This is a genomic window from Paenibacillus sp. 1-8 (genome assembly GCF_056316205.1).
The window spans coordinates 427,501-485,171 of the sequence record NZ_CM149995.1 but is presented as its reverse complement, the minus strand read 5'-3'; the positions used below and the strand labels follow the sequence as shown (position 1 = coordinate 485,171).

52 protein-coding genes, 2 rRNA genes and 1 riboswitch (2 of these 55 only partly in view) are annotated in these 57,671 nt (G+C 49.0%); of the genes, 14 read left to right on the top strand and 40 right to left on the bottom strand.

The window, feature by feature from the left end; genetic code table 11:
- Positions 1–297, top strand: the 3' end of a protein-coding gene (trpS, locus tag AC0WRU_RS02145; RefSeq protein WP_476127038.1) for a tryptophan--tRNA ligase. The gene continues 699 nt to the left of window position 1, outside the view; the window shows 297 of its 996 coding nt (coding positions 700–996); its start codon lies beyond the left edge, outside the window; the stop codon is at positions 295–297.
- A gap of 177 nt (positions 298–474) precedes the next feature.
- On the opposite strand, the gene AC0WRU_RS02140 is transcribed toward trpS, so the two are convergent.
- From AC0WRU_RS02140 to AC0WRU_RS02115, 6 genes are all read right to left on the bottom strand, one after another.
- Positions 475–879, bottom strand: coding sequence for a sensory rhodopsin transducer (locus AC0WRU_RS02140; RefSeq protein ID WP_476127037.1), 405 nt, complete (start codon positions 877–879; stop codon positions 475–477).
- 124 nt (positions 880–1,003) lie between these two features.
- Positions 1,004–2,038 carry a glycoside hydrolase family 88/105 protein gene (locus AC0WRU_RS02135; protein ID WP_476128541.1) on the bottom strand — a complete coding sequence of 345 codons (1,035 nt, stop codon included), beginning with the start codon at positions 2,036–2,038 and terminating at the stop codon, positions 1,004–1,006.
- A 73-nt stretch (positions 2,039–2,111) separates the two neighbouring features.
- Positions 2,112–3,239, bottom strand: a complete 1,128-nt coding sequence (locus AC0WRU_RS02130) for a rhamnogalacturonan acetylesterase (RefSeq protein WP_476127036.1) — start codon at positions 3,237–3,239, stop codon at positions 2,112–2,114.
- Between the two features lie 36 nt (positions 3,240–3,275).
- Positions 3,276–4,115 (bottom strand): carbohydrate ABC transporter permease, encoded by an 840-nt coding sequence (locus AC0WRU_RS02125; protein WP_134911208.1) that lies wholly within the window; start codon positions 4,113–4,115, stop codon positions 3,276–3,278.
- Positions 4,116–4,120: 5 nt separating this feature from the next.
- Positions 4,121–5,029: a carbohydrate ABC transporter permease gene (locus AC0WRU_RS02120; RefSeq protein WP_476127035.1), complete on the bottom strand. Its 909-nt coding sequence runs from the start codon at positions 5,027–5,029 to the stop codon at positions 4,121–4,123.
- 231 nt (positions 5,030–5,260) lie between these two features.
- Positions 5,261–6,553, bottom strand: coding sequence for an ABC transporter substrate-binding protein (locus AC0WRU_RS02115; protein ID WP_476127034.1), 1,293 nt, complete (start codon positions 6,551–6,553; stop codon positions 5,261–5,263).
- A 374-nt stretch (positions 6,554–6,927) separates the two neighbouring features.
- Between AC0WRU_RS02115 and AC0WRU_RS02110 the strand changes: the two genes are divergently transcribed.
- Positions 6,928–7,275, top strand: a complete 348-nt coding sequence (locus AC0WRU_RS02110) for a type II toxin-antitoxin system RelE/ParE family toxin (protein WP_476127033.1) — start codon at positions 6,928–6,930, stop codon at positions 7,273–7,275.
- A gap of 29 nt (positions 7,276–7,304) precedes the next feature.
- Positions 7,305–7,625: a helix-turn-helix domain-containing protein gene (locus AC0WRU_RS02105; protein WP_025685350.1), complete on the top strand. Its 321-nt coding sequence runs from the start codon at positions 7,305–7,307 to the stop codon at positions 7,623–7,625.
- 97 nt (positions 7,626–7,722) lie between these two features.
- On the opposite strand, the gene AC0WRU_RS02100 is transcribed toward AC0WRU_RS02105, so the two are convergent.
- From AC0WRU_RS02100 to AC0WRU_RS02065, 8 genes are all read right to left on the bottom strand, one after another.
- Positions 7,723–9,282 carry a response regulator transcription factor gene (locus tag AC0WRU_RS02100; protein WP_476127032.1) on the bottom strand — a complete coding sequence of 520 codons (1,560 nt, stop codon included), beginning with the start codon at positions 9,280–9,282 and terminating at the stop codon, positions 7,723–7,725.
- A gap of 4 nt (positions 9,283–9,286) precedes the next feature.
- On the bottom strand, positions 9,287–10,990 hold the full coding sequence (locus tag AC0WRU_RS02095; RefSeq protein ID WP_476128540.1) for a sensor histidine kinase: 1,704 nt from the start codon (positions 10,988–10,990) through the stop codon (positions 9,287–9,289).
- A 172-nt stretch (positions 10,991–11,162) separates the two neighbouring features.
- Positions 11,163–11,405 carry a hypothetical protein gene (locus tag AC0WRU_RS02090; protein ID WP_134911212.1) on the bottom strand — a complete coding sequence of 81 codons (243 nt, stop codon included), beginning with the start codon at positions 11,403–11,405 and terminating at the stop codon, positions 11,163–11,165.
- A gap of 34 nt (positions 11,406–11,439) precedes the next feature.
- Positions 11,440–12,357 (bottom strand): inositol monophosphatase family protein, encoded by a 918-nt coding sequence (locus AC0WRU_RS02085; protein ID WP_187644923.1) that lies wholly within the window; start codon positions 12,355–12,357, stop codon positions 11,440–11,442.
- Positions 12,358–12,478: 121 nt separating this feature from the next.
- Positions 12,479–13,480, bottom strand: a complete 1,002-nt coding sequence (gene uvsE / locus AC0WRU_RS02080; protein ID WP_476127031.1) for a UV DNA damage repair endonuclease UvsE — start codon at positions 13,478–13,480, stop codon at positions 12,479–12,481.
- Positions 13,481–13,610: 130 nt separating this feature from the next.
- Positions 13,611–13,925: a hypothetical protein gene (locus tag AC0WRU_RS02075; RefSeq protein ID WP_476127030.1), complete on the bottom strand. Its 315-nt coding sequence runs from the start codon at positions 13,923–13,925 to the stop codon at positions 13,611–13,613.
- 98 nt (positions 13,926–14,023) lie between these two features.
- Positions 14,024–15,112, bottom strand: a complete 1,089-nt coding sequence (locus AC0WRU_RS02070) for a D-alanine--D-alanine ligase (protein ID WP_476127029.1) — start codon at positions 15,110–15,112, stop codon at positions 14,024–14,026.
- Positions 15,113–15,184: 72 nt separating this feature from the next.
- On the bottom strand, positions 15,185–16,180 hold the full coding sequence (locus AC0WRU_RS02065; protein ID WP_476127028.1) for an amidase domain-containing protein: 996 nt from the start codon (positions 16,178–16,180) through the stop codon (positions 15,185–15,187).
- A gap of 456 nt (positions 16,181–16,636) precedes the next feature.
- On the opposite strand from AC0WRU_RS02065, the gene acnA reads away from it, so the two are divergent.
- Positions 16,637–19,348 carry an aconitate hydratase AcnA gene (gene acnA / locus AC0WRU_RS02060; protein WP_476127027.1) on the top strand — a complete coding sequence of 904 codons (2,712 nt, stop codon included), beginning with the start codon at positions 16,637–16,639 and terminating at the stop codon, positions 19,346–19,348.
- Positions 19,349–19,559: 211 nt separating this feature from the next.
- On the opposite strand, the gene AC0WRU_RS02055 is transcribed toward acnA, so the two are convergent.
- The 3 genes from AC0WRU_RS02055 to AC0WRU_RS02045 all read right to left on the bottom strand — a co-directional run bounded on the left by AC0WRU_RS02055 (position 19,560) and on the right by AC0WRU_RS02045 (position 22,213).
- Positions 19,560–20,093, bottom strand: coding sequence for a DUF6661 family protein (locus AC0WRU_RS02055; protein ID WP_476127026.1), 534 nt, complete (start codon positions 20,091–20,093; stop codon positions 19,560–19,562).
- Positions 20,080–21,150 carry an AAA family ATPase gene (locus AC0WRU_RS02050; protein ID WP_476127025.1) on the bottom strand — a complete coding sequence of 357 codons (1,071 nt, stop codon included), beginning with the start codon at positions 21,148–21,150 and terminating at the stop codon, positions 20,080–20,082. The genes AC0WRU_RS02055 and AC0WRU_RS02050 overlap by 14 nt, the downstream gene beginning before the upstream one ends.
- Positions 21,151–21,376: 226 nt before the next feature.
- Positions 21,377–22,213, bottom strand: a complete 837-nt coding sequence (locus AC0WRU_RS02045) for a YitT family protein (protein WP_476127024.1) — start codon at positions 22,211–22,213, stop codon at positions 21,377–21,379.
- 485 nt (positions 22,214–22,698) lie between these two features.
- Between AC0WRU_RS02045 and AC0WRU_RS02040 the strand changes: the two genes are divergently transcribed.
- Positions 22,699–22,851 (top strand): hypothetical protein, encoded by a 153-nt coding sequence (locus tag AC0WRU_RS02040; protein ID WP_010348453.1) that lies wholly within the window; start codon positions 22,699–22,701, stop codon positions 22,849–22,851.
- 118 nt (positions 22,852–22,969) lie between these two features.
- On the opposite strand, the gene thiC is transcribed toward AC0WRU_RS02040, so the two are convergent.
- Both thiC and AC0WRU_RS02030 read right to left on the bottom strand, forming a co-directional pair.
- Positions 22,970–24,757 carry a phosphomethylpyrimidine synthase ThiC gene (gene thiC, locus AC0WRU_RS02035; protein WP_476127023.1) on the bottom strand — a complete coding sequence of 596 codons (1,788 nt, stop codon included), beginning with the start codon at positions 24,755–24,757 and terminating at the stop codon, positions 22,970–22,972.
- Positions 24,758–24,941: 184 nt separating this feature from the next.
- Positions 24,942–25,054: riboswitch (TPP riboswitch) on the bottom strand.
- 152 nt (positions 25,055–25,206) lie between these two features.
- Positions 25,207–25,950 (bottom strand): IclR family transcriptional regulator, encoded by a 744-nt coding sequence (locus AC0WRU_RS02030; protein WP_025681925.1) that lies wholly within the window; start codon positions 25,948–25,950, stop codon positions 25,207–25,209.
- A gap of 299 nt (positions 25,951–26,249) precedes the next feature.
- On the opposite strand from AC0WRU_RS02030, the gene AC0WRU_RS02025 reads away from it, so the two are divergent.
- Positions 26,250–27,287, top strand: a complete 1,038-nt coding sequence (locus tag AC0WRU_RS02025) for an alpha/beta hydrolase (RefSeq protein ID WP_476127022.1) — start codon at positions 26,250–26,252, stop codon at positions 27,285–27,287.
- 255 nt (positions 27,288–27,542) lie between these two features.
- Entirely contained in the window at positions 27,543–28,943 is a 1,401-nt protein-coding gene (locus AC0WRU_RS02020) for a Fe-Mn family superoxide dismutase (RefSeq protein ID WP_476127021.1), read from the top strand.
- Positions 28,944–28,979: 36 nt separating this feature from the next.
- Here the strand turns inward: AC0WRU_RS02020 and AC0WRU_RS02015 are convergent, their stop codons facing one another.
- The 7 genes from AC0WRU_RS02015 to AC0WRU_RS01985 form a co-directional block, all read right to left on the bottom strand.
- Positions 28,980–29,825 (bottom strand): lipoate--protein ligase family protein, encoded by an 846-nt coding sequence (locus AC0WRU_RS02015; RefSeq protein WP_476127019.1) that lies wholly within the window; start codon positions 29,823–29,825, stop codon positions 28,980–28,982.
- A 124-nt stretch (positions 29,826–29,949) separates the two neighbouring features.
- Entirely contained in the window at positions 29,950–30,543 is a 594-nt protein-coding gene (gene folE / locus AC0WRU_RS02010; protein ID WP_137061546.1) for a GTP cyclohydrolase I FolE, read from the bottom strand.
- 51 nt (positions 30,544–30,594) lie between these two features.
- Complete coding sequence (locus AC0WRU_RS02005) at positions 30,595–30,849, bottom strand: YneF family protein (RefSeq protein WP_025681920.1); 255 nt, start codon at positions 30,847–30,849, stop codon at positions 30,595–30,597.
- A 107-nt stretch (positions 30,850–30,956) separates the two neighbouring features.
- Entirely contained in the window at positions 30,957–32,690 is a 1,734-nt protein-coding gene (queG, locus tag AC0WRU_RS02000; protein WP_476127017.1) for a tRNA epoxyqueuosine(34) reductase QueG, read from the bottom strand.
- Positions 32,691–32,779: 89 nt separating this feature from the next.
- Positions 32,780–33,217: a ribonuclease HI gene (rnhA, locus tag AC0WRU_RS01995; RefSeq protein WP_025681918.1), complete on the bottom strand. Its 438-nt coding sequence runs from the start codon at positions 33,215–33,217 to the stop codon at positions 32,780–32,782.
- A 99-nt stretch (positions 33,218–33,316) separates the two neighbouring features.
- A complete protein-coding gene (gene lepB, locus AC0WRU_RS01990; protein ID WP_476127016.1) occupies positions 33,317–33,901 on the bottom strand; it encodes a signal peptidase I in 585 nt (194 codons plus the stop codon).
- Positions 33,902–34,031: 130 nt separating this feature from the next.
- A complete protein-coding gene (locus AC0WRU_RS01985; RefSeq protein WP_025681916.1) occupies positions 34,032–34,457 on the bottom strand; it encodes a GNAT family N-acetyltransferase in 426 nt (141 codons plus the stop codon).
- Positions 34,458–34,977: 520 nt separating this feature from the next.
- On the opposite strand from AC0WRU_RS01985, the gene AC0WRU_RS01980 reads away from it, so the two are divergent.
- Positions 34,978–35,592: a superoxide dismutase gene (locus AC0WRU_RS01980; protein ID WP_025681915.1), complete on the top strand. Its 615-nt coding sequence runs from the start codon at positions 34,978–34,980 to the stop codon at positions 35,590–35,592.
- 212 nt (positions 35,593–35,804) lie between these two features.
- Positions 35,805–36,296 carry a DinB family protein gene (locus AC0WRU_RS01975; protein ID WP_476127015.1) on the top strand — a complete coding sequence of 164 codons (492 nt, stop codon included), beginning with the start codon at positions 35,805–35,807 and terminating at the stop codon, positions 36,294–36,296.
- Positions 36,297–36,396: 100 nt separating this feature from the next.
- Here AC0WRU_RS01975 and AC0WRU_RS01970 read toward each other — a convergent pair whose 3' ends face one another.
- Positions 36,397–37,275: an AraC family transcriptional regulator gene (locus AC0WRU_RS01970; protein ID WP_476127014.1), complete on the bottom strand. Its 879-nt coding sequence runs from the start codon at positions 37,273–37,275 to the stop codon at positions 36,397–36,399.
- 163 nt (positions 37,276–37,438) lie between these two features.
- Here AC0WRU_RS01970 and yiaY point away from each other — a divergent pair, with 163 nt between their 5' ends.
- Entirely contained in the window at positions 37,439–38,593 is a 1,155-nt protein-coding gene (gene yiaY, locus AC0WRU_RS01965; protein ID WP_476127013.1) for an L-threonine dehydrogenase, read from the top strand.
- Between the two features lie 138 nt (positions 38,594–38,731).
- Here the strand turns inward: yiaY and mutY are convergent, their stop codons facing one another.
- Entirely contained in the window at positions 38,732–39,970 is a 1,239-nt protein-coding gene (mutY, locus tag AC0WRU_RS01960) for an A/G-specific adenine glycosylase (protein ID WP_476127012.1), read from the bottom strand.
- Positions 39,971–39,974: 4 nt separating this feature from the next.
- The gene (gene acpS, locus AC0WRU_RS01955) at positions 39,975–40,379 is read right to left on the bottom strand and encodes a holo-ACP synthase (protein ID WP_476127011.1); all 405 of its coding nucleotides are present in this window, start codon (positions 40,377–40,379) and stop codon (positions 39,975–39,977) included.
- Between the two features lie 177 nt (positions 40,380–40,556).
- Between acpS and AC0WRU_RS01950 the strand changes: the two genes are divergently transcribed.
- Positions 40,557–41,384 (top strand): alpha/beta hydrolase family protein, encoded by an 828-nt coding sequence (locus AC0WRU_RS01950; protein ID WP_476127010.1) that lies wholly within the window; start codon positions 40,557–40,559, stop codon positions 41,382–41,384.
- A gap of 85 nt (positions 41,385–41,469) precedes the next feature.
- On the opposite strand, the gene nadE is transcribed toward AC0WRU_RS01950, so the two are convergent.
- From nadE to AC0WRU_RS01935, 3 genes are all read right to left on the bottom strand, one after another.
- On the bottom strand, positions 41,470–42,279 hold the full coding sequence (nadE, locus tag AC0WRU_RS01945; protein ID WP_476127009.1) for an ammonia-dependent NAD(+) synthetase: 810 nt from the start codon (positions 42,277–42,279) through the stop codon (positions 41,470–41,472).
- 102 nt (positions 42,280–42,381) lie between these two features.
- Positions 42,382–42,816: a BrxA/BrxB family bacilliredoxin gene (locus AC0WRU_RS01940; protein ID WP_025686028.1), complete on the bottom strand. Its 435-nt coding sequence runs from the start codon at positions 42,814–42,816 to the stop codon at positions 42,382–42,384.
- Between the two features lie 142 nt (positions 42,817–42,958).
- Complete coding sequence (locus tag AC0WRU_RS01935; protein WP_476127007.1) at positions 42,959–44,698, bottom strand: two-component system sensor histidine kinase NtrB; 1,740 nt, start codon at positions 44,696–44,698, stop codon at positions 42,959–42,961.
- A gap of 300 nt (positions 44,699–44,998) precedes the next feature.
- Between AC0WRU_RS01935 and AC0WRU_RS01930 the strand changes: the two genes are divergently transcribed.
- Positions 44,999–46,258, top strand: a complete 1,260-nt coding sequence (locus AC0WRU_RS01930) for a BaiN/RdsA family NAD(P)/FAD-dependent oxidoreductase (RefSeq protein WP_476127006.1) — start codon at positions 44,999–45,001, stop codon at positions 46,256–46,258.
- A 266-nt stretch (positions 46,259–46,524) separates the two neighbouring features.
- On the opposite strand, the gene AC0WRU_RS01925 is transcribed toward AC0WRU_RS01930, so the two are convergent.
- A complete protein-coding gene (locus AC0WRU_RS01925) occupies positions 46,525–48,195 on the bottom strand; it encodes a ribonuclease J (RefSeq protein WP_476128539.1) in 1,671 nt (556 codons plus the stop codon).
- Between the two features lie 431 nt (positions 48,196–48,626).
- Here AC0WRU_RS01925 and AC0WRU_RS01920 point away from each other — a divergent pair, with 431 nt between their 5' ends.
- Complete coding sequence (locus AC0WRU_RS01920; protein ID WP_476128538.1) at positions 48,627–49,259, top strand: LysE family transporter; 633 nt, start codon at positions 48,627–48,629, stop codon at positions 49,257–49,259.
- A gap of 19 nt (positions 49,260–49,278) precedes the next feature.
- Here AC0WRU_RS01920 and AC0WRU_RS01915 read toward each other — a convergent pair whose 3' ends face one another.
- From AC0WRU_RS01915 to AC0WRU_RS01900, 4 genes are all read right to left on the bottom strand, one after another.
- The gene (locus AC0WRU_RS01915; RefSeq protein ID WP_476127004.1) at positions 49,279–50,619 is read right to left on the bottom strand and encodes an amino acid permease; all 1,341 of its coding nucleotides are present in this window, start codon (positions 50,617–50,619) and stop codon (positions 49,279–49,281) included.
- 212 nt (positions 50,620–50,831) lie between these two features.
- Positions 50,832–51,131 carry a spore coat protein gene (locus tag AC0WRU_RS01910; RefSeq protein WP_476127003.1) on the bottom strand — a complete coding sequence of 100 codons (300 nt, stop codon included), beginning with the start codon at positions 51,129–51,131 and terminating at the stop codon, positions 50,832–50,834.
- A 17-nt stretch (positions 51,132–51,148) separates the two neighbouring features.
- Positions 51,149–51,334, bottom strand: a complete 186-nt coding sequence (locus AC0WRU_RS01905) for a hypothetical protein (protein WP_025686022.1) — start codon at positions 51,332–51,334, stop codon at positions 51,149–51,151.
- Positions 51,335–51,530: 196 nt separating this feature from the next.
- On the bottom strand, positions 51,531–51,965 hold the full coding sequence (locus AC0WRU_RS01900) for a hypothetical protein (protein WP_476127001.1): 435 nt from the start codon (positions 51,963–51,965) through the stop codon (positions 51,531–51,533).
- A gap of 277 nt (positions 51,966–52,242) precedes the next feature.
- Here AC0WRU_RS01900 and AC0WRU_RS01895 point away from each other — a divergent pair, with 277 nt between their 5' ends.
- Entirely contained in the window at positions 52,243–52,707 is a 465-nt protein-coding gene (locus tag AC0WRU_RS01895; RefSeq protein WP_025686020.1) for a MarR family winged helix-turn-helix transcriptional regulator, read from the top strand.
- 157 nt (positions 52,708–52,864) lie between these two features.
- Here AC0WRU_RS01895 and ltrA read toward each other — a convergent pair whose 3' ends face one another.
- The 3 genes from ltrA to AC0WRU_RS01880 form a co-directional block, all read right to left on the bottom strand.
- Positions 52,865–54,097, bottom strand: coding sequence for a group II intron reverse transcriptase/maturase (gene ltrA, locus AC0WRU_RS01890; RefSeq protein ID WP_476128537.1), 1,233 nt, complete (start codon positions 54,095–54,097; stop codon positions 52,865–52,867).
- 617 nt (positions 54,098–54,714) lie between these two features.
- Positions 54,715–54,831, bottom strand: a 5S ribosomal RNA gene (gene rrf / locus AC0WRU_RS01885).
- A gap of 154 nt (positions 54,832–54,985) precedes the next feature.
- Positions 54,986–57,671: ribosomal RNA gene (locus AC0WRU_RS01880) — 23S ribosomal RNA — on the bottom strand (it continues 242 nt past the right edge of the window).

The window sequence follows — 57,671 nt, the reverse complement described above, 5'->3', positions numbered from 1 at the left end:
CATCCGGATATTTGTCCGGTGTACGAGTATCACCGTTATTTCCGTCAGGAAGGGATGATTGATATCCACGATCAGTGCTCCAAGGGAGCCATCGGCTGTACCGATTGCAAAAGGCTGGCGGCTCAGGCCGTAAATACGCTGCTGGAGCCGATGCGCGAACGGCGTAATACTTATGCGGCACGGCTGGGAGATATCGATGAAATTTTGATCGAGGGCACGCGGAAGGCTCAGGCTACGGCGCGGGAAACCATGCGTGAGGTACGGGATGCAATGGGGATCGGCTATTTTGATCGTTGACGCTTCTCAAGAATAATGAATACACAAAAAAATATCCAAAACTTTCATTTTTTTTATTCAGCTTATATACTACTGCTCTCTTTCAGACATGCCAAAAAGCCCCCGAAACCGCCGCACGAGCGAATCAGGGGCTTATAACTTCATATATATGATACATGCCTTCTTCAAGCCAATATCTCAGCCTTCAACCGGGTACGCCATGACGCTCATTAATGCCAGTTCCGGCTGTGTCGTGTCCAGTCTACTATATTGCACAATCACCGGCACATCGCTGGTGACCGTAATCGCATAAGGAATGCCTGCCAGAATCCGTTCACCATTCCTCTCCAAAGAGGCCGTGCGGATATGGCGGGTTCGCCTTCCTTCCACCACCTCGATCAATCCCTCCAGCGGCTCGCGGTCCTCAAAATAGATGTCTATACTCAGCTTGGCCGCACGGGTTCCGCAGTTCAGCACACATATACTCTCATGACTAAGCAGCTCTCCCCGGCTTTCGGGTGGAATATATCCATCGGGGATGACCCAAAATAAGCTGCCCCGCGGCTGGTTTACTTTTTCCTGAGGAAGCTCAGTATTTCCCATGCTATCCGACTCCTTTCACCTAAAATACTTGCGCATCCCTATGCTGTTCTCAAAAATAAATTGCTGGCAGTGAATCTGTCACAGTGTTTAATCCTGACGAGTCAGCCGCAAGCAACCTACCTTTCTACCCGAATGGATTCTCCTTGGTACGCAGCAATTGAGCCAGAAACGCAAGCGCCAGTCCTTGTCCCCAGCCCTGAATGCGTTTGTAGGGCACGTTACGGTAGCCGTCAATATCGTTCATCACGGCGGTTCCAGCGGATACACCCGTCACGGTGCCGTCCTCCTTGATTCGGGAAAGAATACCGTCGATCGCCTTTTGCGTGTATTTGTTAAACAATCGTCCCTGCATAAGCAAAGCTGTCGCAATGCCTGCGGAGCCCGAGGTTTCCAGATAGGAGGTTTCATCATTCAGCACCGTATGCCACAGCCCTTCCGGGGATTGCAGCCGCACCAGCGCACTGAGCTGGTCGCGCAGCGAACCGTCGATGATCATATAGGATGGATGCTGCACCTCCACAAATTTCAGCGCCTTTGCCATCGTGAGTGCCGCCCACGAATTTCCCCGCGCCCAGTATATCCCCGACATCCGGCTTTGGTTCGCATGATCCCAGCCGTGATAATACAGATTCGTATCCGGGTCCTGCAAAAATTCCTCATGCCCGTGATATTGACGGATACCGTCCTCCCAATATTCCCGGTTGCCCAGCAGATGGCCGATGCGCAGCAAATAGTAGCCCGCCATAAACATCGTATCCACCCACGCCTGCTGCGGAAATACGTCATGAAGTGAATTCACGGTATGCTGGAAAATGCCGTCGGCAAACCGCTCCGCTTTTTTGGCCAAAAATTCTGCCATCTCGATGGCGATATCAAGGTATTTTTGCTCACCTGTAGCCTGATACAGCGTCAGCAAGCAGTGTCCCACAGACACACCGTTCACCGAGAGCGGTGGAAGTCCATCCGCAATATTTTCATCGACCCATTCCTTTAATTTGGTCAAATACTTCTCGTTCCCGGTTGCTTCATAGGCTTCACACACCCCGTAAAAGGCTACGCCGCCAGGCCAATCCCAGCTATAGTGCATTTGAAACGTACGCTCCACCACCCGGTCGATCACCTGTTTAATTTGTTCCTCATTAAAAATCAGTGCAGGCATTTCTTCGTCTCCCCCTTTGGTAATTTTCACGTTAACTGCCTCCTTGACACCCGTTAGAGAAAAACCCGTCCGTCTATCGTAAATATATGCGTAAGGGTTGCAAATCCAGCTCCTTCACAGCATCCACCACCATGTCTGCAATACAGACCGCACCGTTCTCATGAAAATGTGTATTATCCTCCAAGCCACTGGAAAAGTTCAAATATTCACCAGGCAGCAGCCACATAAAAAGCTCTTTGCTTGCCTCGGGACCCAGCCGCTCATATAACTCCTGCGTGCGGGCAGCCAAGTCAATCAGAGGCACGTTCGCCTCTTCCGCCAGCTCACGAACCGCTGTTACATAGTCACCATGTGTGTCGGACAGCGTACCATCCCCGTTAAAAAAACGGCGGTGTACAGGTGTGACCAGCACTGGAGTAGCCTCATGACTTCTGGCTCCGTCAACGTAGAGGCGCAGATGCTCCTTATAGGTTGTAAAAGGCTCTGTAGCCCGTTCCGGGTCCGACTTCTGATCATTATGGCCGAACTGGATGAACAGGAAGTCTCCTGCTTTCATTTCAGCCAAAATGATGTCCAGCCGTCCTTCGTCCACGAAGCTTTTGGAGCTTCTTCCCGATACGGCGTGATTATCCACGCAGACATCATGCTTGAACAGGGCTGGCAAAGCCTGACCCCAGCCTGTATACGGATAGCCGGACGCATCCTGATCCGTAACCGTGGAATCTCCGGCTAGGAACAGCCGGAGGGTCTGTGGCGCTGGCGCAATCTCCAGCGCATTGAGCCGCGGGGCGGTACCCGATACGGCGAGGCGGAGCTTGCCGCCTCTGACGGGCACCGTAAACCGGGCCTCGGTGAACTGGCCCGGCAGCATGTGTAACGGGGGCAGCACATGCTTGCCCTCGCCCGCTTTGAGGCGTGTGAGCGTCTCTGCGAGCGGATCGCCGAGCAGCACGGTGACAAGATACGTCCCGTCCTCCGGTACATCGGCGACAAACGCTGCCCCCAGCGGGATGCAAAAGCTGCTTCGCAGCCGTGCGAGCATATCCTTAGGTGCGGATACGTCGGACATCTGCCTTTCCCGGCCATACACATGGTCTACGTCTTCAAACCCGTAGCCGTGCTCGGCAGTATACAGGTAATCCGGGGGTACTCCCGTGTAGCCATCCGCAGGCTCACCCGGACCAAAATCGAACTTCCACATTCCACTCACCTCTCCGCAATAGTCCTTAGCCCTACCCTATCCCTTCAATCCACTCGTACTCATTCCTTCAACAATCTGCTTCTGGAATGCGAAGAATACAGCGATAACCGGTAGCAAGCTTAAGATGGACATGGCGAACATCCCACCCCAGTTGGAGGCAGACTCGCTGTCGAGGAACATTTTGAGTGCAATAGAAACGGTATATTTCTCCGGTGAGTTCAGATACAGCACCGGACCGAGCAGATCCTCCCACTTCCAGTAGAAAGAGAAGATTGCCGCCGTAGCCAGTGACGATTTAAGCAGGGGCAAAATAATTCGAAAATACAGCCGGAATTTGCCGCATCCGTCAATCGTCGCCGCTTCATCCAGCTCTGCCGGTATCGTCCGTATAAACTGAACCATCAGGAAGATAAAGAACGGCATTCCGAAAAACGACGGTACCACCAGCGGCAAAATCGTGTTAATCCAGCCGAGCTTGGTGAAAATAATATATTGTGGCACCAGCACCACATCCCCCGGCAGCATGAGCGTTACCATCATCAGGGCAAACCACAAGTTACGCCCTCTGAATTTCAAACGTGCAAAGCCAAATGCGATCAATGAGGAGGAAAGCACAGCTCCAATCGTTGAAATCACTACGATAGTGAGCGAATTCATAATATATGTGCCAAAGTTATACCCAGTTGTGCCTTTCCAGCCTGTTACATAGTTTTGCCAGATCCATTCTGTAGGGAAAAGCGAGGATGCCGTGACGAATATCGTCCGACTTTCTTTAAACGAGCTGAACAGCATCCAGAACACGGGATACAGCATCAGGAGCGCCAGTGCAGCGACCAGAATGTGATAGATCGGCCATTTGAACGTTTTCCATGCCATCGGTATCAGCGCCCCTTTTCCGTTTCATAGAATACCCAGTATTTAGAGGATATAAATAATATCGCTGTCAGGATCGCAATCATAATGAGCATGACCCAAGCCATCGCCGCCGCATATCCCATATTGCTGAACATAAACGCCTGCCGGAACAAATACAACGAATGCAGCATCGTTCCATCCATTGGACCTCCCTCGCCCTTGGAAATAACATACGCCGGAACGAAGGTCATAAAGGCACTGATCGTCTGCATAATCAGATTAAATAGAATAATTGGGCTAAGCAACGGCAGCGTAATACTGAAAAATTTTCGTACTGGCTTAGCGCCATCTACACTGGACGCCTCGTACAATTCAACAGGAATGTTCTTTAATCCTGCCAGAAAAATCAGCATGGAGGAGCCAAATTGCCATACGGACAGGGTGATCAGCATCGTAAGCGAAGCATCCGGATCACCAAACCATTTCACCGGAGTCGCCCCCAGGGTCGAAAGCAAGCTGTTCACTATGCCGTTATTACTGAAAATGTTCCGCCACATAATGGATACCGCAACGCTGCCCCCGATAATGGACGGCAGATAGTACATCGTCCGATACGTGCCGACCATGCGCGATTTGGTATTCAAAATCATAGCCACAAACAGCGCGAAAATCAGTCGCAGCGGTACACCGACCAGCACATACGTAAACGTGACCCTGATCGAATTCCAGTATTTCGGGTCGCCTGTGAACATTTTTTCGAAGTTCCCCAGACCAATCCATTTGGGCGGGGTGAACAGGTTGTAGGTGGTAAAGGACAGATACAGCGAAATAAACATTGGAATTAACGTAAACGCCAGAAAGCCCACAATAAACGGGCTGATAAACGCATATCCGGTCATATTGGCTCTCAAGCTCTGATGATTTCGCAAGCTCATCAAGCCTCCCTTCTGTTACAATTTCCTAAATAGATTGGATTAAAAATATTACATATTCGTTGTTACGTGTATTTTATTATGATAATACAAAGGTAGCTTATGCAGTTTGCTCGTCGGGTTAACCGTACGCAATCAAGCTATGCACTACGCACGGTTAACTTAACGAAACTTGCATTCGCCCAAATGCTAAAGTTGGTTCAGGCACTCAAAGATAAGCTTCCATTGCACCGCCTACTGCTTATTATTCGCAAGAATGGCATTCGCATCTGCGCGGAATTTGACCGCTGCATCCTCAGGTTTCATCTGTCCGAAATTGACCTGCTCAATATAATCGGTCAGCGTTGCAATCACTTCCGGTGATCCAACTGGCGGCGGTGGGCTCATTGGAGATGCTTTCGGCTCCATGGAGGCCACAAAATCAAACACTTGCTTCGTAGCCTCGCTCAACTCAGGAGCTACAGCTTCCTTTATTTTGGCGGAAATCGGTACGCCCCGTTCGCCTTTAATCAATTTATTGGCTTCCACATCGTTCATCCAGAAATCAATAAACTTGGCCGCCTCATCCTTCACCTGCGAACGGGCAGCGACCGTCCAATACATCGTAGGCTGCATGTAGATACCTTTTTCCATATTCGGCCCAAACATCGGAGCCAGCGCCATTGGGCGGTTAACGACCTGCTGTAAGCCCACATACTGATTGGACCACTGCCAAATGCCAATGCCTGTTCCTTTTACGATATCGGATTCCTCAAGAATCCCCTTGGTTTGGTTCATAATTTCCGGAGACGGGGTCGCCCCCTTCTTGATCAGATCAGCCAATCCGCCGAAGAAATCGACAAACAGCTTGTCATCGTCATACCCCAATCCTGTTCCTTCCGCATTGTAGAGGGACTTTCCTTGAGTACGCAAATAGTAATGGAAGAAAATATCGGCAGCCATGGAGCTGTCAAAGTATACTTTATTGGAGCCTGCCTTCAAGGCCAGTTCTTTGTATTGATCCCATGTCCAGTTGTCAGGAATTTTATCTATGCCCGCTTTTTTGAGCAACGCCGGGTCATACTGGAAACCCAGAACATTAACACCTGTTGGAATACCATATTGCTTTCCGGCAATTACGCCGGTTTTGAGTACATTTTCGGTCACATCAGCAACCTGAATTTTTTGATTCAAGTAAGGCGCTAGATCCTCCAGCTGGCCATTCTTCGCATATTGGCTAATGTATGAAATGTCCATTTGTACAATATCCGGCAGTTGGTTTGCCGCAGCCTGCGGGGCGAGCTTTTTCCAATAGTCATCAAAAGAGGCATATTCCACATCAATCGTTACATTTGGATTTTTCTGCTTATACAGGTCGACGACCTTCTGCGTATATTCATGACGCGTATCCGATCCCCACCAAGCGATCCGCAACTTTACCTTCCCGTCTGCACTTGTGCCCGAATTGCTGCCGCCATTTGCTCCGCTGCATGCCGTCGTCAAAACGAGCAGCATGGCTATGATCAGAAACCATCCTTTTTTGCCCACCTATCTCTCCCCTTTTCGCTAATCTAGAAAGGAGCCATAATACAAGTGACAACGTATTCACGCTAATTTGATAGCGTTTACATCTGCTCCTGTTGTTATTTTCCCAAAAGCAGCGAAACATTGGAATACACAAATCAGGTTTCCTGGGTTTAAAAAACAGAGGGGATTACTTGTACCTAAATAAGCCGAACTTAAAAGTTTCTTATCGTGCCACTACGCAGTTGGATGATGCTTCCCATCGCCACCGCCCCCGGATTTCTGAAATTAAGCCTATGATCACAACATGAAGATCCTCTTGCCATTTGATATCGTCCTTGATATATTTATATCAAGGACGATATCAAAGTCTGATTACAGAGAAACGAGGTTGTTTCATGGCAGAAATTATTTTTTATTATACGGTTAAAGGGAACTCTGAAGTGGATGACTTCCTGCAATTACTGGATGATAAGGCTGTATGCGGTGATATGAAAGCTGAGAAACATCTAGAAGATATTGATTACACTTTTCAGAGAGTAGAGGATGGAATGCCACACACACGCCCTTTACGAGGCGGGTTGTACGAATTACGGCCTGGACGCCTTCGAATCCTATACTTTCGCTGGCAAGGTAAGCTCGTGCTGTTAACCGTCTTTCAGAAAAGCACTCAACAAACCCCAAATCATGAAATTGAACGAGCCGAAAATAGGATGAAGGATTGGATGAAGCGTTTCGGAAAGTAAATCCCCTTGATACCGGAGGTGATAACACAATGAATGAGAAACCAGAACTTAAAACTTGGTCCGATAGACGCAAACAGTTAAACTATAAAACTGATTATGAAAAACAAGTGATCGCTGAAATGGCTCGGGTAGTAAATGATATCGTCCGCAGACGTAAAGAACTTGGGCTTACACAACGGGATGTAGCTGAGAGAACTGGTATTACTCAAGCCCAAGTGGCGAGATTGGAGACTTCAACGTCTGTGCCCTCTATGGAGACTGTAATGAAAGTTGCTCTTGCTTTGGGCTTCAAACTTGGGTTTGAAGAATCAACTAATGAACAAGCTGCATCTAAATTGACGTACGTATAAACTTTAACGTGTAATATGATGTATGCCATGAAACTTTAAAGGAGCCGTAAGGCTCCTTTTTCTTTTGAGGAAGGGAATTAGAGCCTTACTTACCCACTCATCCCCGTTCCTGTGATTTAATATACTCCGATGGGGTCATCCCCGCCCATTTTTTGAACACCTGGCTGAAATATTGGGCGTTTCCGCCGAAACCGAACCATTCGGCCAGCTCGAACACCTTCACGTCTCCCGTCTCCCGAATATGCTCTGCTGCACGCTCGATGCGGTAGCGATTGACGTAGTGCGAAAAGTTTTCACCCGTCACCTTTTTGAAAATTTTTCCTAAGTAGTCGGAATTCATGTACAGCATTTGACCTGCCACTCCGTTCAGTGACAAATCGGATTTTCTGTAGTTTTGCTCGATGATAGTGATCATTTTATCAACGGTAGAGGACTGCCGGGACACGTTGCTTTTATAGTAGATCGCGGTCATTCGTCCGGCGGCTTCCTGTACGAAAGATTTGAGGCAAGCGAGTGTTTTTTGCTCAGCCAGCACGACCATTCGGCTGGTGAATGCCGCGCGTTCCTCCTCGGGACATATGCGAATCATGGCTGCATACAGTTGCAGCACATAGGAGCGGGTCACGGAAATTTCCAGCTTCATACGGGACAGGATGCCGAATAGCCGATCTACCTCCTGCGCTACCTCCTCCGTATTCCCCGCCTTAATCAGCAGGCCGAACTTCTCTTCGTCCAGCTCCAAGTCTGCCATCTCCCGGGGTTCTTCGGCTGCCAGATCCTCCTTGGTGATCAGACTGCCCTCCCCGGTGTAAAAACGGTGATTCATACAATGCAGCGTCTCCCGATACATCCCGCGTGAATGCTGCATACTATCCGACTCACTAACCGCGACCGTTACCTCCAGCTTGTAAAAGCGACGAAACGTCGCACGCACCGCTTCAATCTGCTTCATCAGCCGTGACGTGTCATCCTCGCTCTCCAGCACGATGAGCAGTTGTCCTTGCATGGTCGTCCCAAGCAATACATCGTCCATTAAATCCGCTGCAATATTTTGCAGCGCAAACAGATGCTCCGGCTCATGGGATTCCTCGACCCGCAGCAGGAGCATCCGAACCTGCTTATCTTGCAGCTCCAGACTGAATAACCGCTCATAAAAAGCGATATCCCGACTGCCGTAAGTTTTATAGGAAATAAACTCCTTCAAAAAATGCTCCTTCACATGAGGCAGCATACGCTGAAAATCAAGCTTCATCCGGTTCACGAACTGCTTGCGTTCGTCCTGTTCCTCCCGCTCCTGCCCCAGCTCGGTCAGCGCCTCATGGATTTGCCTCTCGTTGCAGGGCTTCAACAAATAGTGCTTTACCCCGTATTGCATGGCCCGGCAGGCATAATCAAAATCCTTATAACCAGACAACAGAATGAACCGAACGTCCGGAAAATGCTCCGTCGTTCTCGCCACCAGTCCGATTCCGTCCAGTCCGGGCATAGAGATATCGCTAATGACAAAATCAGGCGGGCTGGCCTGAATCTGATCATACGCCTCAATCCCATTACGTGCCGTACCGACCAGCCTCGTACCCGCTTTGCCCCAATCGACCACCTGTGATATACCTTCCAAAATCATACGCTCATCATCAACCAGCAGCACCTTGTACATGATCCTAATCCCCTTTCACATATGGAATACAGACATGAATCGACGTTCCTGTTCCTGACTCGCTATGCAGCTCTATGCCCCACGGTGTACCAAACGTCAGGTCAATCCGCTCCTGAATGTTCGCAAGCCCAATACCCTGACCACGGGTAGTGATCTGCCCACTCCGCAGCTTTTCCAAGAAATTCAGCGTCATTCCCGGCCCGTCATCCTCGACCCGCAGCAACAACGCACCTTCTTGCTCCCGGGCAATGATAGCAATCCGACATGGCTCAATTCGCGGCTCCAGCGCGTAATGAATCGCATTCTCTACCAAAGGCTGGAGCGTTAACTTCGGAATTTGCACGTCCATCAGTTCTTCCGGTACATCCAGATGGAAAATGAGTCGCTCGTCGAAGCGTGTTTTTTGGATCGTTACATAACTTCGCACAATATCCAGCTCTTTTCGAAGTGGAATGAGCTGTTCTTCAAAACTGACGGCACTGCGTAGCAGAAAGGCCAGCGCCTCCACCATTTCCGAAATCCGATCCTGCTTATTCGCCTTGGCGAGCCAGTTCACGGACTCCAGCGTGTTATACAAAAAATGCGGATTAATCTGCGCCTGAAGCGCTTTAAGCTCCGTTTCCCGCAACAATAGCTGCTTTGCCACATTCTCATTAATCAGCTCACGGATACGGCGGATCATCTTCTTATAGGTACGGTGCAGCAAGCCCACCTCATCCTGTGTGGAAAGCGGAACCGCGCCGAGAGCTTCCTCCTCCAGACGATCCAGATCGCCTTTTTCAATTTTACGCATGTTCTGGATTAATTGAACGATCGGCTTCGTAATACTGCCAGATAGTCGGGCCCCCAGTGCCAGCGCAATCAGAAGCATAATGACAAAAATAGCGCTTACAATTTCTTTGATGATCGTAATACTGCGAAACATGTCGTCGAAGGGGGTCATATGCAAATACGTCCAGCCCGTATAGGAGGATTTGGTTTGAGCTGCGAAAAAGGTTCCGCCTGTGTAGGTTGCAATACCATAAGGCTGCTTTCGCCCAAGCTCGGCCTGAATATCGCTGTCACTCAACAGCGGTGTTTCGGGATAGATCATACGTCTTCCATCGGTGATCATTAGCTGTCCGTCACCACCAGAAGTCTGCACACGGTCGGCTACAATCCGGTCAATCCGTACACGAATCGCCAGTGTTCCGAGTCCGTTCAGAGTAAAGTTGGAATCCGTAAAGGATTTGAACTGCCTCGCAGCCAGCAGGGAGGAGTGACCCGCCACATACCATGCATTGGAGCCGTCATGTTCGTCTGCCAGCATCGACAGGGTGGAGCGAAGCTCCTGAGGAATGCCCTCGCGGTTGCCCGCACTCATGACTTGCCCCTCTTTGTCGATCACCATCATAGAGTAGATATAGGTTTCAGAGCCGGCGAAGGCGATAAGCCTGTTCGTTATTTTTTTACGCAGCACCATTTTGGCATAAGGTGAGGTTTCCTTTTCCAATTGTAGCAAATACCGCTGAAGCTGCTCATCTGTTGTCACCTTGAAAGTAACTTTTTCAACATCCTTCAGCTCATTTTCAATACCGATTGAGGAAATATTGAGCACTTCGGAGGTCTTTTTATACATTTGATTATCATAAATATGAAATACGTATTTAAGTATGACTGCAACAACCGCAAAATTAACCAGCATGAGCACTGTAATCAACAGCACCATTTTATGATGGATTCCGGCATTTTTGAAAGCGCTCTTAAAATAGGTTATCAGTGGATGTCGCCTCCTTCGCTCGTCCTGTCCGGTCCAGTCTGGAATGGATTGCCTGATAAAGCTGTACATCATACAAAATACCCCAAGCCTTGGTCATTCGGCAAGAGGTATTTGTGTTCGCTTAGCGTTTGTCGGTTGGTTCCGATGGGTCCGCCTTGCTCATATATTCATCGTAGCGGTCGTCCAGTTCCCGTGCCATGCTGCGGTATTTACGCGTCTCCTCCACAATAGGGTCGATATGGGTTTGAATCCGCACCTCATATTTAGGAGTGAGCCGTTCGCGTTTTTTGGCCTCATTCTCACGAATTTCGCCTTCCATCAGCATTTCACTGAGCTCGCGTTCCAATTCTTCGGATTGGCTCATCACGCTATCCTCCTTCAGAATGATCTGCGTTTTATTATAACCCGGTTGCGTCTGCTTCTTTTAGCACTTGAATGAGTTGAGAATGAATAGCCGTATTGGTCGCTGCAATATGTCGCACACTCAGGTCATAAGGTCTACCGAGCGTATCTGTGATCGTTCCCCCCGATTCCTGCACCAGCAAAGCGCCTGCTGCCACATCCCAAGCATTCAGACCGATTTCACAGTAAGCTGTAAGCCGTCCTGAAGCCACATAGGCCAAATGCAATGCTGCCGAGCCAAGCGCCCGGATGCCTCTCACCTGAGGTGTAAGTGCCTGTGTAATCTTCATATTTAGCGGCTGTGCAAAAGTGCGGTCCGGCGGGAAGCCGATACACACCAGACTATCTCCCAGTGTTTCTTCTCTGGATGCTCTCATCGGATTGCCATGCACATACGCGCCCTTACCTTTTTCAGCCACAAACATTTCGTCGCGGGACGGATCATAAATGACACCGACAATCACCTCTCCACGGTGGGCCAAGGCGATAGATACACTGTAGTACGGCAGGCTGTGTACAAAATTAGTTGTGCCATCTACCGGATCAATAATCCACAAATATTCCTCTTCACGAGCAGCCTCCAACGCACGGGCCGAAGCCTCAGCCCCCGGCTCTACACCCTCTTCGCCCAGAATGGCATGGTCGGGAAAATGGGTAAGAATCAGTCTGCGGATCATTTGCTCCGCACCTTTATCCACTTCGGTCACAAGGTCCGTCGAAGACTGCTTGGTGCTTAACTGCTCAACGGTACCCAGTCTGCTTTTGATCCATTCCCCGGCTTTGGATGCCGCGTTAATGGCCACGGCGGTATAGCTTTTTCCTGATACGATATAGGGAACCTTTTCGTTTTCATGTTCATTCAACGTGTTCACTCTACTTTCTATATCATTGTTACGTGGTTTACGAAGCTGCATTACAGCACAGCTTCTTAACCATCTCTATTAAAGGTACACATCTAGTTTACACATTCTAGTATACACAATAAGCTTCATAAAGTTTCTCTATATGGGAGCATTATCCGCAGAATACTATTCTTTAAGGCGTAATTTCTACCGAAGCTCCATTCAGCACCTTCACTCCGTCACCTTCCCGTGCACGCAGTTCGTCCATCAGTCTGAACAACGCTTCATCCTTGCGTTTGGCTTCAAGCATGACATCAATCTGATCCGTATATCCGGCAATGTTGCGCAAAAAAGTAAGCAACGGCTCCACCTGAACACCGTCGGCATGACTGCGGGGGTCTTTTTCACTTTTGGGACTGGACGCATGGATTTTGGGTGGCAGTGGATGATCGGGAGAGGATCCCGTTTGAGCCAGTTCCCCTTTCCAGGTATCCAAAATGCCGGGCCACAGCTCCCACGGCTTCTCGCCCTCATTATTCACCCATTGATGATGAATGTCGAGAACCATCGGCAGCCCCGTCCGTTTGCACGCTTCCAGCGTTTCCACCGCATTAAACGTTTTATCATCGTTTTCCAGCGTCATTCGTTCCCTTAACGAAAGCTCCAGCGCATCCACCTGCTCTACAAAACGCTGACTCGACGTCACCTTGTCTCCATACGCGCCGCCGATATGAATGTTGTTCTTGGCATCCGCACCAAGCCCCATCGCCTCCAACATCGCTTTATGATGCTGAAGATCGTTAATGGAGCTTTGCAGCACTTCCGGGCGGGGAGTGCTCAGCACTGTAAAATGATCCGGGTGAAACGATACCCTCATCCCGTTCTTTTTAACATAATTCCCGACCTCTGCAAAATCAGCGGCAAGCGCCTGAAAGGGGTCCCAGTCACGCAAATTCTGATGAGTCGCCAGCGGAATTAGCTTGGATGAAAAACGGTACACCTTGATATCGCTCGCCCGATTATGACGCAGTAGTCGCAGTGTATTATGCAGGTTTTCGGCTGCAATCCGCTCCAGCTTGCGAATAGCGGCCTCTCGATCTCCAATTTTGTTAAAGCTGGCGAGCGTCATCGTTTTGGAGGGCGATGCATTTTGTACGGTGACTGACATGGCTACATAGCCGAACCTTACTATCATAGGTGTCCTTCCTTTCAGCAGATCGCAGTAGATGGCAAGGCCGCTTTCGTTCTGTGACCTCAATCCCTTTTCTACTGATCATACCCGGAAAAGCTCCCTCTGATTCGGCGTGAACCAGTTCTTGTCCTGCCTATTGCGCTCCAAAAAACATTTCATCCGCCAAGGAGGTCTGAATTCTTGCTTCCTCTTCATTCAGTTTGCGAATGAGGATCATTTCAACCTCGGTCACTTCGTCGCCCTGAAAATTGATTTCGGCAATACAGCCGACAATCTGCACGATGGCAACTGCCACATTGTCCGCACTGTAAGCGATGACCTTCTGGCCTGTCGGGAACACACGCAGTCCGGATTTAACCATTTTACCGCGTCCGTATTCCAGCAGTTCGTACAATTCCTGTTCGCTCTTGAATTTGCACACCGAGTTAAATTCCGTTTGAAAGCCCATGTTTAGCCGCCACCTTTCGTGAAGGATTTTTACAAATCCTGATTGTAAACCGTGTATATGAACAAAAAGGGGAGTGATCAGCCCCCCCTGGTTCGAATTTATGAGTTCTCGTAATGCAGCGCAGACCTGCGTTCATAACGCTCCAGTGCGAGCGCAATCATGCGGTCCAGCAAGCTTTGATAGGATACGCCCGTTTCTCTCCACAGCAATGGATACATACTGAACGGCGTAAAGCCCGGCATCGTGTTTACTTCATTGATAAGAATATGTCCGTCCGAACGTCTGACGAAGAAATCGGCACGGGAAATACCACAGCCCTCCAGAGCGCGGAATGCCTGCAATGCAGCTTCACGGATACGATCTGCTACTTCCTCGTCCAGCGGTGCCGGAATGAGCATTTCCGATTGGCCGTCCGTGTATTTGGCAGCATAATCGTAATAGTCGCTGGACGATACAATTTCGCCCGGTACGGAAGCAATCGGCTCGTCGTTGCCAAGTACGCTGACCTCGACCTCGCGGGCATCGACATACTCCTCCACAATGACCTTCAGATCAAATTGCAGAGCAAGCTCAACTGCTTTTTCCAGCTCTTCCCGGTTACTGGCTTTGGAAATACCGACACTTGATCCCAGATTCGCCGGTTTGACGAAGCACGGATACCCTAATTCGGTTTCCATTTGGCGCACCAGATCATGACTGGTTTTTGACCACTGTGTACTGTTAAAATAACAGTATTTCACTTGCGGCAATCCTGCATGCTCAAACAGCTTCTTCATAACGCCTTTGTCCATCCCTGCGGCAGAAGCCAGCACGCCTGCACCAACATAAGGCATATCTGCCATTTCGAACAAGCCCTGGATCGTTCCGTCCTCACCAAAGGTGCCGTGCAGCAGCGGGAACAGCACATCCAGCGTCTGCTCTCCGTACAGCTTGCCAAACAACGTATCTAATGCCGCCTTCGTACCGCCCTCTGCGCGCTCCAGCTTCAATTGCTCTACGGAAGCCAAGGGTGCGTCAAGCAGCGACCCTCTGCGCCAATCGCCAGCCTTCGTAATATAAAAAGGAATAATCTCGTATTTCTCATAATCAAAAGCGTTCAGTACCGCATACGCCGTTTGCAGCGAAACCTCATGTTCGCCCGATTTGCCGCCATACACCAGCCCTACGGTCAATTTTTGTTTTGCCATGCCTATCCTCCGCTTTCCTGCTTTCGTCATTGTGCCTGATTTGCGTCACTGTACCTGTTATAAACATTTCATTTAAAAATAGTCGGCGATATGATAAAAGCGATACACCGTGTTGTCCGTCCACGCATACGAATTTTTGTAGTCCCAATAACGATGTCTGGAGCTTACTGTATGCGCATTGACAAGCGGCATCCCGCCCGCATCAAAGGCCGTTACCACCGTGCTGTGCTGAAAGGTGCCGTCACCATCCCAATCATAAAAAATGACGTCCCCCAGCATTAGCTGCTCCGGACGACTCACCTGCTCGGCGGTCAACCCCCACGAGCTGGAGCCCAAATACCGCTCCAGACTGTTGGAAACCGCCCAACTGTAGCTCCACAGCTCACGTCCAGCGACCCGTCCTTTGTACCACCAGCCCGATTCTCTTTTACCAGTATAGTGGATCGGTGCGCCCCCTGCAAAGAGGCATTGCGAGATATAATTGGTGCAATCCACATCAAAACCTTCAAACTCCGGATTGAAGCTATCCCACCACTGATCCGCATAGGCTGCCGCCTCTTCCCGGCGATATCGGCTGGGACGCGCTGATGAGCCAAAACCCAGTACACCGCGATTTAGCAGCGGCAGATTCCCTCCCTGATTAAACGACGCCTGTTTAAAAGGAACCTCTCCCCCCGCCGGCTTTCGTTCTGCCGGATCACGCTCGATTCTTGCCACCTGCCAAGCTTCACCCTCGCGCGTGAACGTCAAACGTTCCCGTTCAATACGATCCTCCCGGTGAGTCATCCCGCCTTTTTCATAAAAGAGCCGGACATGCAGTTGTACATCCACCACAGCCTCTTCCGGCGTATCCTGCACAATTCGCAGCGGCTTGGCGCGTGTTTCGCTACGTAATGGAACGGCGTTCCGCTCGTTATACCACTGTTCCAATCTGGCCGTACGAGCCGCACGCTCCATCCGCTGACCTACCTCCAGATATTCATCCGGCTGTGGAGCGCTGTTCACCTCACTCCGGTTATATTGGTTCACATAAGCAAAAAGGGCCTGCTTCCATTCCCGCTCCCCCATCCCTGTCCCTCCATTTCCGTCCCGCCATCCCTGTTTGGGAATAGCCGGGATACTGAATAACTTTCTTACTTCCCGCTATAGCCTGATATGGCTCTCTATCTATAGGTATGAATCTCTAAAGCTTGGTATGAACACCGAAACACGAGAAAGAGGAACGTTTTATTTTCCAGGCTTCGGTGTACAAATTAGGCCAAAAAAACTTTACGTAATCGATTGAAAACGGTATACTTAATGCAGAAACATTATTTTGAAATTATGTTTCATCTAATGAAACTAAATTAAAATCATCTTCTCCTCTATTATGAAAATAACGGTTATCCATAGGTTAATCGATTATTCTTCAAATCAGCCATGCTGCTTTCATGAGAGCGTAACCAAATTAAACCTACTGTGCAAGACGTCGAAAAAACGACATCCCTATTTTCCCCAAGCATCCACTTCAAGGAGGTAATACTTATGTCAGGAAAAGATCAATTCTCCATTGCCCGCAGTCTCGAAGTTAACGGCAAGCCTTACCGTTATTACAGTCTCAAGGCACTGGAGGAACAAGGAAAAAGCGGTATCGCCAAGCTGCCTTTCTCCATTAAAGTGTTGCTGGAAGCCGCTGTGCGCCAATTCGATGGACGCGCAATTACTGAGGAGCATGTGCAACAGCTTACAGGCTGGGCTGAGGATCGTGACACCAACAAGGAAATTCCATTCATCCCTGCACGCATCGTGCTTCAGGATTTTACCGGTGTTCCGGTGGTTGTCGATTTGGCAGCCATGCGCGATACTGTGAAAAAAGCGGGCGGCGACCCGAAACAAATCAACCCGCTCGTACCCGTCGATCTTGTTATCGACCACTCGGTTATGGTCGATGCTTTCGGTACCAGTGAAGCGCTGGACTATAATATTAATGTAGAATTTGAACGTAACGAGGAACGGTACCGTTTTCTGCGCTGGGCGCAAACGGCGTTCAACAACTTCCGTGCGGTGCCACCGTCCACCGGTATCGTCCATCAGGTCAATCTGGAGTATCTCGCATCCGTGGCCACCACCAAAACAATTGACGGCGAAACCGTCGTCTTCCCGGATTCCCTCGTCGGAACGGATTCCCATACGACGATGATTAACGGCCTGGGTGTTGTAGGCTGGGGTGTCGGCGGGATTGAGGCAGAGGCGGGTATGCTGGGGCAACCGCTGTATTTTGTTACACCGGATGTTATCGGCTTCAAGCTGACAGGCAGTCTGACGGAAGGCTCTACCGCCACCGATCTGGCACTCACTGTAACCCAAATGCTGCGTAAAAAAGGCGTAGTCGGCAAATTCGTGGAATTTTACGGACCCGGCCTGGCTAACATCAGCTTGGCTGACCGTGCAACGGTTGCCAATATGGCACCGGAATACGGCGCAACGGTTGGCTTCTTCCCGGTCGATGCGGAAACGCTGGCCTACCTGCGCAGCACCGGACGTTCTGATGAGCAAGTGAGTCTTGTAGAGGAATATTACAAAGCGCAAGGCATGTTCCGCACATCCGACACGCCGGACCCTGTGTTCAGCGATACGATTGAGCTGGATCTGGCTTCGGTTGTACCAAGTCTCGCGGGTCCCAAACGTCCGCAAGACCGTGTTGAGCTTAGCCGCATGAAGGAAACCTTTGAAGGCATTATCCGTACCCCTGTGGACAAAGGCGGCTACGGACTGAGTGATGAAAAGATCGCGCAGAAGATTCCGCTGACCCACCCGGACGGCTCCACCAGCGAGCTGGGTACTGGCGCAGTCGTGATTGCGGCTATCACAAGCTGCACAAACACTTCCAACCCTAGCGTTATGCTGGGCGCAGGCTTGCTCGCCAAAAAGGCAGTACAACGCGGGCTCAAAAAGCCGGGCTATGTGAAAACCAGCTTGACGCCGGGCTCCCTTGTCGTGACGGAATACCTGCAAAAAGCCGGGCTGATCGGTCCGTTGGAAGCCCTCGGCTTCCATGTGGCAGGCTACGGCTGCGCGACCTGTATCGGTAACTCCGGGCCACTTCCTGACGAAGTGAGTCAAGCCATCACAGACCACGATTTGACGGTTGGCGCAGTCATTTCCGGCAACCGGAACTTTGAGGGCCGCGTACATGCGCAAGTCAAAGCCAACTATCTCGGCTCACCGCCACTGGTTGTTGCTTATGCGCTGGCAGGTACGGTGAACATTGATTTGGTGAATGATCCGCTCGGTTACGATCAGGACAATCAGCCGGTCTACCTGAAAGACATCTGGCCAACTTCCGAGGAAATTAAGGAAGCGATCAGCCTGTCTCTCAGCCCGGATATGTTCCGTCGTAAATATGAGAATGTATTTACTGCCAACGAAAAATGGAACTCCATTCCGGTTCCTGAAGGCGAACTGTATGAATGGGATGAAAAATCAACTTATATTCAAAATCCACCATTCTTTGAAAAGCTTCAGGATGGCGTGCAGGATATCAAGGAAATTCGTAATTCCCGTGTACTTGCCCTGTTGAATGATTCGGTCACTACGGACCATATCTCACCAGCAGGCAACATCGCCCCTTCCAGCCCGGCAGGACTGTACTTGAAGGAGCATGGAGTAGAGCGCAAGGACTTCAACTCCTACGGCTCCCGTCGTGGTAACCACGAGGTCATGATGCGCGGTACATTCGCCAACATTCGTATCCGCAACAACGTAGCTCCCGGCACTGAGGGCGGCGTGACCAAATACTTGCCGACGGATGAGGAAATGTCCATCTACGATGCATCTATGAAATATCAGGCAGCCGATCAAAACCTGATCGTTATTGCCGGCAAGGAATACGGCACAGGCAGCTCCCGTGACTGGGCGGCTAAAGGCACGCTTCTGCTGGGCGTCAAAGCCGTTATTGCAGAAAGCTTCGAGCGGATTCACCGCAGTAACCTGGTCGGCATGGGCGTGCTTCCACTGCAATTCCAGGAAGGCCACGGCTGGTCCAGCCTGGGTCTGAACGGTCGTGAAACGTTTGACATTCTCGGCATCGACAATGACGTGAAGCCGGGTCAAGAGCTTACCGTTGTGGCCAAACGCGAGGATGGCACGAAGTTCGAGTTCCCGGTAACTGCCCGTCTGGACAGCACCGTCGATATCGACTACTACCACAACGGTGGTATTCTTCAAACCGTATTGCGTCAAATGATTCAAGAGTAAAGAGCGAATGAATAATAAAAATCCCCTTCAAAATGCAGTGAAAACTGCAAATTGAGAGGGGATTTTTAACTATGAAAAATATACTTGATAGGAGAAAATATATACCTATGCTTGAAAATACGAGAGTTATAAAAACTGTGATGAGATCAGATACATTTTTCAAAGTATGCATAAAAACAGAGCAGACGGAATAATAAATACAAATCGTTTTCTATGAAGGTTTAGATAGTCTACTAATTGTATAAATATGGCCTTTGGATAATTGCACATTCTCTACAAATACCTTAGTGGTCAACCACTTTAAACGATTTTTCATTTCGTCAGCCATAGCTCGGAAAACTAGGGGTTGATTCACAAATTTCCCTTCCAGAAATAGAATAACTTTTACCTCCACACTTCTTTTTGTGAAATGTGTAAAATAAGGAGTAAGAATTTCATTGCCACTTTTATATGCACCTGCAAGACATGAAATCGTATCCCTCACCTTACGAGAAACTTCCAGAGCAAGACTCTTTTCTGTATTTGCAATTAGCCTGTCTTTATTTTCGATTTCATGGCCTTTGAAATTTTTAACTTCAATTAAATATATCGTTTTATCATTTAATACAATGAAATCTACTCCTTTTGAACCCGTGAGAGTATTAAAGCGGTTAGTATAAAAATTAGTCTCATCAAACTTAATAGGTAATAATCCTTCTTTAAATTGAAAGCACAGATTACTTTCTTCAAAGCTAATCGTGGTCATAAAACAACTCCTGCTCCCTATTATACAAGTCCATAAACTCTTGCTGAATTGGATTATGTTGTAATTCTGAGATTAGCTTTTGAGATTCAAATTGAATATCACCTTCATCTTGATATAAGGTTATAAATCGTATATCCAGCTTGTCTTTATTGCTGTATTGCTCAAAAAGGGAAAGTTCTTGTTGAAGAAAATAACTATGCGTTGTAATGAATATTTGCACTCCCATTTCAGCTAAAGCGATAAGCATTTCTTTTAAAGCAGGAATCATTTTAGGGTTGATATTTGACTCTGGTTCGTCCCAAAAAAGGATTGTATTCTCAGTTAACGTTTCATTTGATATTAATTGTAGTAGAGTAGACAACTTACGATATCCTTCAGCAAGAAGTCCCATTTCTATGCTACCTAAACCTTTAGTTTTCAAATAAAACTTTTGATTTTCCAAAGCTACTTTTCCCTGAATTATACTTTCCAGTGTTCTTATCAGCTTCTTTTGATTTGAATTGAGAGGTCCCTTTCTTGTTGGAAGCAACAGAAACTTACACAGATCATAGTAAGTCTCTTCAAATGCTATATGATATTTTTCATATAAAGAAGTGAAGTTCTCTGTAGCCGATATAATTTCTTTTGCAGGTATGTAAACATAGTTAGGAAAATTCTCATTAGATGGATAACCTGCGAATTTTATATTTTTACTAGCCAGATTTGAAAACGAAAATTCAACATCTTCTTTATCATTAAAGATAATTTTACATACTGCCGTTCCCCTGCCTCTATTTCTTTTAACTAGTCTTCCAATTTTACGATCATCCGGTCTAAATACTCCTAATAATTTTGAAGCAATCATTTCGCTAATTCTTTCAAGTGAAACTGAGTCTGGTAATCCCTTTACTTCATTAATTGTTTTTCCATAGCTATACAAAGCTTTCAAAACGTTCGTTTTCCCTGCACCAGTTTCTCCACTGATGATATTAATATGTCTAGCAAATGGAATGCGAACGCTAGAGAATAAAGTGAAATCGGTAAATTCAACTTGCGTTATATGTTGATTATTTGACATAAAAAGCCCCCCACTACATTAAAATATATAATATTAGTTTATCCAAATATCAAAATTATTAAGCAATAAATCTTAGTTCACAACCCAAAAACCACAAAAAATACGTGCTTAAAAAGCATAATTTCATTATCACATAGTGGTTCATTTTTGAATAGCAGCAAAAAAGCCGCCCCCTCAGGACCGACTTTCAAACATTCTTCTATGACCCTGCTTTCTCACTCGCCAGCTACTTCGAAATATCCAAAAAGCCTTCCCCGAACACGTCCCGCACGTCATGAATGGTGATAAACGCCGCTGTGTCGATAGCCTTCACAATCTTTTTAAGCGCTGACACCTCTTGCTTGCTGATGACGATATATAGAACTTCTTTTGGATTTTTGGTGTAATATCCGTGGCCTGACAGGACGGTAACTCCCCGATCCATTTGCGTAATGACCATCTCCGCAATTTTATCTTGATGCTCCGAAATGATCATGACCGCTTTCTTCGGGTTCAATCCTTCAATCATGAAATCCATAACCTTCGTACCGACATACAAAATAACGATAGTCAGCATGAGCTTTTCCGGGCCAATAATAAAATAGGACGAAAACGCAACAATCAGATCAAAAAACAGCAAGCCATAGCTGATGTTCCAATCCAGATATTTCTTGGCGATCCGGGCCAAAATGACCGTTCCTGCTGTTGTACCGCCCACCCGCACGATCAGGCCAATTCCGATACCCACCAAAACCCCGGCAAATACGGCATTAATCGTCGGCTCATGCGAATCAATCCGCCAGTTGGCCGTTAAATGTAAAAACAGCGAGTTAAAAGCAACCGCAATCACAGTGTACAGGGTTGTTCTCTTGTCCAAAAATTTATATCCGACAATCAGCAGCAAGCCATTGATCACCAGATTGACGATCGAAGGGGACCACTGAAACAGGTAGTACAAAATAATCGTGACCCCTGTAACGCCCCCCTCGCCAAACTCATTCGGGATAACAAACAGATTAACAGCCAGCGCGAAAAAAAACGCACCCAGAATAATAAATGCGATGTCTGCAATACTTTTTTTCATATATGTCCTGGTCCTTTCTCAAACATTTCAACGGATGAATCGCCAGATGGATTGGCTGATTCTAGTAGCTAAAACACGCTTACAACCAGTTCATGGTATCCACTCCCAAACATAAAGTCAATACAACTTTGACACTTTAATTCGCCACCAGACTGACTTCATATTGACTTATATAAGGGTATTCGACAAAAAAACACAATCCCGACTACTAAACTAAGAAAACGGGCCTCTGGCCCTTGTTTTGGAACTAGGCACATTTTCCCTCAAAATGACCATCCGCCTAATCCGAATTTTGGACTCGCATGACCATTTTCCTGTTTTATGTCAAAAACGTTTTAATTTGAAAAAATGCGTTTATAATGATTGAAACATTACCAAGCAGTCTACCCGGTATTACGACATCAAGTACATACGAATAGTCCTATACAGACGTCCTAAGCAACTCGATCTGAATGTGACAAAATGGAATTGGAGGAACAACCCACATGAATACAATGAATTTAACTGTACACACCTTGATGCCTTTCCATCACCAATACCAACGTGCCAACGCGGTGAGTATGCAGAAGAAAGAAGACAGCTCGGAGAAGAAGCTCAGCTTTCAGGACATTTTGAATGAGAAAATGGGTAAAAAATAAAGCCGCCGTTTATCCGGTTGCATGATCTCGTTTTACATAAGCTAAAAAGCCGTGGCTTCCTACATCATCTGTAGAGAACCACGGCTTTTGTTATTCATACGTTCATAAGTTTAAGGATTTACTGCCCGGCATCCCGATACTGCTCTGCCTTCTCACGCATCCCGGCGGCTACCGCTTCTTCGGTATTCAGCCCCTTATCCGCCGCATAGGCGCGTATGTCCTGCGTGATACGCATACTGCAAAACTTGGGACCGCACATCGAGCAAAAGTGTGCCTCCTTGGCTCCCTCTGCTGGCAGCGTCTCATCATGGTAGGACAAGGCCCGTTCAGGGTCGAGCGACAGATTGAACTGGTCGCGCCAGCGGAATTCAAAGCGTGCCTTGGACAAAGCATCGTCCCGCTGCTGCGCCCGTGGATGACCCTTCGCCAGATCGGCAGCATGTGCCGCAATTTTGTACGTAATAACACCTTCACGAACGTCATCCTTATTCGGCAGACCCAAATGCTCCTTCGGCGTAACATAGCACAGCATGGACGTCCCGAACCAACCGATCATCGCTGCCCCGATCGCCGAGGTAATATGATCATAGCCAGGTGCAATATCCGTCGTGAGCGGTCCCAGTGTATAAAAGGGAGCTTCCTTGCAAATCTCCATTTGCAGGTCCACATTCTCCTTGATTTTGTGCATCGGGACATGTCCCGGCCCTTCAATCATAACCTGAACATCATGCTTCCAGGCAATTTGCGTTAGCTCGCCCAACGTGTCCAGCTCAGCAAACTGTGCTTCATCATTCGCATCATAGATACTGCCTGGACGCAGACCGTCTCCGAGGGAAAAGGCCACATCGTAGGCTTTCATAATTTCGCATATTTCTTCAAAATGCGTGTACAAAAAGTTCTCCTGATGGTGCGCAAGACACCAAGCCGCCATGATCGACCCTCCACGGGACACAATTCCCGTCATTCTGCTTGCCGTCATCGGAATATACCGCAGCAGCACGCCCGCATGAATTGTAAAATAGTCCACGCCCTGCTCCGCCTGCTCAATCAGCGTGTCACGATACAGCTCCCACGTTAGCGCCTCAGCTTCGCCGTTCACTTTTTCAAGCGCCTGATACAACGGTACAGTCCCAATCGGCACAGGGGAGTTACGAATGATCCATTCACGTGTCGTATGGATGTTACGGCCTGTGGACAGGTCCATGACCGTATCCGAGCCCCAGCGTACAGCCCAGGTCATTTTCTCCACTTCCTCCTCGATGGAGGACGTAACCGCAGAATTACCAATGTTCGCATTAATCTTCACGTGAAAATGACGCCCAATCACCATCGGCTCACTTTCCGGGTGATTGATATTCGAAGGCAAAATGGCTCGTCCTGCCGCCAACTCCTGTCGCACAAACTCAGGCTCCACCCCTTCGCGGATGGCCGCAAATTCCATTTCGGGCGTAATGATCCCTTGCCGCGCATAATGCATTTGCGTTACACTACGCCCTTGCCGCGCACGGAGCGGACGGTTGGTTACGCCGGGAAATTCAGCCGTCTCCCGTTTGGAGCCGGGCTTCAATCCGTTATCCTCCGGCTTGACGGCGCGCCCCTCGTAAGCCTCCACATCGCCTCGTTCCAGTGCCCAAGCTCGCCGCAATGGAGGCAAGCCCTTACGGATATCGACCTGATAGGCTTCGTCGGTCATGGGACCGCTCGTATCGTACACACGTAACGGCTCATGATGCTCCGTGCCCTGCGGCGTATGTGTGGGATGCAGGGCGATTTCACGCTCCGGCACGGCAATGTCCGGCCGCGAGCCTTGAATATATACCTTGCGGCTCCCCGGAAATGGCTTCACCCCTCCTGTCTGTTCATCCACTGCGTTCCCTACTGTTCCTTCTGTTTCTGTCGGTTTCATTGTCCATTCCTCCCGTTTCGATGAAATGACACACCGATCCGGAACCATCCCCAGGCTGGCTATCTATGCAAAAAAGCCGGTTCCCCAGGGGAACCGGCTAATCTAACGAAACAGCTATGCAGACGGCTACGCACGCGGAAACATACTCCGAATGCATTGCCGTAGACAGCGGCTACGTATACATTTCAATGGCCGATTACTTCCCTACGCTGGTATGATCCAGATCAGGTGCAAAGGGTCCGGAATCTAGTGCGATTCCATCTCAGCCCGGCATTACAGGCTCCCCCAGTAACTCTGTTAATTCTGTTCGCATGAGGCGGCTATAACGGACAGCCCGCCATCCCCATCAGATTACTTCAAATTTACGGCTTTGGCAACCCTTTTCCGGTCCCTTTTTCCAAGATCGCCTTTAAAATTCGCTCTGATCGCCTCATTACTCTCAATTCTTGTTACGGAAGCATAAGCCCCATTTCCTTCGCCGCCTCCATCAAAATCGGGGCAAAATCATGCAGCGTCTCGGGAGCTAGTCGGCTGACCGGGCCGGATACAGACAAGGCCGCAGCGACCTGTCCCTTCCGATTCACGATAGGCGCAGCCACAGCAGCAGCGCCCGGCTCCCGCTCCTCATAGCTGGTCGCATAGCCCTTCTCACGAATATCCTGCAATTGAGCCTTATAGACCTCCGGGTCTACCGAGGGCGGCCATTCATCCCCGCTTAGCAGGGCTTCCAGCTCCTGCGGCGGCATAAAGGCCGCCAGCACCTTGCTGGAGGCTCCTACAGCCAGCGGCATGCTTGCACCCACTGGCGCAACGCGGCGGATCGCCTGATTGCTCTGCACGGCCTGAATACGAATACGCATGCTGCCATCGCGCAGGTACAAGCTGACCGTTTCGCCCAGACGATCACGCAATCCTTCCATCGCTGGCTGTAGCAGTATCGCCGGCTCGTCGCTTTGCGACAAATGGGTGGACAGCTCCCATATCCGGATGCCAAGCCGATATTTTTCCGTTGCGGCATTCCGAACGACAAAGCCGCGATCCTCCAGCGTGGTCAACAGCCGATGGACGGTACTTTTATGTAAACCAATTTTGGAAGCAATCTCTGTCAGGCCCAGATCGGAATCTCCGGTAAAACACATCAGTATATCAAGCGCACGCTCCACGGCGCGAACGGTTAATTTACGGTCTTCCATTGTGAACCGCTCCTCTTTGTTCCATATTCGTTTCACACCATGAAACATGGTTACATAAATTATATAGAATAGTCGCGGCTACTGTAAACTAATGTTTTTGTGACAGCCATATTACAGAACGAGAAGAAACATCGACAATTCTTTGCATCATTTTTACTTTTCCGGTTCAGCCGTTGACTTTGGATAACACGCATCATACGATAATAGGTATCTATACGGACCTAAACTATCATTTTCAAGTGGAATTGTACCTAGAATTCTATGAAACGAAGTTCATTTTTATAGAAGGAGGCTCTTACATGATTTCGACATCCCAGCGCAGCTCTCAGTTACAGCATGTTGTCCAGGAGCCGTCCACCCCACTAATCAACCCCCGTCTGCTGCGGTTCAAGCACGTTGTCATTGCCCTGCTGCTGTCGGTCGTATTCTTTCTGTTGTTTTGCTTTATTGCCCTGCATGCCTATATCGCATGGGTACTGACGAATCCAACCGTCGCGCCACTATACTCGAACCCGATGCAGGCCAAAGGTATGCCCTACGAGGAAGTCAGCTTCCCCGCCAAGGACGGTAGCCGGATGGTGCAGGGCTGGTATATCCCGGCAGATCAATCGAAGAAAACGATTATTTTCAGCCACGGTTATGGGGCCAATCGCGAAGAAAGCTGGATTCCGATGTATGATCTGGCGCATTATGCCCACCGTTTGAATTTTAACGTTGTCATGTTCGATTACGGATTCGCATCACAAAACAGCAAAGCCGTCGCAACCGGAGGCAAAGCGGAATCCCAGCAGCTTCTTGGGGCGATCCAGCTTGCGAAGCAACGCGGCTCCTCGGAGATTATCGTATGGGGCTTCTCGATGGGAGCAGGAACCGCCCTTCAGGCAGGCCTGCAAACCAAGGATGTGGACGCCATGATTTTGGACAGCACCTTCCTGCTGGAGCCAGATACGCTGTACCATAACATTCATAATCAAATTAATCTGCCGCGCCATCCGTCTCTGGAAATTCTGGAGCTGCTGTTTCCAGTCTTGAACGGTACCAGCCTGCATCAGATTCCATATCAGAAGGTCAAAACGGAAAACTATCCGTTCCCGATCATGTTCGTACATGGGACGCAGGATGAAAAAGCTCCTTACCCGATTGCGGAAAAGCTCGCTGCCAATCAAACCAACCCGCTTTCCAGTGTATGGATTGTCAAAAACGGGCTGCATGAGCTTATTTTCAGGGAGCATCCACGTGAGTATTTGCGGCGGGTATCGACGTTTTTAAGCGGTGTACAAGAGTTGGAGGATAAGAAAACTATCGCTAATGCCAGTAAACAAACGACTACGCAGTAATGGTTCTATTTTAGTAGCCATACTCCATTCAACCTGGAGAAGCCCGTCTGTGGACACTTAACCCGTGCCGCAGCGTGGCTTCTTTTTTGCATCCAACTATGTATCCATTTGCCCCACATTACATATCGCGCCGGAGCCGGGGAGTTTGTAGACATATTCCCGATGAGACGACGAATATACTGGGTACGTATGCATCCGGGTCAGGTTCTTGGGACCAGCCCGGATAGCCATAGTGGGATACGGGAGGTACAAACGATGCTGAGTACTTACGGGTCTTTCCTGCCCTTACGTGTGCTGGAGGAAATCCGGCATTGGAAGCAGCAGGAAAGCTGGCATGTGGAAGTGATTAAGTCCGCTACAGAGAGTCTGGAGCCTGCTTACGTGCGGCTGCTGGATGACTGGAGGACAATATTCGAACAGACGGAACGCACCGCTATAGAGCTGCTAGAAGAGCAGCGAAGCGCCCTCGATCCGGCAGATCAGGCGTGGCATCGTCAATGGGAGCAAACGTCGGCTGCTGCACAAGCACAAGCCAGGCAATCGGGGCAGTCGAGAGATTTGGGGTCAGGGTCAGCGCCAGAAGCGTTACAATCAGCTAAGGCAACGGCAGGAGTGACATCAGATTCACAGCCTGTCTCACAAGAGCTGAATCGTCGTCTGGACGAATTGCTGCAAACCGCAAACCGCCAGTCACAGGAGTATGTACGGCAGCTCAGTCTGCTGACCGAGCACAGCCATGCGTTACGGCAGCAGCCGAAATCCACCGGAGTTGTGCTGCACGCAGCACATGAGAGTCAGTATTTCCTGATCTCCACCAATCCCTTTCAGGAGCCCGGCTCCATTGCGCGGGCCAGTGCATTGTATCATGTGGCGGCAGAGGGTGAGGATTACCCCGAGGATGCGCTGCGAGAGCGGCAGACAGGGCAGACAGGCGGCACGAGGTGGGAAGGACCGTGGGCGAACAAAGACAAAGGCGTCCAGTCAAGCCAGACAGAGCCTTCGGCTACGGAAAAAACCTCCCCCGGCCGACCTGTTCCCATCGGGGGACATCGTTTACCGCCGCTCCCATATCCCTATAATGCGCTTGAACCGTACATTGATGAAAAAACGATGCGTATCCACCATGACAAGCATCATCTAAGCTATGTGAATGATTTAAACAAAGCGGAGAAAAAGCTGGAGGAAGCCCGGAAAACGGGTGATTTTGACCTTGTGAAGCATTGGGAACGCGAGCTGGCGTTTAACGGGGCAGGCCATTATCTGCACACGCTTTTCTGGACGATCATGAGTCCTCAAGGCGGTGGAACACCAAGCGGGCCGCTGGCGGAGCAGATCAAAAAGGACTTTGGCAGCTATGAGGCATTCAAGAAGCAATTCAGCTCATCAGCTGAGAAGGTCGAGGGCGGCGGCTGGGCTATCCTGACGTGGAGTCCACGTGCAGGACGGCTTGAAATTTTGCAGGCCGAAAAGCACCAGAACCTGACTCAATGGGAGTCCATTCCGCTGCTGGCGATTGATGTTTGGGAGCATGCCTATTACTTAAAGCATCAGAACGAGCGCAACAAATACATTGAGGACTGGTGGCATGTCGTGAACTGGCCTGAGGTCGAAAAGCGCTACACCCAAGCCTCGAAGCTGAGATGGCAGCCGTTCTAAGCTAAGACTCATCTGTAGCCAGGATCATGCTTCATACTACACCTGCGAATCGTATCGCTCTCTGAGCGCTGCCATTTGCTCCGTCAGTCCCTGCGGCTGCACCAGTGAGTCGTCGGCAGGCAAAATCGTCGCCCGGCTTTCGACTACACGGCGCAGCGATGCCGTATACGCCTCAACAGACGGCACCCCGGCCAGCTCCGCCAGGCTGCCCATCGTTCCCGGATTCACCTGCGGATAATCCGGTTTCGGCACGCCCGTCGGCGCAGCTCCGGCTGCCTCCGCATAGAACCGCTGCACCGCCTGTGCGCGCTCCGCGCCACTGCCCTCAATCATCACAAAAGCCGTGATGATATAGGCCTTGGCCTGCCGCCGCTGCGCAATGCCGCAAAACTTGCGGCCTCGGACGCTGACATCGTAATCGCCGGGACAGAAGGACCCGGCGATTTCCCCGGTCTGCGCCTCGGCGGACCACGGGGCCAGCGCATCGGCAATCAGCCCCGCCATAAGCCGAAAATCTTCATGCAGGCTGATCGCCCGCTGCGGATTCGGCAGGATCAGGGACAGGTTCAATACCCCCCTGTCCAGCATGACGGCCGCTCCGCCTGAGGGACGCACGCATACCGAGGTTCCGGCGTTCCGCACACGCTCCATCGCCTGCGGTGCGTACGGAAGCCTGCGGTCCCGGTGGCCAATCACCAGCGCAGCCGGGTGCCGCCATAGATGCAAAACAGGCGCAGCTCCTTGCCCTACTTGCCGACAGACCAGTTCCTCCCATGCCAGTGGAGACAAAACATCCGTCTGAGTGGTCGCGAGTGGCGCCTCAATCCATTGTAGATCAGGCAAAATCGTTGTTTTGTCTGCTGACATATGTACATTCTCCATACGTTATCCTCCTTCAAAGTAGCTATCCCGTCGTCTTTAATCTGATGTTAACAAAAAAGGGTGGCTACGCCTATGCGTAAACCACCCTTTTTTTGTTCATCACATCACCGTCACGCCTGTTCGGTCAATCCTTGAGCAGCGAGAGGAACTCTGCACGCTGTGCAGCATCATCACGAAACGTTCCGCGTACCGCAGATGTTACCGTTTTACTGCCAGGCTTTTTGACGCCCCTTGCACACATGCATAAGTGCTCGCCTTCCACGACTACCATAACCCCGTGAGCGGAGACCGCTTCATTTAAAATATCTGCGATCTGTGCCGTAATGCGCTCCTGCACCTGCAATCGGCGCGTTACAGCCTCAACCAGACGGGCAAGCTTGCTTAGTCCTACAATTTTGCCGCTGGGTACATAGCCGATATGCACTTTTCCGAAGAAAGGAGCCATATGGTGCTCACACTGGCTGTAATAAACGATGTCCTTCACGATCACAAGCTCCTCGTGATTTTCGTCGAATGTTACACCCAGCGCATCCCGGGGATCAACCTCATAACCTGCGAATATCTCCTCATACATGCGCGCTACGCGTGCCGGTGTTTCCAGCAAGCCTTCACGCTTGGGGTCCTCACCGATCAATTGTAGAATTTGCTCCACATGGTACTCGATTTTATCCCGGTTATCCGCAGCTTTGCGGTTAATATAATCTTTTACGCCAGCCACAGTAATCCTCCTCTATGCAACCTCATGCGGCATCCGTGCTTATGTTGCTCATTATTTCCGACGGCCCTGATTTTTACGCGGACCTGGCTGATTTTTGGAGAACTGCTGGTTCTTCATCATCTGCTGGGCCTTCTGCATTTGCTTCCCATTCAGGTTGTAACCCATCTGTTTGGCCATTTTTTGCAGCGTATCAGGATCGTTTTGCATCTTTTCAAGCTGTTTGCGAAGATAATAAGCACCGATGAAAAATCCCCCGACCAAACCAACAATCAGGGTAATGATCGGAATGACAATATTCCACACCACGAAGTCGTCACCTCTGTATATTTATATGAAACCTCTTGAATTATACACGAACCTATCATAGCAAAACATGGGACAGCTAGCAAATCACAATTTGCAAACGTATGTCCTCATTGCTTCTCCAAATCCAGCAGCTTCATCTTGTTCGGCAGGCCCCCGGCATACCCAACCAAGCTTCCGTTTTCACCCGATACCCGATGACATGGAAACAGGATGGGTAACGGATTTTTGTTATTTGCTTCCCCGACAGCACGTACCGCCTTGGCTCGGCCGATCGATTCCGCAATATCTTTGTAAGACACACTTTGCCCGTACGGAATATTTTGCAGTGCACGCCATACCTGCTCTTGAAAAGGAGTCCCTCTCAAATCATAGGCTATACTAAATTCCCGTCGTTCTCCCGCAAAATATTCACGCAGTTGATCTGCGGCTTCGCGCAGCTTTTCCGGCTCCTGCACATAGACATATTCCCCAATCCATGTCCGGGCCCATTGCTGAAGCAGTGCTTCCCTCGCATGAAAAACGCCATAGTCTATTCGGCACAGCCCCCGATCCGTAGCACACAGCGTCAAAGTGCCCACAGGTGTCTCCATTTCATTATAATAAATCGTAGTTGGACCCTGCGAGTCCTCGATCATCAATTCAGAATCCTTTTGCTGTTCAGCCTGTTCTCGTTCCTCAAGTTTGGAATGCGCCTGCGCGACCATTTCGCGTACTTGCTCATGTTGTTCCTTCTCTGATGCTTGCTTGATCGCTGTCATTGCGTTTTTTCCTCCAATTCGGCTTAAAGCCCATGCTGCCGTACCCCGAAGCTCAGGACGCGGATCATCCAACAGAACCTCCGTCAGCTTGGGCACGGCGCTAATATCCTTGAAATTGCCGAGCGCAATAACCGCATTGCGCTGAATCGGCTTCTTTCCCCGCCAGGCTGCCGCACTTTGACCAAATCTCTCTTTGAACTCACGATTGCTCAAATCCAGTAACGGCAGCAGCAATGGCTTCACAATCTCGGGATCGGGTGTAAGCTCAGGATGATGATTCCAGTTGAGACCCCTATTTTTGGGGCATACCATTTGGCAGGTATCACACCCATACAACCGATTCCCGATTTTTAGCATAAATTCCTCATCCAGAAAACCTTTCGTTTGCGTCAAAAAAGACACACATCGCTGGGCATTAAGCTGCCCCGGCCCGACAAGCGCCCCCGTAGGGCACGCATCCAGGCATTTCGTACACTCCCCGCAACCGTCCGTCACTGGCTCATCTGGCTGAAAAGGGATATTCGTCAGCAGCTCACCCAGATAAATCCATGATCCCAGTGTTGGTGAAATCATCATCGTGTTTTTGCCGCTAAAGCCAATACCCGCCCGTTCCGCTACGGCCCGGTCCGACAGCTCTCCGGTATCCACCATGTTTTTCATAATCGCGTCGGGAACCCGTTCACCTATAAAAGCCTCCAGCTTTTCCATCGCCTCGCGCAGCACCAAGTGATAGTCCTTACCCCAGGCGGAACGAGCCAAAATGCCACGGTACTTGCCTTTGTCCGACTTCGGCGGGTCCTTCATTTTGGAAGGATAAGCCACCGCAATGGCAATCAGGGATGCTGGCTGCGAACCGTACAATTCCGGGTAGATCCGTTTATCAATGTCCGGCTCCTCAAAACCGGATTCATAGCCTTTGGCGCGATGCTCTTCCAATATTGCTTTCAGAGACAGAAAGGGATCGGCGGATGCGAACCCGATGGAGTCGATGCCCAGCCCCGGAGCCGCTTCGATAATCTCCTGCTTGAGCGATGCCCAAGTCAAAGCGGTTCCAGCAGCTGTTGGTGTCTGTCCGCGTTGCATCCGATACTCACCTCTCTTTCATATCACTTATATGAGGATTTCTGTAAAATCCCCATATGTTAAATTTCAACAGAATATAGCAGCAGATGCTACCGTAAATTTTTAACAGCGCTGGTCGCCAAGAAATCACAATGATTGTTCAGCTCGTTGTCACTGTGACCTTTGACCTTCACATACTCAACCTCATGCTTGCTCATTAGTTCCCACAGTTCTTCCCATAACTCCTTGTTTTCAACTGGCTGATTTTTACTGTTACGCCAGCCGTTACGAAGCCAATTCTTAATCCAGCCCTGTTTGAAGCAGTTTACGACATAGGCGGAGTCACTGTGTACCTTTACATGGCAAGGCTCCTTGAGCAGCTTGAGCGCTTCGATCACGGCCTTGATCTCCATGCGATTGTTTGTCGTCATTTTTTCGGCACCGGACAACTCCTTGCGATGCTCTCCATATAGTAAAACGACGCCCCAGCCCCCAGGACCGGGATTTCCCGAACAAGCGCCGTCGGTATATACCATCACTTCTTTCATATTTCTCTTCCCTTCCTGATCGGTAACCGCCTGCCCCGTCATGGTCCTGACGATTGCAGACGTTCCCCATTAATTTTCAGCATACAGACTATGGCTGCTCTACAGCCACTTCCACTCGGATAACGGCCAAAATACAAGCTCCGCACGTCCCAGCAAATCCTGAGATTTAATGCTGCCAAAATATCGGCTATCCTTGCTGCCCGCGGCGTGTCGGTTATCCCCCATGACAAAAAAGTGCCCCGGCTCCACTGTAAAAGGACCGTAATCACCGTCCTCAATCTCGGAGTCGGTGTAAGGCTCGTTTTGCAGCTTGCCGTTCACATATAGATGATTATGCTCAACCCGGATTACCTCCCCCGGAGTGCCTATGACTCTTTTCACTAAAAATCTCGGACTGGACGGATTGGAGTCGGGATCTTGCAATATCACGATATCACCCCTGCCCGGATCATGAAAATTGTAAACCAACTTGTTAACGAACAAATGCTGGCTTTCCATCAGCGTCGGCTGCATTGAATGTCCCCTGACCGTAGACAAATTAAACACGAACAGGTTCAGCAGCAGCAAGACGGTCATCGCGATTAGAAGAGTCACCAGCCAATCACGGATGTAACTCCAACGACCTGCATGTTTGGACGTTTCCGGCGTAGGAAGCGGGCCTGACGAAGGAGCCCGTGTGTCCATAATAAACCTCCTCAACCCTGTTATAAATAGAAAAGCATATCCCGTACCCGATTGCAACGGTTACTCAGATATGCTCTAAATGTAAATATTATACTTTATGTTATTCAATTCTCTTTATTTCGATTCCCGATTAATGAGGAGCTAAAATGCTGAGCTTCTGAAAAGTCTGTAAAATCTGACTTGCCCCGTAGCCCATCGCTTCATACAAAGGCATGGCCGCGCTGTTATGCTTGTCTCCGGCTACCCAGATGCGGCTAACCTTACGTTGCTGAAAACGCTGCTCCATAGACTCGACAAGCGATTTGCCAATTCCCATCCGACGATGATCCGGGTGAATAGCAATACGATAATAACAACCATCATTCTGATCAATCGTGCCGATTAGAGCGCCAACCAGCTCTTCATCCTCTTCCGCAACGACGATCAAGCCAGAATCCCACGAAAGCTGACGGGCAAAAGCGCCCACCGTCTCTTTGTAGCACTCCTCAGACAAGGCAATCTGCATGAGTTCCATTACTGGATTCACATCACTCAATTGAAAGGAACGAACGTGCATAAGTAATATCTCCCTTTTCGTAAGCTTAATAAAACAAATTGAGACAGCACCGTCATTTTTACATAAATCCTTAAAGTTCTTGGCATGGTGTTAATCAAAAGGCATTATGATAAAAATACGATCTGCTATATATGAATTGAAGAACAGGAAAAGGGTATATGCCCTCAAGTTCGTCATATCCGCAGACATGACAAGATATAGCAGACGACAAAAAAGCCGAAATTTCTGCTTCCTTGAACATTAAACCACACTTTTTGATGGAATACATCCCTTTTTCTCATGTAAGCGCTGTATATGAAGCGTTTACATTTTAGGGCTGTATAATTTGCCTCTTATTACCTATACACCATGTATTCCAAGCGGGTTTTTGGACATGATAGCTACCAGGTCGTAATGCCCAGTTTGCTATTTTACAAACAAAAATGTTGATAAAATAGGCTGAATGCGGTTTAATATAACTGACGAGGGTATTATTACATAGGAACAACTTACCCAACCATATAACCAGGAGGGATTTACTATGGCATTTCAATTACCAGAACTTCCTTACGCGAAAGACGCACTGGAGCCGCACATTGACGCACTCACAGTAGAAATTCACCATGATCGTCACCATAACACATACGTAACAAACCTGAACGCAGCTCTGGAAAACGCTCCTGAACTGCAAAGCAAAAGTCTGGAGGATCTCATCTCCAATCTGGACAGCGTTCCTGAAAGCATCCGCACTGCGGTTCGCAATAATGGTGGCGGACACCACAACCACAGCCTGTTCTGGGAAGTTATCGGCCCGAACGGCGGCGGACAACCAACTGGCGCCATTGCTGAAGCAATCAGCAACGAGCTGGGCGGCTATGACAAATTCAAAGAAGACTTCACTAAAGCAGCTACAACACGCTTTGGTAGCGGCTGGGCTTGGCTGGTTGTCGGCAAAGACGGCAAACTGGCAATCACTAGCACGCCAAACCAGGATAGCCCGCTGTCCGAAGGTCTGACTCCGGTACTCGGACTGGACGTTTGGGAGCATGCTTACTACCTGAAATATCAAAACAAACGCCCGGATTACATTGCAGCATTCTACAATGTTATCAACTGGGATGAAGTGAACAAACGTTACGCAGCAGCGAAAAAATAAGCTGGTAACAACATCACTACCCTATAATAAAGGGCTGTCTCAAAAGTAGATTTTCTACGAGTGAGACAGCCCTTTTCAATTTAAATTGGTGCACAAAAGATTCTGTCCATTTGAGCCCTACTGGAGCCGCCAGAGTGAAGCTGAAAAAGGTTTGGCATTCCATGGTAAACTGGTGGAGATGTTTCTTAAATACAATCTCTGGAGGTTCATGGATGCAGACTTTTTTTCGTTACAACTGGATGATTCGGGAACAATGGTACCGCTGGTGTGAAGAGGTGCCGCAGGAGGAACTACTGAAAGAACGCGTCGGCGGGGTTGGCGGCATTCTGAAGACGTTGTTTCATGTCGTCGATGTAGAGTGGAGCTGGGTTCAAACGATTCAGGGCAAACCCGACTTTCAGGAGGACTTCTTGCGGTATGATACGCTGGACAAGGTTCGCGAGCTGGATGCGAAGTTTCGAATCGATGTCGAGCCGTTCGTGCTCTCCTGGCATGAAGGTCTGGAACGAAAAAGGTTTGAAGATCACCTCCCGGACGGCAGGATTGTGATTGATGCCTGGGGCGAGGTGATGCGCCATGTCATTGCTCACCAAATCCACCATATTGGGCAGTTGTCCATATGGTCCCGGGAGCTCGGCAAGCCTCCGGTTTCGGCCAATGTAATCGGCAAAGGGCTGATTGAGAGTGATCGTGGGGTCGATTAGCTTTAACAGCGTAAACGTATATCCATGTGAACACAGGACCGTCCTCAGTAGTTTTTAACTGCTGAGGACGGACTCTTTTACTTTCTGGATATGTTTCACACTAGATAAGAACTGCTTGCCGCTGCACACTCATCTGATACTGCTTAGGCGTAACGCCATATTTCTTTTTAAATAGACCAATAAAGTAGGAAACACTCTCATAATTCAAATCAAAAGCGACCTCCGTTACGTTCCGGTGCTGGAGCCATTGCTTGGCAAGCTGCATTTTTTGATTCGTTATATAGTCAAGCGGGGTTAATCCTGTTATTTTTTTAAACTGATTCGTGAAATTCGCATGTGACATATTATAGTTATCCGCCAAATCCTTCACATGCCTGATACCGGGCAGTTGTTCCTGAATGTCACGAATCGCGCGGAACACAGGATGCCGATGGTTCGTAAGTAGATTCTGCTCAAGCACCTGCATCTGTAGCAGATGATAGGCCATTTCCTGAGCGCTCAGATCAATCAGGAAATTTTTTCTTTCAGCGGGATGTGTCATATATTGCTTAATCCGCTCCATCGATGCGGTAAGTGAGTCCGCCTTTTCGTTCAGCTCGCAGCGGACCACCGAATGGGTCGGGCAACTCTCCGGGACCTGAAATTCCTCCTCTACCACGTTCCTTAACCGTTCCATCAACTGATCGCTTAATTCAAAGACCAGTGCCTTGGTGTGTTCTTTGATTTTCATTTCAACACTGGACTGTGGAGGAAGCAGGATAATCTCCTGAGAATCGTATTCAAACTGCTCCGTTTCATTAATTTTGACTTCTTTTCTCCCCTCCAAAATCGTACACAGCTTCGGGCATTCATATGAAGCATATTTCTCGTAATAATTTTCCGGGAGATCATAATACAAAATTCTGATCAGATCGGTTTCATATCCATATTGCAGTTCGCTATAACGATTAAAGTCGCCTAAAGTATTGGAATGTTCCATCCGTTTCACCCTTTTAAAAATCACGATATTTTATAATAAAATGCGTTAGTTCCCGCCAATATAGGACAGTATGATAAGGATATAAGGATGGTTGCAAGATCCTTTAATTCCATCATTATACCTTGATTTACCCCAAAATAATAACAAAGGTGGATGCATACTTATGACGGGAACTTCCAAATTCATGATGCCGGGCATGAGTCTTATGGGCTCAGGCGCACTGGCGGATGCAGGTACAGAAATCGGAAAATTGGGCTTTAAAAATGCATTGATCGTAACCGATAAGCCTTTAGTTGATATTGGTATTGTGAAAAAAGTAACAAACATGTTGGATAGTCTAAACGTAAAATCCGTCGTATACAGCGGCACGCAGCCGAATCCCACGGTTTCCAATGTCAACGAGGGCATGGAGCTGCTGAACCAATCCGGATGCGACTTTGTTATTTCGCTCGGAGGCGGGTCACCGCATGATTGTGCCAAGGGAATCGCGCTTTTGGCCTCCAACGGCGGACAGATCAGCGACTACGAAGGCGTGGATAAATCCGGGAAGCCTTCCTTCCCACTGATTGCCATTAACACCACGGCAGGAACGGCTAGTGAAATGACTATGTTTTGTATTATTACGGATGAAGAGCGTCATATCAAAATGGCGATTGTCGACAAGCACACGACACCACTCATTGCCGTCAATGATCCTGATCTGATGATGGCTATGCCCAAATCATTAACTGCCGCAACGGGGATGGATGCGCTCACACACTCTATTGAAGCTTATGTTTCCACGAATGCCACACCGATCACAGATGCTTGCGCGCTTAAAGCAATTGAGCTGATTCGGGATCATCTGGTCAAAGCCGTCGATGACGGAAATGATGTGGAAGCCCGTAGCCAAATGGCCTACGCCGAATTCCTCGCAGGGATGGCGTTCAATAACGCCGGATTAGGCTTTGTTCACGCCATGGCGCATCAACTGGGTGGCTTCTATAATCTGCCGCACGGGGTCTGTAACGCCATCTTGCTGCCGCATGTAGAGCGCTATAATGCCAAGGCTTCCGCCGAACGACTCACCGACATCGCCCGTACACTTGGCGAAAAAACGGACGGTGTTACACCGGAGCAAGGTGCCAACCTCGCCCTGCATGCCATTGAAAAGCTGGCTAAACGGGTCAACATCCCTTCCGGGCTGGAAGAACTCGGCGTCAAGCGTGAAGATTTCGCTGTTCTCGCCGCCAACGCACTCAAGGATGCCTGCGGTGTAACCAATCCGATTCAGCCTACGCAACAAGAAGTGATCGACATTTTTGAACAGGCGATGTAGATAAAAAATTAGCCTAAAACCTCAGCTACGACTATGGATAGGTATTGCCTATACGTATCGTTATTTAAATGAGATGTCGGGCTTAATGAAAAAAGAACACAAAAAAACTGCCGGGACTTCTCCCGACAGCTTGAGGACCTACATCAAGGTCCCTTTTTTCTTTACAAAATATTCAGTGATCAGATCGAGGAACACCTTGGGAAACGCCAAGGTGTCCATATCGGCCTCGCTGATCCAGCGGTACCCCGCAGGCAGCGCCGTGCGCGTGTGCTCCGCCTGCTCTGCCAGCGCAATCAACACCCCCGGCTTCGCTCCGGTGCTGTAGCCTGCCCGCTGCTCGGCAGCCAGCGACTGTCCGCCCGCCTCCCCGACAGGGCTGGCGACCTCTTCACACTGGAACACACGCAGGTTCCAGTGAATGTGGCTAAACGTGTGCTCCGCCTCACGTACAAACCGCACCGGACGCGCGAGCACGCCCTCCGCCAGCAAATGAGCCGCCAGGTGATCCATGGCTGGCTCATCCGGCACCGGACCGTTGTAGCCCTCCGGCCCGACAAGCTCGTGCGGCAGCTCCCACATGCGGGCCAACAGGCCCTTAGCCGGGCGCTGACGCACAAGCAGGCGGCCTGCGTTCGCGCCGCTGCCCTCGATGAGGGCGACGGAACGCGGCTCCAGCCGCGGCGGCTTCGCCTTGGTCTTGACCGGTAGCGTCTCCTCGCGGCCTGCCAATCGGCCCGAGCAATGCTCCATGACCGGGCAGGTCAGGCACTGGGGCGACTTCGGCGTGCAGACTAGCGCACCCAGCTCCATCAACGCCTGATTGAAGTCGGAGGCTCTCCCTTCGGGGATCAGCTCCCGCACCAGACTTTCCATATGTGCTCGCGTGCTGCCCTTCATGATATCCTCTTCAATCAGGAAATAGCGCGACAGCACCCTCATCACATTCCCATCCACAGCAGGCTCCGGTCGATTGAAGGCAATGCTCATAATCGCTCCCGTCGTATAGGGGCCTACGCCTTTCAGAGCGGCGACAGCCTGCGTATCATCCGGCACTTCCCCGCCGTGAAGCTCAACCACTTGTTTCGCTGCCGTTTGCAAATTCCGGGCCCGTGAATAATAACCTAGCCCTTCCCATAGCTTCAGCACATCCTCCTCGGGCGCTTCCGCCAGCGCCTCAATCGTCGGAAAGCGTGCAATAAAGCGGTTAAAATACGGAATCACCGTATCAACACGCGTCTGCTGGAGCATAATTTCTGAAATCCAGATGTAAAAAGGATTCCGGTGGCGGCGCCACGGCAAATCCCGCTTGCTTCGTGTATACCAATTCAGCAGCTCGAAGCTGAAATAACGTTTTTGTTCCAATGTATGGGTAGTCATCACATCACGTCTCCTTATATTCAACAATCACAAAAGCAGAGGCAATGTTAGGTTGATGTGTAATACTCAAGTGAATGCTGTAATCCGAGCCACTCGCACCCGGCAGCCCCAGTCTATCCCACGCAGGGGCAGATAAATAAACCGCTGGCTTGCCTCCAGGCTCCGGTAAAATATCCATATCGCCGAACCCGATCATCTGCCCGATTCCGCAGCCGAAGGCTTTCGTTATCGCTTCCTTCGCGGCAAAGCGCCCTGCTACAAACTCCACCAGCCTGCCCTTTCGCTCCACAGCAAGGTCGCGTTCAGCCGGGGTCAACACCCGATTTAAAAAAGCATCTGCATGCTTGCCTGCCAATATGTCAGCCATCCGGCTTATTTCCAGCACATCATGTCCAATTCCGTAGATCATTGGGTATTCCCCATCCTTTTATACTTTACTGCACCTATTGTAACAGCGTGTCCACAACATGGCGAGTCACAAGGCCTTAAAAGCAGCACCAAAATATGTTAAAATAAGAGAGGCTTTATGCGAATGTTGATTTAGCTTATATGCCCATTTAAAATCCCCGTAGAAAGGAAGGATAGGATGTCAGAATCACTCGTTATTGAAGCAGGTACGGAAGCAGGAACAGATGCGGTAATCCGGGCTTCCTGGTTTCCCGCCAAAAGTACAGCCAAAAGCTTGCTCGTCATCGCTCATGGCTATAAGGGCTTCAAGGATTGGGGCATGTTCCCCTATATAGCGGAAGCATTGTGCGTGGACAACCATGTCGTAACCTTCAACTTTTCACATAATGGCATAGGTGAGGATCTGACGAATTTTACCGAGCTGGAAAAGTTCGCACGGAACACCTACAGCCGGGAACAAGAGGACTTGGACGTATTGCTGACAAATCTGCGAGCACGCCACGAGTTCAGAGAGCTGCCGTTGTTTCTGTTAGGACACAGTCGAGGTGCGGGAAGCTGCTTCATATACGGTCTGGATCATCCTGTCGAGATATCCGGCGTCATTTCATGGAATGGCGTAACTGACCTGGACCTGTTCACCTTGCCACAAAAAGAAGAAATGCGGACCAAGGGACGCAGCTACGTGCAAAACGCTAGAACCGGACAGCAGCTTCCGCTGGACCTTGTTATTTTGGAAGATATGGAACAGAATCGCCAGCGCTTTGCTATCGTGGACAGGCTTAAAGACAGCCAACTGCCTGCCGTACTCATTCAGGGTACCGATGATTCCAAACGCCTGCGTGAAGGCTCTGCCCTGCTTACCTCGGTTCGTCCTGATATTGAATGGGTGCAAATTCAAGGGGGCAATCATACTTTTAATACCGTTCATCCGTTCAAGGGAAGCAGTCTTCCGCTGGATCAGGCGATTACCGAAACCCGCCGCTTTATTGAATGGATCACTAATTAAGCTACAACCTGTCGCCAAAATAAACGGCGATCCGCCGGGCGGATCGCCGCATTATTTATTTTACAATTCCATAATTGTTCGCTGTTTAAATGCCTGGAATGCTTGTCCGCTTATGCGCTGTGCGTGTGAAGAAGCTTTCCAGCTTTTCACGTGCCGCCGGGTCAATATCCTTGCCTTCCAGATAGTCGCTGTTCGCTTCGTAAGAGATACCCAGTTCTTTTTCATCCGTCTGGCCTTCCCACAATCCCGCTGTAGGCGCTTTGTCCAAAATGGCCTGCGGAACTCCCAGATAGCTCGCCAGCAAACGCACCTGACGTTTGTTCAGCGTGCTGAGCGGCGTAATGTCGACCGCACCATCACCCCATTTGGTATAAAAGCCTGTGATGGCTTCCGAGGCATGATCCGTCCCCACTACGAGCAGATTCAGCTCATTGGCGAGCGCATACTGAACCACCATACGTGTTCTGGCCTTCACATTCCCTCTCACCTGCGGAGTAATGGAACGCTCAAGACCGATATCCTTCAACGAACGCTCTACTTCCACAGCAATCGTGTCCACCGCTTCCTGAATGTTCGTTTCCCCGGCAAATTTCAGGTTGAACGCTTTGGCTACTGCGTAGCTGTGCTCGATATCTTCCTGCTTGCCATACGGCTGGAATACTCCAAGCGTTTTGCACTCTTCGCCTTGCTCCTGCGTCAGCTCATCCGTAGCCTGCTTGCACAAGGCAGCCGCTACGGCACTGTCGATCCCGCCGCTGATGGCGATCAGCAAACCCTTGCTCCCCGTTTTCGTAACATACGTCTTGAGGAAATCCACACGCTTGCGGACCTCAGCCTCTACGTTAATGGTAGGTTGTACTCCCAATTCAGCAATAATCTGTTCCTGCAAACTCATCAGATAAGCACCTCTTTTTTAGGAATTTCCTTCACAAGCCAACATGCAAAAGCCCCGGCAAGTTTCGCAAGCGAAAAATGCGGGGGCATAGCTTGAGCAGTTTTACCGGCAAAAACGGTCAAATGCACTGGTCAAATCAGCAGCGATTTGATCTGCCGAACGGTCCTCCACCTGATGACGCTCGATGAAGTGAACCAGTTCGCCGTCCTTCAACAGCGCGATCGAAGGAGAAGATGGCGGATACGGTGCGAAAAATTCGCGTGCCTTCGCCGTTGCTTCCTTATCCTGACCAGCAAAAACCGTGTACAGGTGATCCGGTGTAATATCATGCTTCAGCGCTTCGGCTACACCCGGACGGCATTGACCTGCGGCACAACCGCATACCGAGTTCACAACGACCAGCACTGTACCTTTGGCATCAGGCAGCTTGGCCTCCACATCTTCCAGAGTACGCAACTCCTGAATTCCGAGACTTGTCAGTTCATCGCGCATCGGCTGAACAGAATCTCTCATATATTGATCAAAAGACATCGACATATTCGTTCACTCCTTTTCGAAAAATCATGTATAGTACGTTGCTTAATTTCATCCTCTGCCGTATTAAAGACATGGACATCTAATCTTTATTATACAATCTTTTTCATGTAATTTGCAAAAATCCGGATATATATTTGTACAATTATTTCTGTATGGAATTTATGGAAGGTGATTCAGAATGATCCCTGTAAGCTGGAATGGTTCTGCGCAATCGAACTCTAAACTGCGTTCCCATTCCTTCCACCGAATCGACGGCAATGGTGCCGTGGTGACGCTCCACAATATTTTGGCACAAGGCCAGGCCCAGACCTGTGCCTTTCGTTTTGGTCGTGTAAAAAGGCTGGAACAGCTTTTCAAGCTGATTTTGCGGAATGCCTGGACCCGTATCCTTCACTTCCAACTCCACAAAATCCCCCTCTTCATGAGTCGAAATCGTCAGCACGCCTTTATCCCCCATAGCCTCCATCGCATTACGCGACAGATTAAGCAGCAATTGCTTCATTTCCTTAGGGTTCAAATGTAGCATGGTGATATGCTCCTCCAGCTTCAGCTCAATCGTCTGCCCTCTCAGGTTGGCATCTGCCCACAATAGAGGAGTGAGTTCACGAATAATGTCATGAAGATGGCATTGCTCCTTCTCAACAATTCGGTTCTGGGCAAGTGACAGGAAATCGTTAATAATTCCGTTCGCCCGATCCAACTCCTCCATCACAATGCGATAGTAATGTCCGAGGGAGTCGGGACTCTTTTCGCGCATGAGCTGTAAAAAACCGCGCACAACCGCCATCGGATTGCGTATTTCATGAGTAATGCCCGCTGCCATCTGTCCGACCAGACTAAGCCTCTCGAAATTACCCAGCTCGCTGCGCAGCGTCTCCAGTTCTGTAATGTCCTGCAAGGCGATAATGACACCAGTCGTTTTACTTACATGTTTATCACGAATGGGAAGGAAGCTTGAGAAAAACACTTTGGGAGGCACATTTATAAAATCAGCACCTGCCTCTCCTTCAAGAGCCCTCGCAACCCGCTCATTGACCACGGGTGCAGTGCCTAAACCAAACAGCGATGTCAAAGGACGACCCACCACCTCAGGCAGCGTAATAAACGGATCGACGTCCCGATAGAGTTCCAGCATCGCTTTGTTCATATGTATAACCCGTTCTTCGCTGTCCAGAGTGACCAGGGCTAACGGCATCAGCTCCATAACTTGACGCAGCTTATCGGCTTCAATTAAATATTTGCTCGTAAACTCAGTCACATCCCGCCGTAACGCTATCTTCTCGAAGGCATTTTGCATCAGACTGACGACCATAAAGCTTGCCAGTACACCTGCTGTAATATTCCACAGCGTCGTAAGGAGATCAGGAATGTATACCCAGACATCCTGTTTGCCCCACAATAGCGGGAATAACGCCTTAAGCAGCATATCAGCCGCAACATAGGCAGAAATCAGAAGTTTTTTGTCCAATAATGTTCCTTTTTGAAAGAACTTGACGTGCAGCAGCATAAAAGGAAAAAGAATATAACTCGTACCCACATACATTGGCGACATTGCCGTAGACTGGGCTATAATCAAAACACTGACCAGCGCAGAAGCGGCAAGAACAAGTGCGGTGCGCCGTCTGCCGTACATGATGCCAACAGCGAGGGGGATAATTCCCAGGTTGGAAGGCAGGCCATAAGGAGACTGATATTGAAAGAGCGAACATAGCAATATGGCCGGCACGCAACACAAGTAAAGGATCCCTTGATTAGATCCGGGAAGTAGATTGCTACCCCAAACCTTTTTCTTATCTCCACAATCCGTTAATATAGAGAAAAAACCCGCCGACATCACGGCAAGGAGAACTTGAAGCACACTTTCCTTCAACGCAATTAACAAGGACTTCTCCCCCTCATCATCTTTCCTTGACGCTGTTAGTTGAATTAAAGCACAGGCTACAATATATTACAATATATGTGTTAAAATCCCGGTATAGAACGACAAAATCTGCGAAACACCAGATAAATACGAAGATGACGGCTTTACGTATTTTCTGGAAATCGAGATGATGACTTTCTATATCTTTATACAAAATACCGCGAAAATGTGTATCTAAGATAACGGTATTACGATATGAAGAAAATCCTGTTACTCCATTTTGGGTTTTCGAAAAATTTTTCTACAAAAAGGAAGAGGTTCATGACATACGACGTTATTGTGATCGGAGGCGGCTCAGCCGGATTAATGGCCGCTGCGGCAGCCAGTGGTGAGGGCGCCAAGGTGCTTTTACTGGAAAAAGGAAATAAACTCGGACGAAAGCTGGGTATTTCCGGTGGGGGGCGCTGCAACGTCACGAATGCAAAAGAGCTGGACGAGCTGATCCGGCACATCCCCGGCAATGGCCGTTTTCTGCACAGTGCGCTGGCGGCCTTTGGCAACCGGGACATCATTGCCTTTTTTGAACAACTGGGAATAGCCTTAAAGGAAGAAGACAACGGGCGTATGTTTCCCGTGACGGATAAGGCCAAAACGGTTGTCGATGCTTTGGTAAACAAGGTTCGTTCTCAAGGAGTGGACATTCGGACAGGAAGTCCCGTACAGGAGGTTCTTTACAAAGAAGGCCACACTGCCGGGGTAAGACTGCGTTCCGGTGAAACCCTTCGCAGCCGCAACGTTATTGTCGCGGTCGGCGGCAAATCTGTTCCGCATACAGGCTCGGAAGGTGACGGCTACGCATGGGCCGAGCAAGCAGGACATACGATCACCGAGTTGTATCCAACAGAGGTTCCATTAACGTCAGGTGAGACGTTTATCCAGACGAAGGAGCTACAAGGTCTATCCTTGCGCGACATCAGCCTGACCGTGTGGAATGCGAAGCAAAAGAAGGTAATCACCCACGAAGGGGACATGATTTTTACACACTTTGGCCTGTCGGGTCCCTCCGCCTTGCGATGCAGTCAGTTTGTCGTGAAAGGGATGAAAAAGGACAAGACCAGCACGGTACTGCTGACTCTGGATTTGCAGCCTCATAAGCATGCTGATGAAGTCTACCGCGAAACACTGGAGCTGGCGGCAGCCGATGCCAAAAAAGCGATTAAAAACGTGCTCAAGCCTTATTTGCCGGAACGCCTGATTCCACTGCTGCTCCAGCAAACCGAGCTGCGTGAGGATTTGACGTACGATCATATTCCGAAGCAGCAATGGCAGGAGTTAGCCCATCGAATCAAGGCATTTCCGATCCGCGTGAACGGTACGCTCTCTCTGAAGGAGGCGTTCGTTACCGGAGGCGGTGTGAATTTGAAGGAAATCAATCCGAAAACAATGGAGTCCAAGCTGATGCCGGGATTGTTTTTTTGCGGCGAGATTTTGGATATTCACGGGTATACGGGCGGCTATAATATTACGGCGGCATTTACCACGGGGCATACGGCGGGTACACAGGCGGCTGTATGCGATTAAGACGCTGCGCGGAGGCTTTGATCTTACGATCGCTGTTGCCACGGGATTCTTTTTAGATTTTAAAAAAATTTGAAGGTTATAATCCCGTGGCAAAGGCGAGTGCTTCGCTTCTCCAGATTCAAATCCTCCGCTACGCTACAAACCGCCATTACATCCGCATTCTTTTGGGAAAGTAAGAGGGAATTAAAAAGACTTAAATCAGTGGTGTTACTGATTTAAGTCTTTTTTTGATTAATAGCGTAACGAGCAAAATCTATGCCATTTTCTTAAACCTCAATAATGATAGGTAAAATCATGGGTCTTCTCTTGGTCTGACTGTAAATAAACCGGCCAACATCATCTTTTAACATCTGCTTAATCAGACCCCACTGACTCATTTCGATTTCTGTTAACTCGTTCACTGTGGACATGATCGTGTCGTGGATCTGATTCATGAGCTCCTCGGAATCCTTAACATATACAAAGCCCCTTGATATGACCTCTGGCGTTGCGAGCATTTGCTTCTCGTTCTTACTCAACGTCATCACAATAATCAGCATTCCGTCTGAAGAAAGCTTTTTACGATCTCGCAGTACAATATTACCTACGTCACCGGTTACCAGCCCGTCTACCAGACTATTGCCAGATGGTACTTTGGGCCCCAGGGATGCCCTTCCCTCTTCGATTTGAATAGTGTCACCATTATGGACGATAAATACATTCTCCATCGGAATCCCCACAGACTCTGCTAGCTGACGATGCTGATACAGCATTCTGAATTCACCATGTATGGGAATCAAATACTGGGGTTTCATCAGGGTAATCATTAATTTTAACTCTTCCTGACTGCCATGACCGGATACGTGCATCCCTGTGGCGCTACCTGATCCATAAATAACCTGTGCACCCAGTACATACAAATTGTCAATCACCTGGGAAAGATTCCGCTCATTCCCGGGTATAGCTCCCGCGGCTATGATGACAGTATCACCAGGTAAAATTTCGATTTTGGGATGCAAGGAATTGGCTAGACGGGACAGTGCGGCCATTGGCTCGCCCTGACTTCCTGTACATAAAACTGCGATTTCTTCTGCGGGAAACCGCTCTGTTTCTCCCGGCTCTATCAACAAGTCCTCAGGCATGTGCAAGAAGCCCAGCTCCTTAGCCACCGATACCACATTTACCATGCTGCGTCCGAGTAAAACCAGTTTACGGCCCGTTTCCACAGCTGCGTCAATGACTTGTTGGACACGGTTCACATTGGAAGCAAACGTGGAGATAAATACTTGCTGCTTTGCTCTGGCGAATGCATCCAGAATATGCCCGCCAACCAAACGTTCTGAAGGAGTAAATCCCGGTCTTTCCGCGTTTGTACTTTCGGAGAGAAGCACTTTAACCCCTTTCTTTCCGATTTCCGCCATTCGATGAAGATCCGGAAAAGGTCCACTGACGGGAGACATATCGAATTTGAAATCCCCAGTATGAACCACATTTCCTTCCGGTGTCTGAAAAAAGATGCCCAGGCAATCCGGGATGCTGTGGACGGTGGTGAAAAAGGATGCCTGGATTGTGCCTATATCGATGGTTGAATTCGCATCTATAAGATGAAGCTCAGCATCTTGTAAAAGGTTATGCTCCTTTAGCTTAATCTTAATCAATTCTATGGTGAGCTTTGTCCCATAAACGGGAATGTTGATCTGCTTCAGCAGATAAGGAATGCCTCCGATGTGATCCTCATGCCCATGGGTCACAATGAGCGCTCTGACTTTGTCCCGATTTTCCAGCAAATAGGTGACATCCGGTACAATGAGGTCAATACCAGGCAAATTTTCATCAGGAAACTTGGAGCCACAATCGATAACGACAATATCCTGATCGTATTGGATAAAATACATGTTTTTCCCGATTTCATTCACACCGCCTAGAGCAGCAATGAGTAATCTATTATCAGCAAGCATCAAGTTTATTTCCTCCTTAGGAAAATGCTATCCATATTATTCATTTTCCCCGCAAACTTATGCACCATACAGGGAAAGAAGTGAACAAAAAAACCTTGTCTCTAAAAGACAGGGGTTCTGTGCTTGATTTATTAGATACCCACCGCAGCCGAAATAGCAGCAAAAATAGCAGCAACCAGCCACAGGATCGGCAATAGCTTGAAAATTACCTTCAGCCACTGTCCAAAGCTGATCCGGGCAATGGCCACCTGCCAGCAGAACTCCACCTGTCGGTGAAATGAGATTGGTTAACCCGTTACCGAATTGGTACGCTGTGACTACTACTCCTACAATATACGCATAAAAAAATGGTCTTACAAATGGGTTTGTCCGAATAAACTAAAATAGACAAAAACATAACATCCAATAGATACTTAAGGAGGAAAAACAGCATTAATACAATTATCGGATATGTTTTTCTTGGTCTGTCACTTTCGGCCCCTATCGGACCGATCAATGCCGCACAGTTGGATCGAGGTATTAAGAATGGGTTTTGGCACGCCTGGTTTATCGGGCTTGGTGCAATAACCGCAGATATAATTTATATGCTGCTAGTCTATTTGGGAATGATCCACCTTCTTAATGCCCCGTTTGTCAAAGCTTTTTTATGGATGTTTGGTTTTTTCGTACTTGTGTATACAGGTATTGAAAGCATTAAAAATGCAGGTGTGATTTCAGAATCCGAATTAAGAGGAAGTGGTAATACATTAACTAACTCATTTGTGTCGGGCTTCCTAATGTCATTATTTAATCCTCTTTCCATCCTTTTCTGGCTTGGCATTTACGGATCAATACTGGCAAACGTCGCTAATACATATCCAGTACAACAGCTATTGATCTATAGCGGAGCCATTATATTAGGCGTACTGCTCTGGGATGTGACCATGGCTGCAGCTTCAAGTATTTTTCGTAGATTTCTAAAAGTTGGTATACTTAAGGCCATCTCATGGCTATCCGGATTATCTCTTATTGGTTTTGGCTTTTATTTTGGTGTACAGGCATTGCAATTACTATTTTTTCACTAATACCTCGGCTTTGACATGATTACTTGGATGCGTTCGTATGCTTTCGACGAACCCGTTGTACAATGAAGTCACATATCGCAATCAACAAGACAAGCAGTAAGCTGATATAAAAACCTGGGCGGCTAAGTTTATGAAAAAAAGATCCGACCACAGCTATAGCTATCAACAATAATCCGATCCAGCGCTTAGTGTTACTTGATTTACTCGACTCCAGTAACTTGCCTGAAGATAGCAAAATAAAGCACCAGTTATACAACAGCATTAAACCCGCTGCAGTTGTGATATATTCATATACTTTTCCCGGCAACAGCAACGACAACACGATTGCTGCGATTAATCCAACGGAGATCAAACTAAGTGCATAAAGAGGATATTTGTCCTTCCACTTCCGTGAAAACAGTGTGGGCGCATCTCCTTCCTGTGCAAGGGTAATCATCATAGAAGTCTCTGCGTATAGAGATGCTGTCATCGTTGAGAACCCTGCAATAATAAGCACTCCGTTAAATAAATGAGGCATAAAGGCCAGATGGTCGCTGCTGAGCGCAAGCACAAAAGGACTTTCCTTCGGATTAAAGGCACTTAATGGTACCATAGACACAGCCAGCCCAATAGAAAGCACATACACCGCAGCCAGCGTAATCAGCATCACTTTTCCGGCTTTGGGTGCTTCCTCTGGATTTTGAAGTCGGTTAGACATAATTCCGAGCACTTCAATACCTCCGTATGCATAAAAGGCAAAGATAAAAGATGACCATAATCCCATGCCACCGGTTGGGAAAAAGTCTTTGTAACTGATGGGGAACTTCGGATTATATTTTCCTCCTCCAATCCAGCCTGCCAAAAGAGCAACCGCTAAGACCAGAAACATAACAATAGCCGCTATCTTAATGATGGCCAGTACATTTTCAACACGATCAAAACCCTTATTGCCAAAAAAAACAATCACAAGCCCTAAGATCCCAAAGCCTGCCGCAAATATCCACATCGGTACTCCAGGGAACCAAAAGCGTGAAAATATAGACAGCGCGGTTAGTTGGCTCCCATTAATAAGCAGCTCCGAGAACCAATATACCCAACCACTGCCGAAGCCTGCCCAATTTCCAAATGCTTTTTGGGCATAGGAACGGAAAGAACCCTGCTCTGGCTGATTTGCTGTCATACGCGAAAGGGCATCAAACACGACATACGTTCCAACCGCTGCCAAAAAGTATGCAATCAGCACGGCTGGGCCACCAATGGAAATCGCTAAGCCGGACCCGAGAAAATATCCTGTTCCAATAGTACCTGCAACCCCTAACAAGGTAAGCTGCCACCATTTTAATTTTTGATCTTTTTGCATACGATCTGAAGACTTACCCATAAAGAGAATCACCCTATTCCTGAATTTGAGACCGAGTTCTCCGTTTTAAGATTGCCGATTTCACCATATTTCATGTAGAGCATGACTTTCTTTATCAATAAAGAAGCACCAGTAAACCCGCTCAAGGTTTACTGGTGCTTTTTAATGCCTAAAACTGTCCAAGGACCCATTTGAGAATAAGTCGTTAATTGGGTTGTGTGAAGCTCAAACTATCAAACTTTGAGTAAAGAAAGGGCCTTGTCTGCATTTTGAATATCCATTTGTATTTGCTGCTCCGGATCATAAGCGTTATAATAACCATTGTTCTTCATGTAATTAAAGATTTGTTCATGAAGATTAACAGCTTTGCTCAATTGGTCATAAAGAACGTTTCGAACTTCCGAGCTGGTTGACTCTGTCAGCGCAAGAGCGTAGTTCTTAATTCCACTTTTAGCCGCAATTAACAAATCAGAAGCAATCACCTGATCCGTCATTCCGTTCATTCCAGTCATGTTTTCAATAATAGAATTCACGTTAATCCTCCTTTAAATTACACCAGCAGATTTTTAAGCTGTTGAATATCTTGTGTGCCGCCATTGACATCCTGCTGCAAAATATTTTTTAAGTTTGTGTCTGATACCAAAGGAATCATGGTTTGACTTTTTGTGAGGCAAGTCGTTTTAAACGTAAGCAGCTCATGTAATTCCAATTTTTCGTGGACTCCTAATTTTTGCAAGGTCAAGACCTCCTTTCTGAAAATTGTTATTCCCTGCTGTCGCCGCTATTTATGCATGACCTAAGCAACACCTAACATTTCACAGAACGCGAGCTCATCCCAAAAAAATGCTATGAATAAAGCTCCTTCAAGACCACGATTTCAATGGTTTTGAAGGAGCTTTTTATTCCAAAATGAGCGGCACTGTAATGGGAAGTCAGATATGGATGCTGCCGGAAAAGCCATCCACTTCATCCTCCGGTTGTTGATCAGAGCTCACGTTATGCTCCTTGATCGTATTGCCATATGTTTGGGAGGAACCATTTTTATATGCTTCACTCCAATCTTCGTTGATGATGTGAGCGGGAATAATCCAATCATCTGGACTATAGCCCGGATTTTGTGCGCCGTCACTTCTCTGCAGACCCGTAATTGCGCCCGAGTTGGAAGTGAGATTCCCTGTCTCAATCATGGCCCCTTCATAGGCTTGGCAAATCTCCAGTGCAGACAGTATATCCTGGTTTTCAATATGAACACTCAAACCTGTATCACCGTTCGTGCTGGCCGAATATCCGACTTCTTCTAATGTTTCACAGGCTTGGACAGCCTTCTGCGGATCACGAAATTGAAAATGGAAGGAACCTGTATCCATGTGCCTCATCTCCTCTGTGGTACCTTATTTGGTAATTTAGGTTCATGCTATTTTTAATATATCCAACCGGGAACATTTTTTTACATTCAAAACCTTTATTTTTCAAAAATTTACTTTAAAGCTTTGAAATTAAATAGTTAAAAAAGCAGCTACTGTGACAAAACGCATGTTTTCCCTACGTAAATCCCTTTATGCTAGTAACAAGGGTATGGTTGCCCGGTCATCCGAGCCGAGCGGTCAAAGGATGCCCAAATCCATACATAAAGGCGGAATGAAGATGATAGATTACCGAACACTGGTGACACAGCAATCCATGCATTTGTATAGCGTGTTTGGCAAGTCATTCAAAAGTGTAAATGAACATGCGGTTGCCGGCATCAAAACGGTGGGCTTTAACCCAACGGCCTTCGCCGTGATGGAAGTTTTATATCACAAGGGCGCGCAGCCGATCCAGCAAATTGGAGCAAAGTTGCTACTGCAAAGCGGAAATGTCACCTATGTTATTGACAAGCTGGAAAACCGTGGTTATTTGCACCGTCACCCGTGCGACCAGGATCGTCGGATTATATATGCAGAATTAACAGACGAGGGACAACGCATCATGGACGAAATTTACCCTGATTACACCCGTCAGATTGAACGCGCCTTTAGCGGAATCAGCGAAACCGAAAGAGATCAACTCATCGGCTTGCTCAAAAAATTGGGCCGCAGCGCTGATAATCTGTCACCATATCACAAATAGAATGAGTAGTAATTTAGAAAATTATCAGCTGTGCTGAACCGAACAAACCTATAGCTAGCTGAAAATAAATTAGATTTAATCGAGTAGGAGGGGGCGGCTAGCCCCCGTCCTCTCACACCACCGTACATGCGGGTCCGCATACGGCGGTTCCAAAAGGTTAACAAAGTTCCAGATAACGAGAAAGTAAACTTTTCAGCCCTTTCGCTTCCCAGTAGGAAGTTGGAAGGGCATTATTCGTATTCCGGGACATTTCCCATGCGCCTCTGCGCGAGTTGGCCATCTTGAAGCAAACCCACTCGGGGACGCCGTGCGCCCGCAGTTCACGGATGCGTGTTCGCACCCGTTTCCACTGCTTCCATAGGCACATTCGCAGTCGTCTCCGAATCCACTGGTCTAATCTCTGAGGGTGCGTCTTTGCCGATGCCAGATGAAAATATCCGATCCAACCCATCATATAGCGGTTGAGTCTCTGTATTCGTTCCTCCATCGAAATCGACCATGTCCGCCTTGTCAGCTCACGTATCTTTTCTTTAAATCCCAAGATCGTCTTTGGCGCCAGACGAATGCTCGCCTGCTTTTGACTTAGAAAACTAAACCCTAGGAACTTTCGGTGCCAGGGCCTTGCGACCGCACTTTTCTCCCGGTTTACTTTCAGTTTTAGCTTTCCTTCTACAAATCTACTGACCGACTCCATGACACGTTCACCTGCGCGCTTGCTCGCCACAAAGATATTGCAGTCATCCGCATAGCGGACGAACCGTAGTCCTCGCCCCGTCAGTTCTTTGTCCAGATCATCCAGCAAGATTTTGGCGAGAAGCGGACTTAAGGGGCCGCCTTGCGGCGTTCCTTCCTCCGTTCGCTCCAGCACTCCATCGGCCATGACTCCGGTGCTTAGATAGGCACGAATGAGTTTCAGGACTCGCTTGTCCGTCACTTTCCGTGCGACCCTCGCCATGAGCATATCGTGATTCACCCCGTCAAAGAATTTTTCAAGGTCTATATCCACGACCCATCTTAGGCCGGTTTGGATATGACGTTGCGCTTGCTTCACCGCGTCGTGTGCTCGTTTTCCCGGTCTGAAGCCGTAGCTGTATCCGCAGAAATAAGGATCGAAGATCGGGTTCATCACTTGCAGAAGCGCTTGCTGGAGAAATCGGTCCATTACGGTCGGGATGCCCAGCAGCCTCACGCCGCCTCCGGATTTGGGGATTTCCACTCGTTTGACAGGCATAGGTCCGTAGGTTCCTTCGAGGAGTTCGGACTTCACCGTTTCCCAGTGTGTTTTCAGGTAAGCTTGTAGCTCGGCTACGGTTACACCATCCACACCAGGGGCTCCTCCGTTCTGGACGACTCGCTTATACCCGAGTCGAGGGTTCTTTCCTTCGAGCATTCGCTCCAGCAGGTCGCTCTGGTCTTCGCGAGAGGAAGGGGCGATTTGTGCCGACGAAGAACTCGGCGCTCCGGCATACTCTTCCAGCTTCACCGTATCCCTTTGCCGTGAGCTCCCTTTCGGGATATTCTGCTGTCGTTGCTCTTCGTGCAAACGCTTCGGTTTCCTCTCTCCTTTCGGTTCGGCCCTTCCGCTTTCCGGCGTCCCGTACTCACATACTATGGCCTCTGCTGACTCCTGCGGATTCAACAGAGCCTTTCGACTCTGGTTACGAAGTTACTTCGCGTATTCCGCAGGCCTCCCCAGATAAGATCGTCATCTTTCTGCCCGCAGCCACTGGAGTTTACAAAGGTAGCCCTTGGCGACTTTGGATTTCGTTGTGTGTTGGCAACTCATCCGGCTAACCCTGCCTCAGATCCAGTTCGTGTTCCTTGGCTCGTGCATTTGCCCCCAGCTTCCTTCAGATTCCACCTCGCGATGGACACCCTTGCTCTTGGCTAACGGTAGACGTTCGCCAGCCCCCGCTCGGGACTTTCACCCTAGAGATGACGCCCATGCTGGGCGTACTACAAAAAAAAGACCACAATCTCAAGGAGATCATGGTCCTTCTTGCTTTTGCTTGGCGACGTCCTACTCTCCCAGGACCCTGCGGTCCAAGTACCATCGGCGCTGGAGGGCTTAACGGTCGTGTTCGGGATGGGTACGTGTGGAACCCCTCCGCTATCGCCACCAAACATGAATTTGCTATGCAAATTCTACCGTATGGTTATCCGGTTCATCACCTATTGTGTGAATGAATAGCCATGCGCTTGTCGTATGTATCTTCTACATACCTTCAAGGTGTTACACCCTGAAAACTGGATCCGAAACTCCATTGCGTCCTATTCTTAGGATAAGCCCTCGACCGATTAGTATTGGTCAGCTCCATGCATTACTGCACTTCCACCCCCAACCTATCTACCTCGTCGTCTTCAAGGGGTCTTACATACTGGGAAATCTCATCTTGAGGGGGGCTTCACGCTTAGATGCTTTCAGCGCTTATCCCTTCCGTACATAGCTACCCAGCGGTGCTCCTGGCGGAACAACTGGTACACCAGCGGTACGTCCATCCCGGTCCTCTCGTACTAAGGACAGCTCCTCTCAAATTTCCTACGCCCACGACAGATAGGGACCGAACTGTCTCACGACGTTCTGAACCCAGCTCGCGTACCGCTTTAATGGGCGAACAGCCCAACCCTTGGGACCTACTTCAGCCCCAGGATGCGATGAGCCGACATCGAGGTGCCAAACCTCCCCGTCGATGTGGACTCTTGGGGGAGATAAGCCTGTTATCCCCAGGGTAGCTTTTATCCGTTGAGCGATGGCCCTTCCATGCGGTACCACCGGATCACTAAGCCCGACTTTCGTCCCTGCTCGACTTGTAGGTCTCGCAGTCAAGCTCCCTTCTGCCTTTGCACTCTTCGAATGATTTCCAACCATTCTGAGGGAACCTTGGGGCGCCTCCGTTACTCTTTAGGAGGCGACCGCCCCAGTCAAACTGCCCACCTGACACTGTCCTCGTACCGGATCACGGTACCAAGTTAGAACCTAGATACGATCAGGGTGGTATCCCAAGGATGCCTCCTCTCAAGCTGGCGCTCAAGTCTCTTAGGCTCCCACCTATCCTGTACAGATCGTACCCAAATTCAATATCAAGCTGCAGTAAAGCTCCATGGGGTCTTTCCGTCTTGTCGCGGGTAACCTGCATCTTCACAGGTATTAAAATTTCACCGGATCTCTCGTTGAGACAGCGCCCAAGTCGTTACGCCATTCGTGCGGGTCAGAATTTACCTGACAAGGAATTTCGCTACCTTAGGACCGTTATAGTTACGGCCGCCGTTTACTGGGGCTTCGGTTCATAGCTTCGCCCCGAAGGACTTACCACTCCCCTTAACCTTCCAGCACCGGGCAGGCGTCAGCCCGTATACTTCGCCTTGCGGCTTCGCACAGACCTGTGTTTTTGCTAAACAGTCGCTTGGGCCTTTTCACTGCGGCCCCCTCGGGCTATTCACCCTACCGAGGCACCCCTTCTCCCGAAGTTACGGGGTCATTTTGCCGAGTTCCTTAACGAGAGTTCTTCCGCGCGCCTTAGAATTCTCTTCTCGCCTACCTGTGTCGGTTTGCGGTACGGGCACCTTCTCCTGGCTAGAGGCTTTTCTTGGCAGTCTGAGATCATGACCTTCGCTACTACAATTTTCGCTCCCCATCACAGCCCAGCCTTACGATGTGCGGATTTGCCTACACATCAGCCTCACTGCTTAGACGGACATCCATCAGTCCGCGTCACTACCCTACTGCGTCACCCCATTGCTCATAACGGATTACGGTGGTACAGGAATTTCGACCTGTTGTCCTTCGACTACGCCTATCGGCCTCGCCTTAGGTCCCGACTTACCCTGAGCGGACGAACCTTCCTCAGGAACCCTTAGGCTTTCGGCGGATCTGATTCTCACAGATCTTTTCGTTACTCATACCGGCATTCTCACTTGAATGCAGTCCAGCGCTCCTTACGGTACACCTTCAACCCGCATTCAACGCTCCCCTACCCCTGATACCTAAATATCAAGCCATAGCTTCGGTGGCGTGTTTAGCCCCGTTACATTTTCGGCGCAGAGTCACTCGACCAGTGAGCTATTACGCACTCTTTCAATGGTGGCTGCTTCTAAGCCAACATCCTGGTTGTCTGTGCAACTCCACATCCTTTCCCACTTAACACACACTTGGGGACCTTAGCTGATGGTCTGGGCTGTTTCCCTTTCGACAATGGATCTTAGCACTCACTGTCTGACTCCCGGAACTAAGTCTATGGCATTCGGAGTTTGACTGAGCTTGGTAACCCTTGCGGGCCCCGCACCCAATCAGTGCTCTACCTCCACGACTCTTATTCCGAGGCTAGCCCTAAAGCTATTTCGGGGAGAACCAGCTATCTCCGGGTTCGATTGGAATTTCTCCGCTACCCCCACCTCATCCCCGCATTTTTCAACATGCGTGGGTTCGGGCCTCCAGTGCGTGTTACCGCACCTTCACCCTGGACAGGGGTAGATCACCCGGTTTCGGGTCTACGTCCACGTACTAAGTCGCCCTATTCAGACTCGCTTTCGCTGCGGCTTCAGCTCTTCACCTTAACCTTGCACGGGAACGTAACTCGCCGGTTCATTCTACAAAAGGCACGCCATCACCCATAGATCGGGCTCTGACTTCTTGTAAGCACACGGTTTCAGGATCTATTTCACTCCCCTTCCGGGGTGCTTTTCACCTTTCCCTCACGGTACTGCTTCACTATCGGTCGCCAGGGAGTATTTAGCCTTGGCAGATGGTCCTGCCGGATTCATACGGGGTTTCACGTGCCCCGCACTACTCGGGATCCGTCTCGGAGGGAACAGGTTTTGAATTACAGGGCTTTTACCTTCTCTGGCGGGCCTTTCCAGACCTCTTCATCTAACCGATTCCTTTGTAACTCCATGTGAGACGTCCCACAACCCCAAGGAGCAAGCTCCTTGGTTTGGGCTAATCCGCGTTCGCTCGCCGCTACTGA

Excerpts from the sequence above, each read along its gene's own strand:
- lepB (WP_476127016.1), bottom strand. The coding sequence starts at position 33,901 with ATGGACACACGGGCTCCTTCGTCAGGCCCGCTTCCTACGCCGGAAACG.
- AC0WRU_RS02025 (WP_476127022.1), top strand. The coding sequence starts at position 26,250 with ATGATTTCGACATCCCAGCGCAGCTCTCAGTTACAGCATGTTGTCCAG.
- AC0WRU_RS01895 (WP_025686020.1), top strand. The coding sequence starts at position 52,243 with ATGATAGATTACCGAACACTGGTGACACAGCAATCCATGCATTTGTAT.
- AC0WRU_RS02085 (WP_187644923.1), bottom strand. The coding sequence starts at position 12,357 with ATGCAGCTTCGTAAACCACGTAACAATGATATAGAAAGTAGAGTGAAC.
- yiaY (WP_476127013.1), top strand. The coding sequence starts at position 37,439 with ATGACGGGAACTTCCAAATTCATGATGCCGGGCATGAGTCTTATGGGC.
- AC0WRU_RS02140 (WP_476127037.1), bottom strand. The coding sequence starts at position 879 with ATGGGAAATACTGAGCTTCCTCAGGAAAAAGTAAACCAGCCGCGGGGC.
- AC0WRU_RS01940 (WP_025686028.1), bottom strand. The coding sequence starts at position 42,816 with ATGTCGATGTCTTTTGATCAATATATGAGAGATTCTGTTCAGCCGATG.
- AC0WRU_RS02045 (WP_476127024.1), bottom strand. The coding sequence starts at position 22,213 with ATGAAAAAAAGTATTGCAGACATCGCATTTATTATTCTGGGTGCGTTT.
- AC0WRU_RS01925 (WP_476128539.1), bottom strand. The coding sequence starts at position 48,195 with ATGCTTGCTGATAATAGATTACTCATTGCTGCTCTAGGCGGTGTGAAT.
- AC0WRU_RS01985 (WP_025681916.1), bottom strand. The coding sequence starts at position 34,457 with ATGCACGTTCGTTCCTTTCAATTGAGTGATGTGAATCCAGTAATGGAA.
- AC0WRU_RS02055 (WP_476127026.1), bottom strand. The coding sequence starts at position 20,093 with ATGACCACGATTAGCTTTGAAGAAAGTAATCTGTGCTTTCAATTTAAA.
- AC0WRU_RS01930 (WP_476127006.1), top strand. The coding sequence starts at position 44,999 with ATGACATACGACGTTATTGTGATCGGAGGCGGCTCAGCCGGATTAATG.
- AC0WRU_RS02120 (WP_476127035.1), bottom strand. The coding sequence starts at position 5,029 with ATGAGCTTGCGAAATCATCAGAGCTTGAGAGCCAATATGACCGGATAT.
- rnhA (WP_025681918.1), bottom strand. The coding sequence starts at position 33,217 with ATGAAAGAAGTGATGGTATATACCGACGGCGCTTGTTCGGGAAATCCC.
- mutY (WP_476127012.1), bottom strand. The coding sequence starts at position 39,970 with ATGACTACCCATACATTGGAACAAAAACGTTATTTCAGCTTCGAGCTG.
- AC0WRU_RS02090 (WP_134911212.1), bottom strand. The coding sequence starts at position 11,405 with ATGAGCCAATCCGAAGAATTGGAACGCGAGCTCAGTGAAATGCTGATG.
- AC0WRU_RS02095 (WP_476128540.1), bottom strand. The coding sequence starts at position 10,990 with ATGGTGCTGTTGATTACAGTGCTCATGCTGGTTAATTTTGCGGTTGTT.
- AC0WRU_RS01950 (WP_476127010.1), top strand. The coding sequence starts at position 40,557 with ATGTCAGAATCACTCGTTATTGAAGCAGGTACGGAAGCAGGAACAGAT.
- AC0WRU_RS02020 (WP_476127021.1), top strand. The coding sequence starts at position 27,543 with ATGCTGAGTACTTACGGGTCTTTCCTGCCCTTACGTGTGCTGGAGGAA.
- AC0WRU_RS01970 (WP_476127014.1), bottom strand. The coding sequence starts at position 37,275 with ATGGAACATTCCAATACTTTAGGCGACTTTAATCGTTATAGCGAACTG.
- ltrA (WP_476128537.1), bottom strand. The coding sequence starts at position 54,097 with ATGCTCGAAGGAAAGAACCCTCGACTCGGGTATAAGCGAGTCGTCCAG.
- AC0WRU_RS02130 (WP_476127036.1), bottom strand. The coding sequence starts at position 3,239 with ATGTGGAAGTTCGATTTTGGTCCGGGTGAGCCTGCGGATGGCTACACG.
- acpS (WP_476127011.1), bottom strand. The coding sequence starts at position 40,379 with ATGATCTACGGAATTGGACATGATGTGCTGGAAATAAGCCGGATGGCT.
- nadE (WP_476127009.1), bottom strand. The coding sequence starts at position 42,279 with ATGAGTTTGCAGGAACAGATTATTGCTGAATTGGGAGTACAACCTACC.
- thiC (WP_476127023.1), bottom strand. The coding sequence starts at position 24,757 with ATGAAACCGACAGAAACAGAAGGAACAGTAGGGAACGCAGTGGATGAA.
- AC0WRU_RS02030 (WP_025681925.1), bottom strand. The coding sequence starts at position 25,950 with ATGGAAGACCGTAAATTAACCGTTCGCGCCGTGGAGCGTGCGCTTGAT.
- AC0WRU_RS02125 (WP_134911208.1), bottom strand. The coding sequence starts at position 4,115 with ATGGCATGGAAAACGTTCAAATGGCCGATCTATCACATTCTGGTCGCT.
- AC0WRU_RS02105 (WP_025685350.1), top strand. The coding sequence starts at position 7,305 with ATGAATGAGAAACCAGAACTTAAAACTTGGTCCGATAGACGCAAACAG.
- AC0WRU_RS02065 (WP_476127028.1), bottom strand. The coding sequence starts at position 16,180 with ATGGGGGAGCGGGAATGGAAGCAGGCCCTTTTTGCTTATGTGAACCAA.
- AC0WRU_RS02050 (WP_476127025.1), bottom strand. The coding sequence starts at position 21,150 with ATGTCAAATAATCAACATATAACGCAAGTTGAATTTACCGATTTCACT.
- AC0WRU_RS01915 (WP_476127004.1), bottom strand. The coding sequence starts at position 50,619 with ATGGGTAAGTCTTCAGATCGTATGCAAAAAGATCAAAAATTAAAATGG.
- AC0WRU_RS01980 (WP_025681915.1), top strand. The coding sequence starts at position 34,978 with ATGGCATTTCAATTACCAGAACTTCCTTACGCGAAAGACGCACTGGAG.
- AC0WRU_RS02075 (WP_476127030.1), bottom strand. The coding sequence starts at position 13,925 with ATGGGCTTTCAAACGGAATTTAACTCGGTGTGCAAATTCAAGAGCGAA.
- AC0WRU_RS02015 (WP_476127019.1), bottom strand. The coding sequence starts at position 29,825 with ATGGAGAATGTACATATGTCAGCAGACAAAACAACGATTTTGCCTGAT.
- AC0WRU_RS02135 (WP_476128541.1), bottom strand. The coding sequence starts at position 2,038 with ATGCCTGCACTGATTTTTAATGAGGAACAAATTAAACAGGTGATCGAC.
- AC0WRU_RS02040 (WP_010348453.1), top strand. The coding sequence starts at position 22,699 with ATGAATACAATGAATTTAACTGTACACACCTTGATGCCTTTCCATCAC.
- AC0WRU_RS01975 (WP_476127015.1), top strand. The coding sequence starts at position 35,805 with ATGCAGACTTTTTTTCGTTACAACTGGATGATTCGGGAACAATGGTAC.
- uvsE (WP_476127031.1), bottom strand. The coding sequence starts at position 13,480 with ATGATAGTAAGGTTCGGCTATGTAGCCATGTCAGTCACCGTACAAAAT.
- AC0WRU_RS02100 (WP_476127032.1), bottom strand. The coding sequence starts at position 9,282 with ATGTACAAGGTGCTGCTGGTTGATGATGAGCGTATGATTTTGGAAGGT.
- queG (WP_476127017.1), bottom strand. The coding sequence starts at position 32,690 with ATGCAACGCGGACAGACACCAACAGCTGCTGGAACCGCTTTGACTTGG.
- AC0WRU_RS02110 (WP_476127033.1), top strand. The coding sequence starts at position 6,928 with ATGGCAGAAATTATTTTTTATTATACGGTTAAAGGGAACTCTGAAGTG.
- acnA (WP_476127027.1), top strand. The coding sequence starts at position 16,637 with ATGTCAGGAAAAGATCAATTCTCCATTGCCCGCAGTCTCGAAGTTAAC.
- AC0WRU_RS01900 (WP_476127001.1), bottom strand. The coding sequence starts at position 51,965 with ATGGATACAGGTTCCTTCCATTTTCAATTTCGTGATCCGCAGAAGGCT.
- AC0WRU_RS02070 (WP_476127029.1), bottom strand. The coding sequence starts at position 15,112 with ATGGCAAAACAAAAATTGACCGTAGGGCTGGTGTATGGCGGCAAATCG.